General features: G+C 39.3%; 59 protein-coding genes and 1 pseudogene (2 of these 60 cut by a window edge). All 60 read left to right on the top strand.

The features are described 5' to 3' along the window. On the top strand, positions 1-151 hold the end of the coding sequence (gene sucD / locus CEQ83_RS20330; protein WP_013058889.1) for a succinate--CoA ligase subunit alpha. 752 nt of this gene lie to the left of the window's left edge; only the last 151 of its 903 coding nucleotides appear in the window; the start codon falls outside the window, past its left edge; its stop codon occupies positions 149-151. A 63-nt stretch (positions 152-214) separates the two neighbouring features. Beyond that, positions 215-1,096: a DNA-processing protein DprA gene (gene dprA / locus CEQ83_RS20325; RefSeq protein WP_033579776.1), complete on the top strand. Its 882-nt coding sequence runs from the start codon at positions 215-217 to the stop codon at positions 1,094-1,096. A gap of 154 nt (positions 1,097-1,250) precedes the next feature. Continuing rightward, positions 1,251-3,326 (top strand): type I DNA topoisomerase, encoded by a 2,076-nt coding sequence (gene topA, locus CEQ83_RS20320; RefSeq protein ID WP_028411437.1) that lies wholly within the window; start codon positions 1,251-1,253, stop codon positions 3,324-3,326. A gap of 206 nt (positions 3,327-3,532) precedes the next feature. Further along, the gene (trmFO, locus tag CEQ83_RS20315; protein ID WP_028411436.1) at positions 3,533-4,837 is read left to right on the top strand and encodes an FADH(2)-oxidizing methylenetetrahydrofolate--tRNA-(uracil(54)-C(5))-methyltransferase TrmFO; all 1,305 of its coding nucleotides are present in this window, start codon (positions 3,533-3,535) and stop codon (positions 4,835-4,837) included. A 65-nt stretch (positions 4,838-4,902) separates the two neighbouring features. After that, on the top strand, positions 4,903-5,805 hold the full coding sequence (gene xerC, locus CEQ83_RS20310; protein WP_014458427.1) for a tyrosine recombinase XerC: 903 nt from the start codon (positions 4,903-4,905) through the stop codon (positions 5,803-5,805). 14 nt (positions 5,806-5,819) lie between these two features. Continuing rightward, positions 5,820-6,362 (top strand): ATP-dependent protease subunit HslV, encoded by a 543-nt coding sequence (gene hslV / locus CEQ83_RS20305; RefSeq protein ID WP_013058884.1) that lies wholly within the window; start codon positions 5,820-5,822, stop codon positions 6,360-6,362. A gap of 16 nt (positions 6,363-6,378) precedes the next feature. Beyond that, positions 6,379-7,779, top strand: coding sequence for an ATP-dependent protease ATPase subunit HslU (gene hslU, locus CEQ83_RS20300; RefSeq protein ID WP_013084801.1), 1,401 nt, complete (start codon positions 6,379-6,381; stop codon positions 7,777-7,779). 28 nt (positions 7,780-7,807) lie between these two features. Further along, positions 7,808-8,587: a GTP-sensing pleiotropic transcriptional regulator CodY gene (gene codY / locus CEQ83_RS20295; RefSeq protein ID WP_013058882.1), complete on the top strand. Its 780-nt coding sequence runs from the start codon at positions 7,808-7,810 to the stop codon at positions 8,585-8,587. A 443-nt stretch (positions 8,588-9,030) separates the two neighbouring features. Next, a complete protein-coding gene (flgB, locus tag CEQ83_RS20290; protein WP_033579777.1) occupies positions 9,031-9,420 on the top strand; it encodes a flagellar basal body rod protein FlgB in 390 nt (129 codons plus the stop codon). A 2-nt stretch (positions 9,421-9,422) separates the two neighbouring features. Further along, positions 9,423-9,872 (top strand): flagellar basal body rod protein FlgC, encoded by a 450-nt coding sequence (flgC, locus tag CEQ83_RS20285; protein ID WP_108674308.1) that lies wholly within the window; start codon positions 9,423-9,425, stop codon positions 9,870-9,872. 12 nt (positions 9,873-9,884) lie between these two features. Next, positions 9,885-10,175: a flagellar hook-basal body complex protein FliE gene (gene fliE / locus CEQ83_RS20280; RefSeq protein WP_028411433.1), complete on the top strand. Its 291-nt coding sequence runs from the start codon at positions 9,885-9,887 to the stop codon at positions 10,173-10,175. 49 nt (positions 10,176-10,224) lie between these two features. Next, positions 10,225-11,817 carry a flagellar basal-body MS-ring/collar protein FliF gene (gene fliF / locus CEQ83_RS20275; RefSeq protein WP_048019845.1) on the top strand — a complete coding sequence of 531 codons (1,593 nt, stop codon included), beginning with the start codon at positions 10,225-10,227 and terminating at the stop codon, positions 11,815-11,817. Positions 11,818-11,828: 11 nt separating this feature from the next. Continuing rightward, positions 11,829-12,848 (top strand): flagellar motor switch protein FliG, encoded by a 1,020-nt coding sequence (gene fliG / locus CEQ83_RS20270; protein WP_025750326.1) that lies wholly within the window; start codon positions 11,829-11,831, stop codon positions 12,846-12,848. After that, positions 12,841-13,629: a flagellar assembly protein FliH gene (gene fliH, locus CEQ83_RS20265; protein ID WP_063248580.1), complete on the top strand. Its 789-nt coding sequence runs from the start codon at positions 12,841-12,843 to the stop codon at positions 13,627-13,629. The genes fliG and fliH overlap by 8 nt, the downstream gene beginning before the upstream one ends. Then, positions 13,604-14,917: a flagellar protein export ATPase FliI gene (fliI, locus tag CEQ83_RS20260; protein ID WP_108674307.1), complete on the top strand. Its 1,314-nt coding sequence runs from the start codon at positions 13,604-13,606 to the stop codon at positions 14,915-14,917. The genes fliH and fliI overlap by 26 nt, the downstream gene beginning before the upstream one ends. A gap of 2 nt (positions 14,918-14,919) precedes the next feature. Next, a complete protein-coding gene (gene fliJ / locus CEQ83_RS20255) occupies positions 14,920-15,363 on the top strand; it encodes a flagellar export protein FliJ (RefSeq protein WP_028411429.1) in 444 nt (147 codons plus the stop codon). A gap of 9 nt (positions 15,364-15,372) precedes the next feature. Then, entirely contained in the window at positions 15,373-16,005 is a 633-nt protein-coding gene (locus tag CEQ83_RS20250) for a MotE family protein (protein WP_033579781.1), read from the top strand. A 17-nt stretch (positions 16,006-16,022) separates the two neighbouring features. Then, entirely contained in the window at positions 16,023-18,641 is a 2,619-nt protein-coding gene (locus CEQ83_RS20245) for a flagellar hook-length control protein FliK (RefSeq protein ID WP_155017484.1), read from the top strand. Positions 18,642-18,650: 9 nt separating this feature from the next. Beyond that, positions 18,651-19,079, top strand: coding sequence for a flagellar hook assembly protein FlgD (flgD, locus tag CEQ83_RS20240; RefSeq protein WP_048019847.1), 429 nt, complete (start codon positions 18,651-18,653; stop codon positions 19,077-19,079). A gap of 25 nt (positions 19,080-19,104) precedes the next feature. Beyond that, positions 19,105-19,929 (top strand): flagellar basal body rod protein FlgG, encoded by an 825-nt coding sequence (gene flgG / locus CEQ83_RS20235; protein WP_014458441.1) that lies wholly within the window; start codon positions 19,105-19,107, stop codon positions 19,927-19,929. Between the two features lie 35 nt (positions 19,930-19,964). Continuing rightward, positions 19,965-20,174 (top strand): flagellar FlbD family protein, encoded by a 210-nt coding sequence (locus tag CEQ83_RS20230; RefSeq protein ID WP_025750317.1) that lies wholly within the window; start codon positions 19,965-19,967, stop codon positions 20,172-20,174. Positions 20,175-20,177: 3 nt separating this feature from the next. Further along, the gene (gene fliL, locus CEQ83_RS20225; protein ID WP_033579784.1) at positions 20,178-20,609 is read left to right on the top strand and encodes a flagellar basal body-associated protein FliL; all 432 of its coding nucleotides are present in this window, start codon (positions 20,178-20,180) and stop codon (positions 20,607-20,609) included. A 20-nt stretch (positions 20,610-20,629) separates the two neighbouring features. Then, positions 20,630-21,631, top strand: a complete 1,002-nt coding sequence (gene fliM, locus CEQ83_RS20220; RefSeq protein WP_034265235.1) for a flagellar motor switch protein FliM — start codon at positions 20,630-20,632, stop codon at positions 21,629-21,631. Then, positions 21,621-22,751 carry a flagellar motor switch phosphatase FliY gene (gene fliY / locus CEQ83_RS20215; RefSeq protein WP_258524416.1) on the top strand — a complete coding sequence of 377 codons (1,131 nt, stop codon included), beginning with the start codon at positions 21,621-21,623 and terminating at the stop codon, positions 22,749-22,751. The genes fliM and fliY overlap by 11 nt, the downstream gene beginning before the upstream one ends. A gap of 21 nt (positions 22,752-22,772) precedes the next feature. Further along, positions 22,773-23,135, top strand: coding sequence for a response regulator (locus CEQ83_RS20210; protein WP_033579786.1), 363 nt, complete (start codon positions 22,773-22,775; stop codon positions 23,133-23,135). A gap of 63 nt (positions 23,136-23,198) precedes the next feature. Continuing rightward, positions 23,199-23,840, top strand: a complete 642-nt coding sequence (locus CEQ83_RS20205; RefSeq protein ID WP_028411421.1) for a flagellar biosynthetic protein FliO — start codon at positions 23,199-23,201, stop codon at positions 23,838-23,840. Further along, positions 23,833-24,501: a flagellar type III secretion system pore protein FliP gene (fliP, locus tag CEQ83_RS20200; protein WP_028411420.1), complete on the top strand. Its 669-nt coding sequence runs from the start codon at positions 23,833-23,835 to the stop codon at positions 24,499-24,501. Before CEQ83_RS20205 ends, fliP begins: the two co-directional genes overlap by 8 nt. Before the next feature lie 10 nt (positions 24,502-24,511). Continuing rightward, complete coding sequence (fliQ, locus tag CEQ83_RS20195; protein WP_016765390.1) at positions 24,512-24,781, top strand: flagellar biosynthesis protein FliQ; 270 nt, start codon at positions 24,512-24,514, stop codon at positions 24,779-24,781. A 2-nt stretch (positions 24,782-24,783) separates the two neighbouring features. Next, positions 24,784-25,560 (top strand): flagellar biosynthetic protein FliR, encoded by a 777-nt coding sequence (fliR, locus tag CEQ83_RS20190; RefSeq protein WP_028411419.1) that lies wholly within the window; start codon positions 24,784-24,786, stop codon positions 25,558-25,560. A 2-nt stretch (positions 25,561-25,562) separates the two neighbouring features. Then, positions 25,563-26,645, top strand: a complete 1,083-nt coding sequence (gene flhB, locus CEQ83_RS20185; RefSeq protein ID WP_155017483.1) for a flagellar biosynthesis protein FlhB — start codon at positions 25,563-25,565, stop codon at positions 26,643-26,645. A 30-nt stretch (positions 26,646-26,675) separates the two neighbouring features. Further along, positions 26,676-28,712: a flagellar biosynthesis protein FlhA gene (gene flhA / locus CEQ83_RS20180; protein WP_028411417.1), complete on the top strand. Its 2,037-nt coding sequence runs from the start codon at positions 26,676-26,678 to the stop codon at positions 28,710-28,712. Further along, positions 28,712-29,809, top strand: coding sequence for a flagellar biosynthesis GTPase FlhF (gene flhF, locus CEQ83_RS20175; protein ID WP_098999589.1), 1,098 nt, complete (start codon positions 28,712-28,714; stop codon positions 29,807-29,809). The genes flhA and flhF overlap by 1 nt, the downstream gene beginning before the upstream one ends. Beyond that, complete coding sequence (locus CEQ83_RS20170) at positions 29,802-30,671, top strand: MinD/ParA family protein (RefSeq protein WP_028411415.1); 870 nt, start codon at positions 29,802-29,804, stop codon at positions 30,669-30,671. The genes flhF and CEQ83_RS20170 overlap by 8 nt, the downstream gene beginning before the upstream one ends. A 9-nt stretch (positions 30,672-30,680) precedes the next feature. Next, positions 30,681-31,724, top strand: a complete 1,044-nt coding sequence (locus CEQ83_RS20165) for a protein-glutamate methylesterase/protein-glutamine glutaminase (protein WP_047749907.1) — start codon at positions 30,681-30,683, stop codon at positions 31,722-31,724. A gap of 14 nt (positions 31,725-31,738) precedes the next feature. Further along, positions 31,739-33,718 (top strand): chemotaxis protein CheA, encoded by a 1,980-nt coding sequence (locus CEQ83_RS20160; protein WP_155017482.1) that lies wholly within the window; start codon positions 31,739-31,741, stop codon positions 33,716-33,718. A gap of 30 nt (positions 33,719-33,748) precedes the next feature. Beyond that, positions 33,749-34,177 carry a chemotaxis protein CheW gene (locus tag CEQ83_RS20155; RefSeq protein WP_014458457.1) on the top strand — a complete coding sequence of 143 codons (429 nt, stop codon included), beginning with the start codon at positions 33,749-33,751 and terminating at the stop codon, positions 34,175-34,177. Positions 34,178-34,227: 50 nt separating this feature from the next. Next, entirely contained in the window at positions 34,228-34,722 is a 495-nt protein-coding gene (locus CEQ83_RS20150; protein ID WP_028411411.1) for a chemotaxis protein CheD, read from the top strand. 56 nt (positions 34,723-34,778) lie between these two features. Next, complete coding sequence (locus CEQ83_RS20145) at positions 34,779-35,540, top strand: FliA/WhiG family RNA polymerase sigma factor (protein ID WP_025750299.1); 762 nt, start codon at positions 34,779-34,781, stop codon at positions 35,538-35,540. Positions 35,541-35,555: 15 nt separating this feature from the next. Beyond that, positions 35,556-36,083 carry a hypothetical protein gene (locus CEQ83_RS20140; RefSeq protein ID WP_033579793.1) on the top strand — a complete coding sequence of 176 codons (528 nt, stop codon included), beginning with the start codon at positions 35,556-35,558 and terminating at the stop codon, positions 36,081-36,083. A gap of 158 nt (positions 36,084-36,241) precedes the next feature. Further along, positions 36,242-36,961, top strand: a complete 720-nt coding sequence (gene rpsB, locus CEQ83_RS20135; RefSeq protein ID WP_013058850.1) for a 30S ribosomal protein S2 — start codon at positions 36,242-36,244, stop codon at positions 36,959-36,961. A 107-nt stretch (positions 36,962-37,068) separates the two neighbouring features. Further along, complete coding sequence (gene tsf, locus CEQ83_RS20130; RefSeq protein ID WP_013058849.1) at positions 37,069-37,950, top strand: translation elongation factor Ts; 882 nt, start codon at positions 37,069-37,071, stop codon at positions 37,948-37,950. 76 nt (positions 37,951-38,026) lie between these two features. Beyond that, the gene (gene pyrH, locus CEQ83_RS20125; RefSeq protein WP_028411409.1) at positions 38,027-38,749 is read left to right on the top strand and encodes a UMP kinase; all 723 of its coding nucleotides are present in this window, start codon (positions 38,027-38,029) and stop codon (positions 38,747-38,749) included. 2 nt (positions 38,750-38,751) lie between these two features. Beyond that, positions 38,752-39,309, top strand: a complete 558-nt coding sequence (gene frr / locus CEQ83_RS20120) for a ribosome recycling factor (RefSeq protein ID WP_013058847.1) — start codon at positions 38,752-38,754, stop codon at positions 39,307-39,309. Between the two features lie 134 nt (positions 39,310-39,443). Continuing rightward, on the top strand, positions 39,444-40,226 hold the full coding sequence (locus CEQ83_RS20115) for an undecaprenyl pyrophosphate synthase (protein WP_028411408.1): 783 nt from the start codon (positions 39,444-39,446) through the stop codon (positions 40,224-40,226). A gap of 18 nt (positions 40,227-40,244) precedes the next feature. Next, positions 40,245-41,036: a phosphatidate cytidylyltransferase gene (locus CEQ83_RS20110; RefSeq protein ID WP_033579794.1), complete on the top strand. Its 792-nt coding sequence runs from the start codon at positions 40,245-40,247 to the stop codon at positions 41,034-41,036. A gap of 35 nt (positions 41,037-41,071) precedes the next feature. Beyond that, on the top strand, positions 41,072-42,220 hold the full coding sequence (gene dxr / locus CEQ83_RS20105) for a 1-deoxy-D-xylulose-5-phosphate reductoisomerase (RefSeq protein ID WP_155017481.1): 1,149 nt from the start codon (positions 41,072-41,074) through the stop codon (positions 42,218-42,220). A 78-nt stretch (positions 42,221-42,298) separates the two neighbouring features. Continuing rightward, complete coding sequence (rseP, locus tag CEQ83_RS20100; protein WP_028411405.1) at positions 42,299-43,558, top strand: RIP metalloprotease RseP; 1,260 nt, start codon at positions 42,299-42,301, stop codon at positions 43,556-43,558. 104 nt (positions 43,559-43,662) lie between these two features. Continuing rightward, the gene (locus tag CEQ83_RS20095) at positions 43,663-45,360 is read left to right on the top strand and encodes a proline--tRNA ligase (RefSeq protein WP_028411404.1); all 1,698 of its coding nucleotides are present in this window, start codon (positions 43,663-43,665) and stop codon (positions 45,358-45,360) included. 118 nt (positions 45,361-45,478) lie between these two features. Next, a complete protein-coding gene (locus CEQ83_RS20090; RefSeq protein WP_028411403.1) occupies positions 45,479-49,789 on the top strand; it encodes a PolC-type DNA polymerase III in 4,311 nt (1,436 codons plus the stop codon). A gap of 364 nt (positions 49,790-50,153) precedes the next feature. Next, positions 50,154-50,624: a ribosome maturation factor RimP gene (rimP, locus tag CEQ83_RS20085; RefSeq protein ID WP_028411402.1), complete on the top strand. Its 471-nt coding sequence runs from the start codon at positions 50,154-50,156 to the stop codon at positions 50,622-50,624. Positions 50,625-50,661: 37 nt separating this feature from the next. Then, on the top strand, positions 50,662-51,774 hold the full coding sequence (gene nusA / locus CEQ83_RS20080) for a transcription termination factor NusA (protein WP_028411401.1): 1,113 nt from the start codon (positions 50,662-50,664) through the stop codon (positions 51,772-51,774). Between the two features lie 13 nt (positions 51,775-51,787). Next, entirely contained in the window at positions 51,788-52,069 is a 282-nt protein-coding gene (gene rnpM, locus CEQ83_RS20075) for an RNase P modulator RnpM (protein WP_013058838.1), read from the top strand. Continuing rightward, entirely contained in the window at positions 52,069-52,368 is a 300-nt protein-coding gene (locus CEQ83_RS20070; RefSeq protein WP_028411400.1) for a YlxQ family RNA-binding protein, read from the top strand. Before rnpM ends, CEQ83_RS20070 begins: the two co-directional genes overlap by 1 nt. A gap of 22 nt (positions 52,369-52,390) precedes the next feature. After that, positions 52,391-54,259, top strand: a pseudogene (gene infB / locus CEQ83_RS20065) (translation initiation factor IF-2); the annotation flags it as partial. Beyond that, positions 54,256-54,534 (top strand): DUF503 domain-containing protein, encoded by a 279-nt coding sequence (locus CEQ83_RS20060; RefSeq protein WP_028411399.1) that lies wholly within the window; start codon positions 54,256-54,258, stop codon positions 54,532-54,534. The pseudogene infB and the gene CEQ83_RS20060, both read left to right, overlap by 4 nt. A 14-nt stretch (positions 54,535-54,548) precedes the next feature. Then, positions 54,549-54,914 carry a 30S ribosome-binding factor RbfA gene (rbfA, locus tag CEQ83_RS20055; RefSeq protein WP_013058834.1) on the top strand — a complete coding sequence of 122 codons (366 nt, stop codon included), beginning with the start codon at positions 54,549-54,551 and terminating at the stop codon, positions 54,912-54,914. 92 nt (positions 54,915-55,006) lie between these two features. Then, positions 55,007-55,924 carry a tRNA pseudouridine(55) synthase TruB gene (truB, locus tag CEQ83_RS20050; protein ID WP_028411398.1) on the top strand — a complete coding sequence of 306 codons (918 nt, stop codon included), beginning with the start codon at positions 55,007-55,009 and terminating at the stop codon, positions 55,922-55,924. A 28-nt stretch (positions 55,925-55,952) separates the two neighbouring features. Beyond that, on the top strand, positions 55,953-56,909 hold the full coding sequence (ribF, locus tag CEQ83_RS20045; protein WP_028411397.1) for a bifunctional riboflavin kinase/FAD synthetase: 957 nt from the start codon (positions 55,953-55,955) through the stop codon (positions 56,907-56,909). Between the two features lie 149 nt (positions 56,910-57,058). After that, a complete protein-coding gene (gene rpsO / locus CEQ83_RS20040; RefSeq protein WP_013058831.1) occupies positions 57,059-57,328 on the top strand; it encodes a 30S ribosomal protein S15 in 270 nt (89 codons plus the stop codon). A gap of 168 nt (positions 57,329-57,496) precedes the next feature. After that, on the top strand, positions 57,497-57,671 hold the 5' end (the start) of the coding sequence (gene pnp, locus CEQ83_RS20035; protein WP_028411396.1) for a polyribonucleotide nucleotidyltransferase. Its footprint extends 1,952 nt past the window's final position; 175 of the gene's 2,127 nt are visible here — the first part of the coding sequence; it begins with the start codon at positions 57,497-57,499; its stop codon lies off the right edge, out of view.

Genomic DNA, 57,671 nt, shown 5'->3' with positions numbered 1-57,671 from the left:
TATTTCAGGTGGTAAAGGGACAGCGTCTGAAAAAATTAAAACAATGAATGAGTGCGGTATCCAAGTAGCTGAAACACCATCTGTTATGGGAGAAACACTTATTAAAGTGTTAAAAGAACAAGGCATTTACGAGCAGTGTAAGACTCATTAATAGAAGACATATAGCCTCCTTTGACCGGGGGCTATTTTGTCCATTTAAAAAGGAGATTGTAGAATGTCTGGTTTACGGGAAAAATTAATTCATTTAGCACATTGTCCATCTGTTAATTGGAAACAAATTTTTACGCTACTTCAACAGAATTCTTCATTACAAAATCTCTACGAGTACTCTCCATCACAGCTTCAAAAACTATTGACTCTCTCGATTGAACGTGCTAATCAAATAAAAAAAGATTTGCAAACTATTCCAATACGAGATATTCTAGATAAATATGACGCTGAGAATATTCGATGTGTCACCATCTTAGATGATGAATATCCTGAACTTTTGCGCCATATTTATGATCCGCCTTGGGTATTATTTGCAAGGGGGAACTTGTCTCTTTTACACGCTCCGGCAAGCTTAAGCGTTGTAGGAACAAGAAATCCTACTTCATATGGAACTGCAGCTTTAACTCGTATTGTTAAGCCGATGCTGCATGAAGAATTTGTCGTTGTGAGTGGGCTAGCCTTAGGAATTGACCAGGCTGCTCATGAACTGGCTATCGCTGAAAAAGCTAAAACGATTGCAGTTTTAGGCGGAGGGTTTTATAATATTTACCCAAGAGGAAACCAAAATTTAGCAAGAGAAATTGCGCAGCATCATTTGCTGCTTTCTGAATATGCCCCGTTTATGAAGCCGACGAAATGGTTTTTCCCTCGCAGAAACAGAATCATTAGCGGATTAACAGGAGGCACGTTGGTGGTGCAAGCAAAAGAAAGAAGTGGATCTTTTATTACCGCCGACCAGGCGCTTCAGCAAGGAAGAGAAGTATTTGCCATACCGGGTTCTATTTTTGAAGAAACATCATGTGGAACGAATAAGTTAATCCAATTAGGGGCAAAACTTGTGCAAAGCGCTGCTGATATTACAGATGAAATGATGTATATAAGATGAATGTTTCAAAGTAGTCATATTCTTGCATGGTATGAAATACTAGTGAGATACGTAGGAAAATCGTATGACTTATCTTTTTGACATTTGACAAACAAGAACCAAATATTTAATAATAATGAAGATTTTATTCTACCTCTTGAGGAGGAACAAATAGATGTCTGACTACCTAGTAATTGTAGAATCGCCTGCAAAGGCTAAAACAATTGAACGTTATTTAGGAAAGAAATATAAAGTAAAAGCATCGATGGGACATGTTCGCGATTTACCTAAAAGTCAAATGGGAATTGATATTGAACAAGATTACAACCCGAAATATATTACAATTCGCGGGAAAGGCCCGGTTTTAAAAGAACTAAAAACAGCGGCTAAAAAAGCAAAAAAGATTTACCTAGCAGCCGATCCAGACCGTGAAGGAGAAGCGATTGCATGGCATTTGGCGCACAGTTTGGATGTAGACATTGCATCGGACTGCCGCGTAGTATTTAACGAGATTACAAAAGAAGCGATTAAAGAATCTTTTAAACATCCACGAGCAATTAATATGGATTTAGTAGATGCTCAACAAGCACGACGTATTCTTGACAGGCTGGTTGGCTACAATATCAGTCCATTGCTGTGGAAAAAAGTGAAAAAAGGATTAAGTGCCGGAAGGGTTCAATCAATTGCAGTGCGGTTAATTATTGATCGTGAAAAAGAAATTGCAAAGTTTATCCCAGAAGAATACTGGACGGTAAAAGCAACTTTTCAAAAAGGGAACGACCAGTTTGAAGGCCAGTTAATCGAATATCAAGGGAAAAAAGTAGAGCTATCGAATGAAGATGATGTAACCAACATTGTTAAACAATTAGATGGAAACGAATTTTCAATTTCTAAAGTAACAAAACGTGAGCGAAAGCGTAATGCGGCTCCTTCTTTTACCACGTCTTCATTACAGCAAGAGGCAGCGCGGAAACTGAACTTCCGAGCGAAAAAAACGATGATGATTGCGCAGCAATTATATGAAGGAATTGATTTAGGAAAAGAAGGTACAGTAGGTCTTATCACGTATATGCGTACCGATTCTACTCGTATTTCAGAAACAGCTCAAACAGAAGCTAGAGATTACATTACGAACGCGTACGGAAATCAGTTTGTGGCAACGGAAAAGCGTAAAGAAAAGAAGAATTCAAATGCGCAAGATGCCCACGAAGCGATTCGTCCAACTTCAGCTCTTCGTAAACCAGGAGAGGTAAAAGAGTTCTTATCGCGTGATCAGTATCGACTGTATAAGTTAGTATGGGAGCGCTTCGTTGCTAGTCAAATGGCACCTGCCATTATGGATACAATGGCTGTAGATTTGAAAAATGGAGACGTAACATTTAGAGCGAACGGCTCAAAAGTTAAATTTCCAGGTTTTATGAAAGTGTATGTTGAAGGCAATGATGATCAAGTGGAGGAAAAAGAAAATCTTCTTCCAGACTTAGAAGAAGGAGAAGTAGCTTATTCTAAGGACATCGATGAAAAGCAGCACTTCACACAGCCGCCGCCAAGATATACAGAAGCTCGTTTAGTTAAGACATTAGAAGAGCTAGGCATTGGCCGACCGTCTACATATGCTCCAACACTTGATACGATTCAAAAGCGCGGATACGTAGCGCTCGATAACAAGCGTTTTGTTCCAACAGAACTTGGAGAAATTGTACTAGAGCTTGTATTGGAGTTTTTTCCGGAAATTTTAGATGTAGAGTTTACAGCTAAAATGGAAAACGATTTGGATGAAGTGGAAGATGGTAATGTTCAATGGGTGCGTGTTATTGACGAATTTTACAGTGATTTTGAAAAACGCTTAGAACATGCTGAAAAAGAAATGCGCGAAGTGGAGATTAAAGATGAACCTGCCGGAGAAGACTGTGAAGAATGCGGTTCACCTATGGTATACAAAATGGGACGCTACGGAAAATTTATGGCATGCTCTAATTTCCCTGACTGTCGCAACACGAAGCCAATTGTAAAAGAGATTGGCGTAAAGTGTCCGAAATGTGAAGAAGGAAATATCGTTGAGCGAAAATCGAAGAAAAAGCGTACATTTTATGGCTGTGATCGATTCCCGGGCTGTGACTTCGTATCTTGGGATAAACCGATTGCAAGAAAATGTCCGAAATGTGAAAATCTGCTTGTAGAGAAGAAACAGAAAAAAGGAACTCAAGTGGTCTGTACAAGTTGTGATTATAAAGAGGAAGCTCAGCAGTAAAAGAGAATGGGATGAATTCCCACACTTTAAATTTAAAAATAGCAGTTATATAAGATGCGGCGACATTGCTTCATGTGCTAAAATGGAAACGTTATTAGCGACATTGAGTAATGTCGCATTTTCTTTGTCCCGTTAAAAAAGGAAAAGACAAGTGAATGAATAAGTAAAATGATAGAAAAGATAGAAATGAAGTTGGAGGATTTACAATGAATGAACAAGTAATTAATGTTATTGGAGCAGGTCTTGCTGGAAGTGAAGCAGCTTGGCAAATCGCAAAGCGCGGTTTGAAAGTCCGTCTTTATGAGATGAGACCAGTAAAGCAAACACCTGCTCATCATACGGACAAATTTGCTGAATTAGTATGTAGTAATTCACTGCGTGCGAATACATTAACAAATGCAGTGGGTGTGCTAAAAGAAGAAATGCGATTATTAGACTCTGTCATTATTCGTTCAGCAGACGAGTGTGCGGTTCCAGCAGGTGGAGCACTGGCTGTTGATCGTCACGAATTTGCCTCTCGTGTGACGGAAAGCGTTAAAAACCATCCGAACGTAACGGTTGTTAATGAAGAAATTACGGAAATTCCACAGGGACCAACTGTTATTGCAACAGGTCCGCTAACGTCAAAAGATTTATCGGAACAGCTGCGCGCGTTAACAAGTGAAGATTATTTATATTTTTACGATGCGGCTGCACCTATTATTGAAAAAGACAGCATTGATATGGATAAAGTATATCTTAAATCTCGCTATGACAAAGGGGAAGCTGCCTATTTAAACTGTCCGATGACAAAAGAAGAATTCCAGCGCTTTCATGAAGCATTAATCAATGCAGAGACGGTTCCTTTAAAAGAATTTGAGAAAGAAATTTATTTTGAAGGATGTATGCCGATTGAAGTAATGGCTTCACGCGGAGAAAAAACAATGCTCTTTGGACCAATGAAACCAGTTGGGTTAGAAGATCCGAAAACAGGAAAGCGACCTTATGCAGTTGTTCAGCTTCGTCAAGATGATGCAGCAGGTACACTATATAATATTGTAGGTTTCCAAACACATTTAAAATGGGGAGCACAAAAAGAAGTATTAAGCTTAATCCCAGGTTTAGAAAATGCAGAAGTAGTACGCTACGGAGTTATGCATAGAAATACGTTTATTAATTCTCCTAAATTGTTAAAGCCTACGTATCAATATCGCGAGCGTGATGACTTATTCTTTGCTGGACAAATGACGGGAGTAGAAGGATATGTAGAATCAGCTGCGAGCGGATTAATGGCAGGAATGAACGCGGCTCGACTCGTGCTTGGTGAAGAATTGGTTGTATTGCCGCAGGAAACAGCGATTGGCAGTATGGCTCACTATATCACACATACAAACGCCAAAAACTTCCAGCCGATGAATGCCAACTTTGGCTTATTCAAAGAATTGGAAGTGCGAATCAAAAACAAACAAGAACGAAATGAAACGCTGGCTAAACGAGCATTGGAAACTATTCAGAATTTTACAACAAAATAATCAAAATTGTTTGCAAGGGCTACTTAATTGTGATAATATTTAGTAGCCCTTGTGAGGTGATAACATTGGAATTTGTTAAAGATGTATTAAATTCCTTTCTAGAATATTTACAAATTGAGAAAAATTATTCAAAATATACAGTTGACTGCTATGAAAAAGACATAGGTATCTTCATGTCTTTTATGCAGGAAGAGCAAATACAAAACCTACAAAGTGTTACATATGCTGATGCAAGGCTGTTTTTAACACGCCTATATGAAAAGCAGTATTCAAAAAGATCGATGTCACGCAAAATTTCTTGTTTGAGAACGTTTTATCGTTACTTAAATAGAGAAGAATTAGTAGAAGATAATCCATTTGCGCTCGTTACCCTTCCTAAAAAGGAAGAGAGAAATCCTCGCTTCCTGTATGAAGAGGAGATTGTGAAATTATTTCAAATGAATGACTTAACAACTCCGTTAGGGCAGCGTAATCAGTCTCTCTTAGAATTGCTGTATGCCACCGGAATACGAGTGAGTGAATGTGCATCTATTAAGCTTAGCGATATAGATTTTTCACTTCAAACTTTGCTCGTATATGGCAAAGGGAAAAAACAACGGTACGTGCCATTTGGCTGTTATGCCAAGGACGCTCTTAGAGTATATATAGATAATGGAAGAAAGCTTCTTTTAAAAAAGGCTCCTTCTGATACTCATTCGCTCTTTTTAAATTATAAGGGGACACCGTTGACAGACCGAGGCATACGCTTAGTCATTGATCAGTTAGTAAAGAAAACCGCTGAGAATATACATATTAGTCCACACGTTTTGCGGCATACTTTTGCGACTCATATGTTAAATGAAGGGGCAGATTTACGTACAGTTCAAGAAATGCTAGGTCATGAACATTTATCAACCACTCAAATATACACACATGTGACGAAGGATCGTTTAAAGGCAGTTTATATGAATCACCATCCTCGCGCATAAAAGGAGGAGTTAATTTGTCTACTTTCCATGCTACTACGATTTTTGCAGTTCAGCATAACGGTCAATGTGCCATGTCTGGGGACGGACAAGTAACGTTTGGAAATGCTGTTGTGATGAAACATACTGCTCGAAAAGTAAGACGTCTATTTCAAGGGCAAGTTCTTGCCGGCTTTGCAGGTTCAGTAGCTGATGCATTCACTCTTTTTGAATTATTTGAAACGAAGCTTGAAGAGTATAACGGAAATCTTCAGCGTGCAGCCGTGGAGCTTGCTAAACAATGGAGAAGTGACAAAGTATTGCGAAAGTTAGAAGCAATGCTTATTGTTATGAACAAAGATAACTTACTGTTAGTATCAGGAACGGGTGAAGTTATTGAACCGGACGACGGCATTTTAGCAATTGGATCAGGCGGAAATTATGCTTTATCAGCGGGACGTGCATTAAAACAACATGCAGGCGAACATTTAACAGCTAAAGAAATTGCAAAAGCAGCTTTAGATGTAGCAAGTGAGATATGTGTTTATACAAATGATCATATTATTGTAGAAGAACTGTAGGAAAGGGGATTTTTTTATGAATTCTCATTTAACACCTCGACAAATTGTAGAAAAGCTCGATCAGTATATTATTGGTCAAACGAAGGCAAAGAAAGCGGTCGCTGTTGCGCTGAGAAATCGCTATCGCCGCGGTCTGCTAGACGAATCTTTACGTGATGAAGTTGTGCCGAAAAACATTTTAATGATTGGTCCTACAGGTGTGGGTAAAACCGAGATTGCACGCCGCTTAGCTAAGCTTGTCGGTGCACCTTTTATTAAGGTTGAGGCAACAAAATTTACGGAAGTTGGATATGTAGGACGCGATGTGGAATCAATGGTTCGTGATTTAGTGGAAACGTCAGTTCGACTTGTGAAAGAAGAAAAAATGAACGGCGTGCGTGATCGTGCAGAAGAAAATGCAAACAAGCGGATAGTGGAGCTTCTTGTTCCAAGCAAAAAGAAGCAGCAATCGTTTAAAAATCCGTTTGAAATGATTTTTTCAAACGGTACACAGTCAAGCGATGCAGATCCTGATCAAGATGAGGAAACGAATATTGCAACGAAGCGCAAGCAGATTGCTCATCAGCTTGCTCTAGGAGAGCTTGAAAATCATTATGTCACAATTGAAGTAGAAGAGCAACAGCCTTCTATGTTTGATATGTTACAAGGTTCGGGTATGGAACAAATGGGCATGAACATGCAGGATGCCTTAAGCAATTTTATGCCTAAAAAACAAAAAAAGCGCAAACTTACTGTTAAAGATGCACGAAAAGTATTAACAAATGAAGAAGCGCAAAAATTGATTGATATGGATGAAGTGACGCAAGAAGCTGTGAATCGTGCAGAACAATACGGAATTATTTTCATTGACGAAATTGATAAAATTGCTCAAAAAAGTGGTAATTCATCTTCCGCTGATGTTTCACGTGAAGGCGTGCAGCGAGATATTTTACCAATTGTAGAAGGATCAACGATTGTTACCAAATATGGTGCAGTCAAAACTGATCATGTTTTATTTGTAGCAGCTGGTGCTTTCCATGTATCAAAACCGTCGGATTTAATTCCAGAATTGCAAGGTCGATTCCCAATTCGCGTTGAATTAACGAAGCTAACCGTTGAAGATTTTATAAACATTTTAGTAGAGCCAGATAATGCGTTATTAAAGCAATATGCGGCATTATTGGAAACTGAAGGTATACAAATTGAATTTTCTGACGATGCTATACGTAAGATTGCAGAAATTGCATATCAGGTAAATCAAGATACAGACAATATTGGTGCAAGAAGGCTTCATACGATTTTAGAACGTTTGCTAGAGGATTTATCGTTTGAAGCACCAGAAGTAACATTAGAGAAAATTGTGATTACTCCGCAGTATGTGGAAGAAAAATTAGAAAAAATCGCTAAAAACAAAGATTTGAGTCAATTTATTTTATAGAACTGAAATCGCAGGAGGAAGAGTACTAATGGATTTATTAGGGAAAACTAGAAAGATTAATGCAATGCTACAAAAAGCAGCTGGTAAACCAGTAAACTTTAAAGAAATGGCTGAAACACTTTGCGAAGTGATCGAATCAAACGTATTCGTAGTAAGTCGTCGCGGTAAATTATTAGGAATCGCTGTTAAACAGCAAATTGAGAATGCGCGCATGAAAGATATGTTAGAAGCACGCCAGTTCCCAGAAGAATATACTCAAAGCCTATTTAACATTCAAGAAACATCTTCTAATTTAAACATTGAAAGTCAATATACAGCTTTCCCAGTTGAAAATAAAGACTTATTTGATGCAGGACTAACAACAATCGTTCCAATTATCGGAGGCGGAGAGCGTCTAGGTACGCTTGTACTATCTCGTTTAGACCGTCAGTTCGAAGACGATGATTTAATCCTTGCTGAATACGGTGCAACGGTAGTAGGTATGGAAATTCTTCGTGAAAAAGCAGAAGAGATTGAAGAAGAAGCGCGTAGCAAAGCTGTTGTACAAATGGCAATTAGCTCATTATCATACAGTGAGTTAGAAGCTATTGAGCACATCTTTGAAGAGTTAAATGGAAATGAAGGACTATTAGTCGCAAGTAAAATTGCTGACCGCGTTGGAATTACACGTTCAGTAATCGTAAATGCGCTACGTAAATTAGAAAGTGCTGGCGTTATCGAATCACGTTCGCTAGGAATGAAAGGAACTTACATTAAAGTTCTTAACAACAAATTCTTAGTAGAGCTTGAAAAATTAAAATCTAACTAAGTTTATGAACCAAAAAGCACACGGGCAAAGCCCGTGTGCTTTTTTTATATGCTCTCAGTATGAAAAGGTTCGCTCTGGGTTAAGACGATTCGTTCACTATTTTTATAAATCTTTAACAAACTTCATATAAAAATCTAAAAATTATATTATAGAATCTTTAAATAGTAAAAAGATACTAGTTGATTACAAATCGTTACTTTTATTACATATTGTTCAGGACTTATGGTATGCATTTTGATTTTAAATTAAAAAAATAGAGCTAAAGTACAGCATTGATGTTAAAATATGCTTGGAAATCGAATGAAAATTTTGGTTTATAGTCCAAAAGTTCTTAAAAAAGGATAGACATTGCATGAAGTTTTTCTTACAATAAGTTCTATGGTACTAAAGTCGAAATTTGTCTCATTTTTGAGAAAAATAGAATAGGTAAGCAGGTGTAAGAATTGAGTTTGTTTTCAACTACTTTTCAAACAATTGAAAATGGAATTAGCTACGCGTCACAAAAGCAGCAGACGATTGCACAAAATATCGCAAACGTTGATACTCCAAATTATAAATCGAAAACAGTATCGCGTACGAGTGAATTTCGAGATTTATTACATAACGAGTTAGAAGCATATCAGACTGATTCAAAACATATCCCATTTTCCGATTCATCCCAGCGAGTGATTACCCAGCAAGGAAACACTTCCTATCAAGCAAATGGAAACAATGTGGATATGGATAAAGAGATGGCGGATATGGCTGAAAATCAAATTTACTATGAGGCGCTAGTAGATCGTTTAAACGGAAAATTTAATTCTCTTCAAACAGTCATTAGAGGGGGGAGATAAGTTTGACTATTTTTCAAAATATGAATATTACATCTTCAGCTTTAACTGCCAATCGTTTAAGGATGGACGTTGTTTCATCTAACATGGCGAATGCTGAAACGACAAGAGGGACGTACGTTAATGGTGAGTGGCAGCCTTACAAAAGAAAAATGGTTGTCATGCAGTCTGATCGTTCGCCTTCTTTTTCGTCTCTCTTACACTCTGAAATCAATAAAAGTCAAAACAATGGTGTAAAAGTCACAGATATCGTAGAAGATAATACTCCTTTTAATTTAGTATATAATCCGACGCATCCAGATGCTAATGACCAAGGGTACGTGCAGATGCCGAACGTAGATCCCTTAAAGGAAATGACGGATTTAATTAGTGCTACTCGATCCTATGAAGCAAACGTGACGGTCATTAATACAAACAAAAGTATATTAACAAAGGCGTTAGAAATTGGAAAATAAAGGAGCGATAAAATGATTAATGGTATCAGCAATCAAATAGCAATAGCAAAAACAGCCGCTTCGACTGGCACTGGACAAACAACTCAACAGTTTTCAACGTTTTTAAAAGACTCAATCAATGAGTTAAACAATGCTCAACGCGCTTCGGATATAGCGACTGAAAAGCTTGCTAAAGGAGAAAATGTCGAACTCCAAGATGTAATGATTACTGCTCAAAAAGCAAGTATTACGATGCAAACGGCTCTTGAAATACGCAATAAAGCTGTTGAAGCCTATCAGGAAATGATGAGAATGCAAATGTAATTGAGCGGTTATTAAAGAAAATGAAAATAGTAATAACCGGAGGAATACCATGAATGAAAGAATAGCTCTTTATCGAGATAAGATGAAAGTCTTTTGGAATAACCGCAAAAAAGGACAGAAAATAGCCCTTATCGCTGCTCCTCTTGCGGCTATTCTAGTCATTAGTTTAGCATCTGTTTTCTTAAACAAAGATAAATTTGTCCCTCTTTATAGCAATCTATCGGCTCAAGAAACAGGACAAATCAAAGCAGAGCTTGATGCTAGAAGCGTTCCTTCAGAAATCTCTGATAATGGAACAACCATTTCGGTGCCTGAACAAAGCGTTGACTCGCTAAAAGTTGATTTAGCTGCACAAGGAATTCCTGATAGCGGAAGTATCGACTATTCGTTTTTTGGGAAAAATGCGAGCTTTGGTATGACAGACAATGAATTTGATGTGTTAAAACTCGATGCGATGCAAACTGAATTGGCTAACTTAATGAAAAACATTCAAGGAGTCAACGATGCAAAAGTGATGATTACCCTTCCCAATGAAAGTGTATGGGCGAATGAAAAGCAGGGAGAAGCCTCTGCATCGATTGTGCTTAATACAAAGGCTGGTTATAAATTTGATGATCAGCAAATTAAATCTCTTTATCATTTAGTATCCAAAAGTGTGCCAAACCTTCCTACAGATAATATCGTCATTATGAACCAATATTTTGAGTACTTTGATTTAAAAGGAAATGAAACGGATTCAGCTTCTAGCTCATTTGCTTCGCAGAACGAAGCGAAAAAAGAAGTTGAGCGGGATATTCAGCGTCAAGTACAGCAAATGCTAGGAAGACTGGTCGGTCAAGACAAAGTAATGGTCTCTGTTACAGCAGATCTTGATTTTACACAGGAAAATCGCGAAGAAAAGCTAGTAGAGCCTGTTGATAAAGATAATATGCAAGGAATTGCCGTTAGCGCTGAAAAAATCAATGAAACATTTTCTGGTAAAAATGCTCAAGATGGAGGCGTTGCTGGAACAGGAGAAGAAGATACAACAAATTACTCATCTAGCACAGCAAGTGGAGACGGAGACTACGAAAAAAACGAAGAACGTATTAATTATGAAGTGAATCGAATTCATAAAGAAATCGTTGAAAGTCCATACAAAATTCAAGACCTTGGCATTCAAGTAATGATAGATCCCTCCAATGCAAAAGGGAAATCACAAGTGTCCGATACACTTGAGTCAGACGTTCAAAAAATGTTAGGTACAATTGTCCGTACTTCTATTTCAAAAGATGCAAATACGAAAGCTCTCTCGGATAACGCGGTCAGCGATAAGATTACCGTTTCCGTTCAGCCGTTTAATGGACAAGAAACAGCTGACAGCACAGCAAGTTCGATTCCATTGTGGATGTATATAATCGGAGGAGCACTGCTGCTTATTATTGTTGTTCTTATTGTGCTGTTGGTTAGGAAAAGGCGTCAAGACTTAGATGAAGACGAATATGATGAAGAGTATGATGAAACTTTTGAAGCATATGAAGCGGCACAAAAAGCCCCTGTTTTAAGTGCTGAACAGCAAACAAAAAGCAATCTTGAAACGTTAGCGAAGCAAGACCCAGAAGAGTTTGCAAAGCTGCTACGAACATGGATTAGTGAGGATTAGGAGGAAAGCTAATGGTAAAGGCTATGCAAAAAAATGAGTTAACTGGAAAGCAAAAAGCAGCAATTTTGTTGATTTCTCTCGGTCCGGATGTATCAGCTTCTATCTATAAACATCTCAGTGAAGATGAAATTGAGCAACTAACGCTTGAAATTTCTTCAGTGAGAAAGGTAGAGCCGTCCCTAAAAGAAGCTGTGCTTCATGAGTTTGAACAAATAACGCTTGCTCAAAACTACCTTGAAAAAGGAGGAGTAAGCTATGCGAAACAGGTGTTAGAAAAAGCACTTGGACCAGAGCAGGCTATGATGATTATCAATCGATTAACTTCTTCTTTGCAAGTTCGTCCGTTTGACTTTGCCAGAAAAGCTGATCCTATGCAGCTGTTAAATTTTATTCAGCATGAGCATCCTCAGACGATTGCCCTTATTTTATCTTACTTAGAACCGCCGCAGGCAGGACAAATCTTATCATCACTGCCTCAGGAAAGGCAAGCGGATATTGCAAGGCGGATTGCAACGATGGGAAGTACGTCTCCGGAAGTCATTAATGAAGTGGAGCAAATTTTAGAGAGAAAGCTTTCAGCTACCGTTACCCAAGATTATACCCAAACAGGTGGTTTAGAAGCAGTAGTTGAAGTATTAAATGGAGTGGACCGAGCGACTGAAAAAATTATTATTGATACGCTTGAAATTCAAGATCCGGCATTAGCAGAAGAAATCAAACAGCGAATGTTTGTATTTGAGGATATCGTAACGCTCGATAACCGTTCTATTCAGCGTGTGATACGAGATGTAGAAAATGATGATTTATTGTTGAGCTTAAAAGTAGCAAGTGAAGAAGTGAAATCTATTATTTTTAAAAATATGTCTAGCCGTATGGTGGAAACGTTTAAAGAAGAAATGGAATTTATGGGCCCTGTGCGTTTGAAAGATGTAGAGGAAGCCCAGTCACGTATCGTTGCTGCAATTAGACGTTTAGAAGATGCTGGTGAAATTGTACTAGCTCGAGGTGGAGGAGACGATATTATTGTCTAATATCATTAAATCAACTTATACGAACAAACTTTCAGACGAAAATGCTAAGCACATTCAAGTCATTCCATTTGGTTTTCCGATACAAGATGAGCCGACAGAAGAACATCTTCAGCAAGAAAATGCACAGCACGTTATTGAACAAGCGCATAGTGAAGCTGAAATGATAAAGGCCGAGGCAGACGCTTACCGCAAACAAGCTCAAAACGAAGTTGAACATTTGAAAAAGCAGTGGGAAGAAGAGAAGGTGCTGCTGTTTCAACAAGAAAAAAAACGCGGCTATGAAGAAGGGTACGAAGAAGGGCTGCTTCAAGGGAAACAAGAGTACGAACATGTATTAGCCATGTCGCGAAACATTGTTGACGAAACAAAGAATCAGTACTACGAATATATAAATCAATCTGAAGAAGTCATTTTTGAATTAGGTTTCACCCTAGCAGAAACGCTTTTAAATGAGCAGCTTCAAAGAGATGAATCATTTTTATCACTTGTTGCAAGGTCTTTAAAAGAAGTTAGAGAACATAAAGAAATCCAGCTTTTTGTTTCTCCCAAAAAATATGCATATGTATGTGAACATAAACGAGAACTGTTCGATTTATTAAACGGAGAAACCGGGCTGTTTATTTATGCAGATGAAAATCTTCAGGAAATGGATTGTGTCATCGATTCCTCTTATGGGCGTCTTGTTGCTTCTTTTGATAGTCAGTTAATGGAAATGAAGAAAAAATTAAAAGAACGTTTGTTAGAGGGGAGTAAACATGAAAGTCGCACAACTCATTCATGAAATCCCGCGCACATCTTCTTTTAAACGGTACGGGAAAGTCAGCCGAGTAGTAGGAATGATGATTGAATCTAAAGGACCTAGAACGTCAATAGGAGATGTTTGTTTTATTCATCTCAGTGAACGAGGAGATAAAATTCGTGCAGAAGTTGTTGGTTTTAACGGTGAGCACGTCGTTTTAATGCCTTATACGTCTGTTCGATATATCGGACCTGGCTGCCTAGTGGAAACAACAGAAAAACCTCTGCAGGTAAGCGTGGGGAAAGAGTTAATAGGTCAAGTGCTTGATTCGTTAGGCAACCCTTTAGATGGGTCTGAACTTTCTCATTATTTGCCTTTTGTTTTAACCGATCAAGACCCCCCTAATCCTTTAGAGCGCCCGCCTATTGAACAGCCTATTGAAGTAGGTGTACGGACGATTGATAGTTTGTTAACCGTAGGCCGAGGGCAGCGCATAGGTATTTTTGCAGGAAGCGGTGTTGGGAAAAGTACGCTGCTCGGGATGATTGCTCGTAATACAAAAGCAGATATCAATGTCATTGCCCTTGTAGGCGAGCGAGGAAGAGAAGTTAGAGAATTTATTGAACGAGATCTTGGAGAGGAAGGGTTAAAGCGCTCCGTTGTAGTAGTTGCTACCTCGGATCAGCCTGCTCTACTTCGAATGAAAGCAGCATATACAGCTACTTCTATTGCTGAATACTTTCGAGATGAGGGGCTGAGCGTCATGATGATGATGGATTCTGTTACCCGTGTAGCAATGGCTCAGAGAGAAATTGGATTAGCCGTAGGTGAACCTCCGACTACCAAAGGTTATACACCATCTGTTTTTGCTAGCTTGCCAAGGCTGCTTGAACGTACAGGGACTAATCCACATGGATCTATTACCGCTTTTTACACTGTATTAGTAGACGGTGATGATATGAACGAACCTATTTCGGATACGGTGCGAGGCATTATAGACGGACATATTGTACTAGACAGGGAGCTTGCCAATAAAGGTCAATATCCGGCCATCAATGTCTTAAAAAGCGTTAGTCGCGTGATGAACCATATCGTAAGTGAACGGCATAAAGAAGCAGCTGAAAAACTGCGTTCATTAATGGCTACCTACGCTAATTCTGAAGACTTAATTAACATAGGTGCCTACAAAAGAGGATCTTCTGCTTACATTGATGAGGCAATCCACTATCATCCTGTCATTGAGGCGTTTTTAAAGCAAAAAACGAACGAACATCCATCGTTTGAAACAAGTGTAACAAAGCTCTGTGAACTGTTTGTGAAAGGTGAGTAAATATGGCATATGAATTTAGGTTATCTAAAATAATGGCAATTAAGTCAAATGAAAAAGATGAACTGCTATCTCAATATAATCAGTCCTTACAGCAGTTTGAAACAGCGGGTGAAAAGCTTTATAAAAAGTTAAAAGAAAAAGAAACGCTGATTGAACAGCATACGGGCAAAATGAAGCAGGGGCTTTCTATTTTAGAAATTACATCATTTCAGCAGTTTTTAACAAGTGCCGAACGAGTGATTGAAAGGCTGCAACAAGAGGTCATGTTTGCCAGACAGCAAATGAACTTAAAGAAACTGAAGCTAGAAGAAAAGAATATAGAAGTAAAGAAGTATGAAAAATTAAAAAAGAAAGACTACGATTCTTATATAACAGCGGAAAAACAATTAGAAGCGAAGCAAATGGATGAGCTGTCTTTACAGCAGTACATGCTGCATAGAAATTAGGTGAAAAACATGGCTAAACGAAAAGAATTAAGAGAAGAGTACGAAGAAGAAAACTATGAAGATGGGAAATCTTACAGTAAAAGCCAGGTGTTTTTATTTTTAATCTTTATTCCAGCGGTGTTCCTCATCTTGGCAGCTTACATTGTCCTGACACTTTTAGGCGTCAATATAAATGATAAGGTTTCTGCTGTTACACACGCCATTCCATTTGTATCAAGTGAGCAGTCACAAAAAAATGAAAATATTCAAGAAAGCAATGAAGAAATACAAAAGCAGGTTGAGAGCCTTCAAAAGAAGCTGAGCACGAAAGAAAAGCAAATTTCAGCCTATGAGAAAACGATCAGTACAAAAGATCGTCAAATGGATGAACTAAAAATTGAAATGCGTGATATGGAAGAAAAAGCCGATGACGAAGCGAAAAAACAAAAGAACAATCAGCTGGCGAAAAAAGATGTCATTGCTACCTATGAAAACATGTCTCCTAAAAATGCAGCGCTCATTTTTGCCGAATTAAAAGAAGACAAAGCGGTCGCGATGCTTAAGCAGTTCAAAGCAAGTACAAGAACGGCAATCTTAGAAAAAATGGATCCGAAAGTAGCTGCACGCTATACGACATTGTTAACAGATCAGATTGATGAATAAAAGCAGAGGTGAAAACAGTGGAAATTTCACTACGTCCAGCAGCTGCATCAAAGGTAAACTGCGATGAAAAAGCGGCTGTTATTCAGACTCAGGGTTTTTTTGAAGAAATCGTTCAACAGCTTCAGCAGCTAAATGCGCAACCTTTAGCGAGCCGGGAGAAATCATTGAATGAACAAGCGATAAATCAAGACGTCTTTAACGCGGTCGGGTTAATTGCGATTCAGTTAAGCGAAGCAGAATATGAAGGAGATGAACCGTCTGTCTTATACGAACATCTAGCCGAAATGATCAGTAGTATTCCAAGTAGTCTAGATTTGGAACAGCCGCTTCTAAAGCTGCAGCACGTGTTAACAGAAATGCAGCACGAACCTGTTTCATCTAAAACAGACAGTCAAGAACAATATTTGTCTTCTATTTCTAGCTTGTTGACTATATGCAAAAACACGTCGTCTGCGTTTCAAACAGAGTTTGCTCAGCTGATGGAAAAACTACAAAAACCGCAGCTACAGTCAGTGAAGCTTTCAGATTCGCAGCTTCAAGGCTTGCGGAAAGCTGCTGTTGAAAAAATAGAGAAAATTCATAAACAACCACGTGTATTAACCGATACCTTACATGAAAAGCGCTCAGCTGGTTTTTTCGCCGTTGTTCATTCAACTTCAAAAAATTCTCTAAAAGATATGAGCGCTGTTCGTAAAGAAGAAAAAGGGCCGCTATTTAATCAGCTTCCATGGAAAAAAGATGTGGTTTTAGGTAACCCAAGTATAGATAGTGAAAGTTCTTTCACTGCTAAAACAGCCGGGTTGACGTTAAAAAATAACCCATCAGCTTTTGGAGCTGGAGAAATGCTTAAGATCCAAGAGTTTTCTATTGATCTAGGGCAAGCAAACTCTGATCATCAACAGTCTGACGATCTGGTAAATGAGCTGCAAAAAATATGGAGTAAAGCTTCGATCAGTACTGAAGAAGGAGCATCCAAGCTTTCCATTAAATTGTTTCCAGAGCAGCTAGGGACGATTTCAATTGAAGTGCTTCAACAAGACAATGAAACAATTGCGCAGGTTGTGGTAACGTCAGCGAAAACAAAAGAGCTGTTAGATGCCAACCTTTTCAGTTTACGACAAGCTCTTGCGTCTCAACGCGTAGCGGTTGATCAAGTGGATGCGGCGGGCGTTCAAGCAGCTCCAGAAAGTTCTGTAACAGAGATGAATGCTTTTGGTAAAGAAGAAAAAGAGCCGCAGTTTTCTATTGATTTAAGCCAAGTAAAATCAGACTATCAGCAGTCTAGGGATTTGGTGAATAATCTGGAAAAAATATGGAGTGAAGCTTCCATCAGTATTGAAGAAGGAGCATCCAAGCTTTCCATTCAGTTATTTCCAAAGCAGCTAGGGCCGATTTCAATTGAAGTGTTTCAACAAGACAATGAAACGGTTGCACAAGTAGCTGTATCGTCAGCGAAAACAAAAGAGCTGTTAAATGCCAACCTTTTCAGTTTACGACAAGCTCTCACGTCTCAGCATGTATCCGTTGATGAAGTGGATGTGGCTACTGTTCAAGCAGCTCCAAAAAGTTCAGTAACAGATATGACTGCTTTTGGTAAAGAAGAAAAAAGGCCGCAGTTTTCTATTGATTTAGGGAAAGCGAAATCAGATTATGAACAGTCTAGCGATCTGGTAAACGAGCTGCAAAAAATATGGAGTAAAGCTTCAGTTGGATCTGAAGAGGGGGCGTCCAAGCTTTCCATTCAGCTATTTCCAAATCAGCTAGGGACAATATCAATTGAAGTACTTCAACAAGACGATGAAACGATTGCGCAGGTTGTGGTAACGTCGGCAAAAACAAAAGAGCTGTTAAATGCCAACCTTTTCAGTTTACGGCAGGCTCTCGGGTCTCAGCATGTATTGGTTGATCAAGTGGATATGGACGCTGTTCATACAGCTTCAGAAAGTTCTGTGAAAAATATGACTGCTTTTCCTAAAGAAGAAAAAGTACCGTTTTTTAATCAGCTTCCATGGAAAAAAGATGTGGTTGTACCCAGCGGAAGTATAGATACCAATAGCTTTTTGGAAAATAGCGAAAGTCCGGCAGGTACACACACAACCGGGGCGCCAGTAGAGAATCAGGCATCATCCTTTGGAAGTGGAGAAATGCCTAAGCTTCAGCAGTTCTCTATTTATCTAGGGCAAGCAAAATCAGACTATCAGCAGTCTAGCAATTTGGTAAACGAGCTTGAGAAAATATGGAGTAAAGCTTCGTTTAGTACTGAAGAGGGAACATCCAAGCTTCTCATTAAGTTATTTCCCAAACAGCTAGGTGCCATTTCAATTGAAATGCTTCAGAAAGACAGCGAAACGGTTGCGCGAATTGTCGTATCGTCAGTAAAAACAAAAGAGTTATTGGACTCCAATCTTTCAACTTTGCGGCATGGTCTCGCGTCTCAGCATGTATCAATTGATAAAATCGATGTGCTGCTGTCAGAACAAGCGATGTCGTATAACAATGAAAACGATCAGCAAAAAGAAAGACAGGAAAAAGAGCTGTTTAGAAACGAAGAGGAAGATCAAGATTCACAACACTTGGAAGAAGGGGCTTCATTTTTGTCTTCTTTTGAAGCAGCGCTTATTAACTACAACGTATAGGTGATAACAATGACAAATGAAATTACGTCTGACTTGTATCTAAGCAATAGGGACACACAAGTGAAGCAAACGGGAAACAGCTCGCTTGGCAAAGATGACTTTTTGAAGCTTTTGATTGCTCAGCTTCAAAATCAAGATCCAATGAATCCAATGGAAGACAAAGACTTTATTGCTCAAATGGCTCAGTTTTCATCTCTTGAACAAATGACAAATATGAGCACATCGCTCAATACGTTTGTAACGCAGTCTCAGGCTTCTCCTATTTTAAAAGGAAGCGAATTAATTGGTAAAACCGCTGCATGGTTAGATGAAGAAGGAAATAAAAAGCAAGGAGTCATTTCAACAGCATCCGTCAAAAACAATGAGGTATCGTTTACGATCAACGATGAAAATCATACGGTACTTTCGCTAAACGATATCTTAGAAGTAAGCAGTTAACCAACCAAATTTAAGGAGTGATTTTATGTTACGTTCGATGTATTCAGGAATCAGCGGCATGAAAAATTTTCAAACTAAATTAGATGTCCTAGGAAATAACATTGCCAATGTTAATACATACGGCTATAAAAAAGGACGTACAACGTTTCAAGATTTAGTAAGTCAGCAAGTAGCAGGAGCGACGGCACCGGGAGCTAACCGTGGAGGTGTTAACGCTAAACAAGTTGGGTTAGGTTCACAAATTGGCACGGTTGATACAGTTCAAACGGCAGGGAGCATTCAGTCAACGGGACGGCCGCTTGATTTAGCTATTTCTGGGGATGGGTATTTTATTGTCGGAAATAGTGGTACACAAAACAATGGAACGGTCACAAACCCCATGTATACGAGGGCGGGAAACTTTTATTTAGATAGAAATGGAGCCTTGGTAACAGGGAGTGGCCTTTATTTGCAAAGTTCGACCAATCAGAAAATCGTTATTCCTCCAAATAGTCAAAGCTATGGAATTGGCTCGGATGGCTCAGTGAATTATATAGACAATACTGGTGTATCGAGAGTTGCAGGTACTATTAAACTTGCGAAGTTTGCTAACAATGAAGGACTTCAAAAAGTAGGAGGAAACTTGTTTGCAGATACTCCAAATGCGGGGCTAGTTACAACTCCTGCAAACATTACTCCTGGAAATAGCGGTACAGGAACGCTCGTCTCAAGCGCCCTTGAAATGTCCAACGTTGATTTATCGGAGGAATTCACGGACATGATTGTTGCACAGCGCGGATTTCAAGCGAATACAAGAATTATCACAACATCCGATGAAATACTGCAAGAATTAGTGAATCTAAAACGATAGGCGGGAGGAAGGAGTAGGTATTACTCCGGTTGATTATGATCACTTTAACGAGGCTAAACGGCAAAACATTTACGTTAAATGCTCTTTACATCGAGCAGGTTGAGGCATTTCCCGATACAACTATTACGCTAACAAATAACAAAAAGCTAGTGGTAAAGGATTCAGTTGAAGAAGTGAATGAGAAAGTGACGAGTTATTATCAGCGAATTAACGTATTAGGACTGCAGCAAACGACGGAGGAATAAAGTGTGTTCAAAAATAAGCTAATTAGTAAGATGATTATTATCCTGCTTTCTCTTACTTTAATAGGAAGCATTGCGGTTATTGTGACGTTAAAGTATACGGAGCAGGCAGGTACTGAAAAAGGTCCATCTATCGACGATGTGATTAAAGCTTCTGTAGATGTAACGGATATTAAAACCAATTTAAAAAGCAATAACTACATCAGCATCTCCTTTAAAATTCAAATGGATAGTAAAAAAGCGGCAGCAGAGCTTCAAAAAAGAGACTTTCAAGTAAGAGACATTATTATCAAACGGCTCTCCGATATGAGTGCTCAAGATTTTGAAGGAACGCAAGGGCTCAGTACGTTAGAAACAGATATTGCAAAGCAAATTGATCAATTAATGGAAAACGGACATGTTGTTAAAATTTATACAACGTCTAAAGTGTTGCAGTAAAGAAAAAGGGAGGGAAGCTAGTGGCTGGGGATGTATTATCACAAAATGAAATTGATGCCCTATTATCCGCGTTATCAACCGGAGAGATGGATGCGGATGAGTTAAAAAAGGAAAATAAAAAACAGCGTATTCGTACATATGATTTTAAACGCGCCCTGCGTTTTTCGAAAGATCAGATTCGCAGTTTGACGCGAATTCATGAAAATTATGCGCGCATGTTAATTAACGTCTTTTCGGCGCAGCTTCGTAACGTTGTACAAGTGTCCGTTGTATCAGTGGATCAAATTCCGTATGAGGAGTTCATTCGCTCTGTTCCGAAAGTAACCATCTTAAACGTGATAGCCGTCCCTCCTTTAGAAGGGCATATCATTATGGAAGTCAATCCGAACATTGCCTATGCGATGCTTGACCGCTTGCTCGGGGGACAAGGCGAGAGCGGTGGGAAAATTAGTAACTTAACGGAGATTGAAACGAGCTTGGTTCGAAACTTGTTAGAGAAAACGTTAGACAGTATGAGAGAAGCTTGGAGTTCTATTGCGGAAATTGAACCTGAAACATCAGAGTTTGAAGTGAATCCTCAGTTTTTGCAGGTAATTTCACCAAATGAAATTGTCATCGTCATTTCATTAAACGTACAAATTGGAGATGAAACGGGCATGATCAATCTATGTATTCCGCACGTGACGCTTGAGCCGATTGTGTCCAAACTGTCCGTTCATTACTGGATGCAATCTTCGAAAAAAGAACCTAACGTACAAGAGGTTGAGCAGCTAAAGGAACAAATCAATGATGCGGAATTGCAGGTTGTAGCCGAGCTAGGAAAAGCGGATATTTCCATTGAAGATTTCCTAGCATTAGATGAGGGAGATGTTATTCGACTGCAAACAAGCGTTCATAATCCGTTAACTATTTACGTCGGAGAACAACCTAAATTTATTGCACAGCCTGGAAAAGTCAGTCGGAAAGTCGCTGTGCAAATTCTAGATGATGTTAAGAGGAGGAACGAAAGGAATGAACGATGACATGCTTTCGCAAGATGAAATTGATGCGTTGTTAAAAGGAACTTCTTCACTTGACGAGTTTTCAGAGCCGAATAAGTCAAGTCAAGTAGACGATTACTTTACGGAAATGGAAAAAGACGCGCTTGGCGAAATTGGAAATATTTCGTTTGGCAGTTCAGCAACAGCGCTGTCGGCTTTATTGAATCAAAAAGTCGATATTACCACACCGTTTGTATCGCTCGTGTATAAAGAAGAGCTGACGGATGAATTTCCAAATCCTCATGTCGCTGTGCAAGTTCAGTACACAGAAGGCTTTTCTGGTACGAATTTGTTAGTTATTAAACATGAAGATGCAGCTGTTATTTCAGATTTGATGCTTGGTGGAACGGGAGAGAATCCAACGGAAATCATGGATGAAATTAAGCTGAGTGCAGTGCAGGAAGCGATGAATCAAATGATGGGTTCTGCAGCGACGTCTATGTCTACGGTATTTCAAAAGAAAATTGATATCTCTCCGCCGAGCTTAGATATTTTAAATATTCAAAAAGGGGAAGGCACAGAGCTGATTCCCCAAGATGACGTCTTTGTAAAAGTCTCTTTTAATTTGAAGGTAGGCACATTAATCGATTCGAATATTATGCAGCTGTTATCGATATCTTTTGCCAAAAGTTTGGTGGAAGAGCTCTTAGTTCCAAGCGCAGAAGGTACCGCAGCTTCTATTGAAAAAGAATCAGACCTTAACGAAAAGCAAACAGAACCGCCGGCAGCTGAATACATACAGCATGAAGAAACACAGCAGGCAGAACCTGTTCGTGTACCAGTTGATGTTCAGCCCGCATCGTTTTCAGAGTTCGAGCACGTGTCTTCTCCTCAAGGGGATTCACGAAATTTAGACATGCTGCTTGATATCCCGCTTCAAGTTACCGTGGAGCTTGGAAGGACTAAGCGAACGGTTCAAGAGATTTTAGCATTATCTTCTGGTGCAATCATTGAACTTGATAAACTAGCAGGCGAACCGGTAGATATCTTGATTAATAGCAAATTAATTGCAAAAGGTGAAGTGGTCGTCATTGACGAGAATTTTGGCGTTCGCGTAACTGATATTATTAGTCAAAGAGACCGTATTAACAAACTAAAGTAATGATTTTTAGGAGGAGTAGAGATGGGAAACCGAATTTTAATTGTAGATGATGCTGCATTCATGCGCATGATGATTAAAGATATTTTAACGAAAAATGGATATGAAGTAGTAGCGGAAGCGGCAGATGGCCAGCAGGCTGTGGAGTTATTTAAAGAGCATGCACCAGATCTTGTCACAATGGATATTACGATGCCTGAAATGGATGGAATTACGGCCTTAAAAGAAATTAAAAACATAAAAAGTGATGCCAAGGTGATCATGTGTTCAGCGATGGGACAGCAGGCAATGGTGATTGATGCCATTCAAGCAGGGGCAAAAGATTTTATCGTTAAGCCGTTTCAAGCAGATCGTGTATTAGAGGCAATTTCAAAAGCAATTGGATGAACAACAGATTGGCGGGAGTTTCCCGCTAATCTTACACTATGTTGAAGTAAGAGGTGGCAGACATTGCTGCGAAAGTTCGTAATTGTTGCGCTGTTAATAAGCGTATTAGCAGGATCAAATCAAATCGTCTATGCAGAAAGTGGATCTGCATCGGTAAAAGAATGTTTGGAGAAAACGGAGAAGTGTTCAGAGAGTGAGAGTACTGATTCAAAAGAAAAAACTGAACTCCAGGCGACGCCTGCGCTTTCAGCTGGAGATATCGTGAAGATGATATTCGCGTTTTTACTTGTAATTGGGCTGCTTTTTGCGCTCTTAAAATTTGTAAATAAAAAAGGAAGGCTGCTACAAAAAAATAAAGTCGTACAAAACTTGGGTGGTACAAATGTTGGAAGCAGCAAGTCTGTACAAGTAGTCAAAGTTGGAAATCAGCTTTTTGTTATTGGAGTCGGTGAAAATGTGCAGCTTCTTTCAGAAATTACAGGGCAAGAGAAACAGCAGCTGCTTACGCAGTATGAGGAACAACAGAAAAACGAGGGCGAATATAAAGTCGTACTACCGTCTTTTTTAGAAAAATTCACTTCTAAAAAAGAAGAGAAATCTAGTCATTCTTTTCAGCAGCTTTTTCAGCGAGAAATGAATGAAATGAAAATAAAAAGACAAAACGCACTGAAAGAGTTAGAAAGGAACAAAAAGAACGATGAATGAAGTGATGAATCTCTTTAACTCGAGCAGTCCTACAAATATTTCAACTTCTGTCCAGCTTTTGTTGCTGCTGACGGTGTTTTCAGTAGCTCCTGGAATTTTAATCATGATGACCTGCTTTACACGAATTGTCATTGTGCTTTCATTTGTACGTACGTCGCTTGGGACACAGCAAATGCCTCCTAATCAAGTATTAGTTGGTTTATCGCTGTTTTTAACATTTTTTATTATGGCACCAACTTTTTCTCAGGTAAATGAACAGGCGCTTCAGCCGCTTTTAAAAGAAAAAATCACGTTGAATCAAGCCTATAAAAAAGCAGCTGAACCAATGAAAGAATTTATGAGTGCTCATACAAGACAAAAAGATTTAGCTCTTTTTTTAGAATATGCGGATATAGATAAACCATCCTCTGTTCAAGATATTCCCTTAACTGCGCTCGTTCCAGCTTATGCGATCAGTGAGCTAAAGACGGCATTTCAAATTGGATTTATGATTTTTATTCCTTTTCTCATTATCGATATGATTATAGCAAGCGTGCTGATGTCTATGGGAATGATGATGCTTCCTCCCGTTATGATTTCGCTCCCATTTAAAATTTTACTATTTGTACTGGTTGACGGCTGGAATTTAGTTGTTAAATCATTATTAATAAGTTTTCAATAGGTGATAGACAATGAATGGAGAATTTGTCATTTCGTTAGCAGAAAAAGGCGTGTATACAATTTTAATTGTATCTGGTCCTCTATTACTGCTGGCCCTTGTAGTTGGGCTCATTATTAGTATTTTTCAAGCAACTACCCAAATTCAAGAGCAAACTCTTGCTTTTGTTCCTAAGATTGTAGCGGTCTTAGTAGGGATTGTATTTTTTGGTCCGTGGATGTTATCAAAAATGATTTCATTTACATATGAAATTTTTTCAAATCTGTATCGGTACGTAGGATAGCTATGAGTCAGTTGATCTTATCCTATCCCGCGTTTTTACTAGTACTAGTGCGGGTAACGTCTTTTTTTATCACTGTTCCGCTATTTTCATACAAAACGATTCCCGCAGTTCATAAGGTAGGTTTATCTGCCTCGCTATCCGTCATTATTGCGACAACGATTGATTTACCCGTCGTTTCGTTAGATGCACAGTTTGTACTTTTAGTAGTAAAAGAATGTGCTGTTGGGTTGTTTATTGGTTTGACTGCGTATGTATTTATTATGGCTATTCAAATCGCCGGAGGTCTCATCGATTTTCAAATTGGGTTTGCCATTGCCAATGTAATAGACCCGCAGACAGGGGCGCAAAGTCCGATACTAGGTCAATATTTATATGTATTTGCTCTTCTATTTTTATTATCGACCAATGGGCATCATTTATTAATAGATGGCATTTATAATAGTTATTTAATTATTCCGTTAGACAAAGTAGCTTTCCCTGTGGGAAGCCAAGCATTTGCTACACACATCATAACTGTTTTTTCATCGATGTTTTTAGTAGCCGTTCAAATGTCTTTGCCTTTGGTTGGTTCATTATTTTTAGTCGATATCGCGCTTGGCATCGTCGCGAGAACGGTTCCGCAGTTAAATATTTTCGTAGTTGGATTTCCGGTGAAAATCATCGTTGCTTTTATTTTACTAATTGTAGTGATGGGGAGCATGTTTTATATGATGCAAATCATATTTGAACAAATGATAGAAGCGATGCGCGCGATGATCCGCATATTAGGAGGGGTGTAGCTTTGTTTTTAGTAAAAGTTGATTTGCAATTTTTTGCAGGAGAAAAAACGGAAAAAGCTACACCTAAAAAAAAGCAGGACTCTCGAAAAAAAGGACAGGTAGCTAAAAGTCAAGACGTTACCACTGCGCTCATTCTTTTAATGGTTTTTCTTTATTTTTTGTTTGGAGCCAAACAATTTTTACAGCAAATGATGAAGCTGTTAAGAGAAGCTTTTCAAACGTATATGCTTGAGGAAGTGACGGCAGAGCGCGTATTTACGATGTTTAAGCATCTTCTTCCTTCAATTGCTCTTGCAGCGGGTCCTGTCATGCTCGCAGCTTTTGTTGCTGCGCTCGGAGCGAATTATATGCAGGTTGGCATTCTTTTTTCCACGGAGTCCCTTCAGCCTAAGTTAGAAAAGATTAACCCTATTAGCGGAGCCAAACGAATTTTTGCCATGAGAGCGCTGGTAGAACTAATCAAGTCAACGCTGAAAATTATGTGTATCGGAGCCGTCACGTTTTTTATCTTATGGATTCACATAGAAGATGTATTAAATTTATCTCAAAAAAGTATAGGGGACTCGCTGGTTGTTCTGTCTAAGCTTGTTTTTCAAATGGGACTTGCAGCTTCGCTTATGCTTTTATTTTTATCGCTGCTTGATTATTTGTACCAAAAGTTTGATTTCGAGAAAAATATTCGAATGTCAAAGCAAGATATCAAAGATGAGCATAAAAACATTGAAGGAGATCCTCTAATCAAATCAAAAATAAAGCAAAAGCAGCGTGAAATGGCAATGTCTCGCATGATGCAAGAAGTTTCAAAAGCAGATGTCGTCATTACAAACCCTACTCATTATGCCATTGCTTTAAAATATGATGAAGAAAAAATGGATGCTCCCTATGTTGTAGCCAGCGGCGTGGATTTTATTGCTCAAAAGATCAAAGGAATTGCCAAAAGTCATGAAATTATCATGGTAGAGAACCGCCCGCTGGCAAGAGCGCTTTTTGATCAAACCAAAGTAGGGGATGCGGTTCCAGAAGAGTTTTTTAAAGCGGTGGCTGAAATATTAGCTTACGTATACCGCATTCAAAATAAAATGTAACGTTACGCTATTGTAAGGAGAGAAAAATTAATGTCTGCAAGAGAACTGCCAGTTGTTATAGGTGTTGTACTCATTATCGTTATGCTTGTTATTCCGTTGCCTTCATGGTTATTAAGTATTTTAATCATGATTAACATTTCTCTTGCGCTGCTTGTACTGCTCGTTTCCATGAATATGAAAGAACCTTTAGAGCTATCGGTGTTTCCGTCTTTGCTGCTGGTTCTTACGCTGTTTCGATTAGGTTTGAACGTATCGACAACCCGTTCAATTTTAGGAACAGGAGAAGCAGGCGGAGTAGTGGAAACATTTGGCCACTTCGTGATTGGTGGAAATCCGTTAGTGGGGTTTGTTGTCTTTATTATTTTAATTATCATTCAGTTTCTCGTTATTACAAAAGGAGCGGAGCGTGTTTCTGAAGTAGCCGCACGTTTTACCTTGGATGCGATGCCAGGGAAACAAATGAGCATTGATGCAGATTTAAATGCAGGTATGATTTCAGAAAAACAAGCAATTGACCGCCGTGAAAAAATTCAGCGCGAAGCAGATTTTTACGGAGCAATGGATGGAGCTAGTAAATTCGTCAAAGGTGATGCCATTGCAGGGATTGTCATTACCCTTATTAACATCTTGTTTGGAATTATTATCGGCATGCTGCAAATGGGAATGTCCATCACTGAAGCATCCCAAACGTTTACTTTGTTAACAGTAGGCGATGGATTAGTGAGTCAAATTCCAGCCCTCATGATTTCAACAGCGACGGGAATTATTGTCACGAGAGCTGCTTCAACAGGCAATTTGAGCGAAGATATTACACGGCAGCTGTTTGCTTTTCCCATTATGCTTTATGTAACTGGAGGAACAATTGCCGCTCTTGGTTTAATCACGCCAATTAATGATGTCATTACAATGCCTATTGCTATTTTATTAGGTGTGGGAGGCTATTATTTGTCTCAGGCTAAAAATCAGGCGGTTCGTGAAGAAATGGCCCCTACTGAAGAAGAGCTAGAAGACAATGAAATGAAAAGTCCAGAGAGTGTTGTCAATCTATTAAGCGTTGATCCGATTGAATTTGAATTTGGGTATGCATTAATTCCGCTTGCTGATACGAATCAAGGAGGCGATTTACTCGATCGAATTGTTATGATTAGGCGCCAGCTGGCACTTGAGCTAGGATTAGTCATTCCAGTTGTTCGTATCAGAGATAACATTCAGCTTCAGCCCAACGAATACTGTCTTAAAATAAAGGGCAATGAAGTGGCGAAAGGGGAGCTGCTGCTCGATCACTACTTAGCAATCAGTCCCGGAATGGATGATGAGTTGATTGAAGGAATTGATACGTTAGAACCAGCTTTTAAAATGCCTGCGAAATGGATTAGCGAGTCGGTGAAGGAGCAGGCTGAGATGTTTGGGTATACCGTTGTGGACCCACCGTCGGTTGTGTCTACGCACATAACAGAAGTTATAAAATCGTATGCGCATGAGCTGATTGGAAGGCAGGAGACAAAGCAACTAATTGATCACACAAAAGAAACGTATCCTATTTTAATTGAGGAAGTAACGCCTAATCCGCTTTCCGTTGGAGACATTCAAAGGGTACTGGCAAAACTTTTAAAAGAGAGCGTCTCAATTCGAAATTTACCCATTATTTTTGAGGTGCTGGCCGACTACGGAAAAATGACGTCAGACACCGATTTGTTAACTGAATATGTCAGGCAAGGACTTGCAAGGCAAATTACCAGTCAATATACGGTCCAAGAAGGTCTGCTTCGAGTTCTTACCCTTTCAGGAAAAGTTGAAAAAACGATGGCGGAAGCTGTTCAACAAACGGAGCATGGGAACTATTTATCACTAGACCCTAACGTTTCACAAGCTATTGTGGAAAGTATAGCTAAGCAAATAGAAACACTTTCTTTTCAAGAACAGTCTCCAATTGTGTTATGTTCTCCTGCAGTGAGGATGTACGTGCGTCAAATCACTGAGCGGTATTTTCCTCATATGGCGGTTTTATCATATAACGAGTTAGAAGCAAATGTTGAAGTTCAAAGTGTTGGAGTGGTGGATATCTGATGAAAGTAAAAAAATATGTAGTAGAATCTATGCCGCAAGCTATGAAAGCCATTCGTTCAGATTTAGGTGAGGAAGCGGTTATTTTACATTCGAAACAAATTCGAACAGGAGGTTTTCTTGGCTTATTTACTAAGGCGAAAATAGAAGTATTGGCAGCTGTCGATCCCGTAGAAAAGCTGAGCGTAAAGAAGAACTCAGCGCCGCCAGAACCCAGTATGGAAGATAATCAATCTTTTATGAAGCAGCAGCTCAGTGAGTTAAATACTCTTGTCTCACAAATGAGTCAAATGCCAAAGGTTTCTTCAGGTTCATATCCAAAAGTAGTGGAAGATGTGCTTGCTTATTTGCGTTTGCAAGAAATAGACGAAGCTATTTTAGAAAACTGGGAGGCTCCTATGCTAGAGTACTACTACTTACATCGCCCTAACTCAAACCAACTCATGAAGTGGACGAAAAACTGGTTTACCAATCAGTTTAAAGCAAGTGAATGGAGCGGTCCTTTCAAAAAATATGTAAGTGTAGTAGGGCCAACAGGTGTCGGTAAAACAACCACTCTTGCTAAATTGGCTGCAAAGTGTGTCCTAGAACAAAATCAAAAAATAGCATTTATCACAACGGACACCTATAGAATTTCAGCGATTGAGCAGCTCAAGACGTACGCTTCGATCTTAAATGCGCCTTTAACGATTTGCTATAACGGAGAAGATTTTAAAAAAGCTTTGCTGGAAACAAAAGCATACGATGTGATTTTTATTGACACAGCAGGCCGTAACTTTTTAGAACCGCAATATGTAAATGATTTAAAGAAAATTATTACGTTTCAAGAAGATTTGCAAACGTTTCTTGTTCTAGCACTAACGTCAAAAGCATCAGATATGAAAGCTATATATGAACGTTTTGCTAGTCTCCCTGTTGATCAACTGATTTTTACGAAGCGAGATGAAACAACTCACAAAGGCTCGCTTTTAAATATGTTGTATCGTTACGGCCAACGAGCTGCTTTTACAACAAACGGGCAGGATGTACCAGAAGATGTTTCGTCATTTAAAATAGAAGAGTTTATCGACGATGTGTTTGGAGATTGGAAAGATGAATGATCAAGCAGCAGTTTTAAGAGAAAAAGTGTTAAAGAAACATCAAAACTCTTTAAGGAATTGTAAAACGATAGCCGTGTTAAGCGGAAAAGGAGGAGTTGGAAAGTCGAATCTATCATTAAACTTATCTCTTGCGCTAACGAAGCAAAAGCAAAGAGTTCTTCTTTTTGACATGGATATAGGGATGGGAAATATTGATATTTTGATTGGACAAACTGCTTCCTATACGATGGTTGATTTGCTAGAAAAAAAGCTTTCCATCCAGCAAATTATTAAAAAAGGTCCTGAAGATTTAGCTTATGTGGCTGGTGGAACGGGAATTTCCTCTGTATTTGAATGGTCTCCATCGGACCTTGCTCATTTAATACAAGAATTGAGTTCTTTGACAAATCAATACGATTACATGATTTTTGATATGGGAGCGGGCATGTCAGAGAGTGTGCTTAAGTTTTTAAAAGCTGTAGATGAAATGATCGTGGTCACAACACCCGAACCTACATCTATCACAGATGCTTACGCTGCTATTAAGCTAGCAGCTTCCTATTCTGTATCAGCACCGGTTCGTCTTATTATTAACAAAACGCTTTCTGACAAAGAAGGAAATGAGACGTATGAACGATTTAACCGAGCTGTTCAGCAGTTTTTGAACATATCTATTTCTCTATTAGGTATTGTGCCAAACGATCAAGCTGTCCAGAAAGCGGTCAATCGCCAAATGCCTTTTTTGCTTCAAAACCCAACATCTAAAGCAAGTGTATCACTAATAGAAATGGTGAATATTCTTATTCCTCAAGACAATAGGATAACGGCTAAAAACGAGGGAATGTTTATTCGGCGCCTCAAACGATTTTTTCTTGAAAGGTAGGAAATGAGAGTGAATGAAATAAAGGTGCTTATTGTAGATGATTCTGCATTTATGCGAAAGCTAATCGGCGATTTTTTAGCATGTGACAGGCGTTTTCACGTTGTGGGTACCGCACGTAACGGTGAAGAAGGGTTGAAAAAAGCGCTCGAGCTGTCGCCAGACATTGTGACACTTGATATCGAAATGCCTAAAATGAATGGCTTAGATATGTTAAAGCAGCTTATGCGTGTGAAGCCCCTTCCTGTTGTCATGTTATCGAGTACAACAATAGAAGGTGCTGAAAATACGCTGACCGCTATGCAGTACGGCGCAGTTGATTTTGTTGCTAAACCTTCGGGAGCTATTTCGCTGGACTTACATAAAGTGAAAGATGAGCTTATCTCTAAACTATTGCTTGCTAGTAAAGCCAACATATCTTCAAGCAGTCATCAGCACGTGCAAAACAGAAGTGTATATAACCTCCCGATGGGGACGAAAGTGAACAAAATGATTTGTATTGGCACTTCTACTGGAGGACCGCGTGCGCTGCAAGAAGTATTATCAACTGTTTCAAAAGACATACACGCACCTATTTTTATTGTGCAGCATATGCCTCCAAATTTCACAAAATCATTAGCGGTTAGACTAGATCAGCTAGCTGATATTGAAGTGAAAGAAGCACAAGACAATGAAATCGTGCGCTCAGGATGTGCGTACATTGCGCCTGGAGGTTTTCATATGACGGTTGTAGAGAAAGAAGGACAGCTCAGCATTTGTTTAGACACTTCTTCACCTGTAAAGGGACATCGCCCCTCAGTGGATCGTTTGTTTCAGTCGATTAGTAAAATTTCAGGTTATCAAAAACTTGCTATTGTGTTGACGGGAATGGGGGCGGATGGAACGGAAGGCATTATTGATTTAAAGAAAAATAAAGACGCGCTTATATTGGCTGAATCTAAAGAAACAGCTGTCATTTATGGGATGCCCAAATCAGCTGTTTCTACAAAGCTTGTTGATTATATTGAACCGCTGCGAAACGTTGGAAGCTTTATTTCTCGCTACGCACAGAAATAGGAGGGAAAGTTACGATGGATATGAATCAATATCTAGAAGTGTTTATTGAAGAAAGCAAGGAACATCTTCAAAACGTTAACGACCAGCTAATGCGTTTTGAAAAAAATACCGATGATCTTGGTTATGTAAATGAAATTTTTCGGTCTGCTCATACGTTAAAAGGTATGTCTGCAACAATGGGATTTGATGATTTAGCACAATTAACTCACAAAATGGAAAACGTGCTAGATGCCGTTCGAAATCATCAAATCGACGCTCACACGGAAGTTCTTGATGCTTTGTTTGAATCAGTCGATGCGCTAGAAATAATGGTTCAATCTATTTCTGAAGGCGGCGATGGTCAGCTTGATGTCAAATTGCTTGTTCAAAAGCTGCAGCGTATTGTAGCAGAGGAACCCGCAGCAGAGCATGCGGCTTCTTCTATTGAGTATGATGAGTTCGTACAAACGCTGCTCAGTCAAACAGCAGGGCAAGGATTTAATGCGTTTGAAATAACCGTACAGCTCGAACGCACCTGTCTGTTAAAAGCTGCGCGTGCATATATGGTATTTGATGTGTTAGAGCAAGCGGGAGACGTCATTAAGTCAGCGCCAACTGTTCAAGATATCGAACAAGAAAAATTTGAATCATCTTTTATCGTTATATTAGTAACAAGCGAATCGCAAGAAAAGCTGAAGGCGAGCATTATGGAGGTCTCTGAAGTAGAAAGCGTGAAAATTGCTGCGGTCCCCATAAAAAAGGAGACAAAAATGCAGGAGCTTGTTTCACAAGAAGAAGCAGCAGCTATACAGGAAGTTACTGTGTCAGCACCTTCTAAATCGCCTGTTGAAGAGAAAAGACAGCTCTCAAATAACAAGACGATTCGAGTCAATATTGACCGTTTGGACAGTCTCATGAACTTGTTTGAAGAACTAGTTATTGATAGAGGCAGGTTAGAACAAATATCAAAAGAATTGAATAATAGCGAATTAGACGAAACGGTAGAGCGGATGTCCCGTATTTCTGGAGATTTGCAAACGATTATTTTAAATATGCGTATGGTGCCTGTAGAAACCGTTTTTAATCGGTTTCCCCGTATGGTGAGACAGCTTTCAAAAGATTTAGGGAAACAAATTGAACTTCAAATTGTCGGAGCTGATACAGAGTTGGACCGGACCGTCATTGATGAAATTGGAGATCCGCTTGTTCACTTATTAAGAAATGCCGTTGACCACGGAATTGAAATGCCTCAAGCACGCTTAAAGAACGGAAAGAATGAAAAGGGAACGATTCGCCTTAAAGCTTATCATAGCGGAAATCATGTCTTTATTGATTTAGAAGATGACGGGGCGGGCATCAATCGTGAAAAGGTACTGCAAAAAGCGTTAGATCGAGGAATTATCGATGGGAAAACTGCTGAAACGCTGACGGATAAACAAGTGTACGAGCTCATTTTCGCTTCGGGCTTTTCGACGGCTGAACAAATTTCAGATGTTTCCGGACGAGGAGTAGGTCTAGATGTCGTGAAAAACACGATTGAATCGCTAGGGGGTTCTGTAACGATCGATTCTAACGAAGGATACGGTTCGCGTTTTTCTATTCAACTGCCGCTCACTCTGTCTATCATTTCTGCTTTACTCGTGCAAATGAGTGAAGAGCGCTATGCCTTGCCGCTTTCTTCGATTATTGAAACAGCTATTGTTCAGCCGAAAGAGGTCATGCATGTACATGGTCAAAAGGTTATTGACTTTCGAGGAGCCATTATTCCTCTTATTGATTTAAAAGAACTATTTACTGTGCCTAACTCGGTACAAAGAGATCATTATTCCGTCGTTATTGTGAAAAAAGGAGAAAAGACCGCCGGGCTAATTGTTGATTCTTTTATCGGTCAGCAGGAAATCGTTTTAAAATCTTTAGGTCATTATCTGCCGGGTGTATTTGCTATTTCAGGAGCCACGATTTTAGGCGATGGACAAGTAGCACTTATCATTGATTGCAACGCTTTGATCAAATAACAAATGCTGTAAAAAGAAAGGGAGAAAGGCATGAAAATTATTGTGTTTCAATTGGGGGACGAGGAGTACGGAATTTCAGTAGAAGAAGTGCAATCGATTGAAAAGATTCAGCACATAACACGCGTTCCTGGAGTAAAAGAATATGTAAAAGGTGTTATTAATCTTCGCGGTGTTATTACACCGATTATTGATTTGCGCACTCGTTTTAACTTACAAGAACAGCTTAACCATGAGCTGACACGTATTATTATGGTTCGTCTTAATGATGTAGAAGCAGGTTTGATTGTGGATGCGGCAAATGATGTAGTAGACATTGATGAAAAAACGATTGCTTCAGTGCCTGAAACAGTTGAAGGAACAGCTGTAGAATACTTGAACGGAGTTGTTAAAGTAGATAGCCGTTTAATTGTTCTTCTAAATTTACCTAAAGTGCTCTCTTTAGAAGACCACCTCCAGTGAGCCAAGCGAATAATGGATATCACGCTGAAGTTTGTAGGAGTTGAAGAATCGTGAGAGATGATAAACAAGTGATTAAGGTAGGAATTGCCGAGATGAATGTTACACATGCACCCGCAGTGCTTCGAACAGCGGGATTAGGGTCATGTGTAGGAGTTGTCGTTTACGACTCTGTTCACTCAGTAGCTGGGCTCGCTCATGTAATGCTTCCCGATTCAAGCGGGGCTAAATGTCCTTTTAATAGAGCTAAATATGCAGATACAGCCATTTTTGATTTGATAAATATGTTGATTAAACAAGGTGCACATAGAAGATTATTAAAAGCAAAAATAGCAGGGGGCGCACAGATGTTTCAATTTGAACCAAGAAATGATGTGATGCGAATTGGCCTTCGAAATGTTCAAGCAGTGGAGAGAGAACTGCATAGAAACAGTGTAGAAATTGCAGCAAAAGCTACAGGAGGACACAACGGACGCACAATTGAATTTGATCCTCAAACGGCTATTTTAAAGGTTCGTACGATTAATGAAGGGATAAAAACGATATAAAGCGCGCTCTGACCGTTGACCGTTTAATAGCGCTATAAAAAGGAGTTGAAAGACCCTTGAAAAGTATACAAGAAGTTGAAGAACATAAAATTTGGCAGGAATGGATAGAGACGAGAGACTCCCATGCGGGAAACATGCTTGTTAAAAAGTATATGCCGCTTGTTAACTATCACGTTCAGCGGATTAGTGTAGGGCTGCCGAAAAATATTCATAAAGAAGAGCTTCGTAGTTTAGGATTAATCGGCCTTTACGATGCTTTGGAAAAGTTTGATTACGGTAGAGACTTAAAGTTTGATACATATGCGTCTTTTCGAATTCGAGGGGCGATAATAGACGGGCTTCGTAAAGAAGATTGGTTATCAAGAAGCGCAAGGGAAAAGACGAAAAGAATTGAGCAAGCAACAGAAGCACTTGAACAAAGATACTTGCGCAGAGTTGCACCAAGTGAGGTTGCAAAAGAAGTAGGCATGACAGAAGCAGATGTTGTTCATACAATGAATGAAGGCTTCTTAGCTAACGTTTTGTCAATGGAAGAACAGCCAAAAGAGTATGAAGATGGAGAGCAAAAATACACGATTAAAGATGAAAAAACGCTCTCTCCTGAAGAGGAGCTAATTAACGACGAACGATATCAAGAGCTCGCTGAAGTTATCGAGCAGCTAAATGAAAAAGAGCAGCTTGTTGTTTCATTATTTTATAAAGAGGAGTTGACTTTCACAGAGATCGCGCAGCTGTTAGGGCTATCCACTTCACGCATTTCTCAAATTCATTCGAAAGCGCTGTTTAAAATGCGTACGAGTTTAAGCAAAATAATTTAACAAAGAGGTAAAGTGATGGGGTTTTTACTCACAGTTAGTTTTTTAATTCATGGTCTATCACTGTTTTGCATTATTCTTTTATATATGCAAGTGACCAAAGTGAAAAGGATTGAACGCTTGCACCAGCAAAATATAAATAAAATGGAAGCTGCAATGAGTTCATATCTCGCTGAATTTCAGGAACAAAACGAGCAGTTTTTACGGCAGCTTCGTGAGCGTTCAACTTCGCTTTCTTCCGAAATGGAAGAAAGCAGCGCCAAATCACCTTTGGTAGATGAAGAAGACGTGCCTGTTCAAAGGGTGGATCTAAAAAGTGAGCCTTCCCAGTCGCTGCATGAACTTCTCTCTATAGAAGAAAATCAGAAACATATAAGCACATCTTTTGATGAATTAACTACAGACCAAATTCAAGATTTGTCAGGTGAAGAGATAAAAGAATTTTCCGTTTATTTAAAGGGAAAAGGTTTAACAATTGAAGAAATTGCAAAACATTTACACAGAGGGAAAACTGAAATTGAATTATTATTGAAATTTCATCAATAAACTTAATGAAACGCTTGCTTGTGAAAAAGGAGTATGCTATATTAGTTTTTGGTGTTATTACACACGCTTGTTGATTCGGTTGATGGTGCTACTTTTTGTAGTTTCGGCTGAAGATGATATAAGCGGAGGAGACTTAAAACCATTAGGAGGAAAAACACATGTCAGTAATTTCAATGAAACAATTACTAGAAGCTGGTGTACATTTCGGTCACCAAACTCGCCGTTGGAACCCAAAAATGAAGAAATATATCTTCACTGAGCGTAACGGCATCTACATTATCGATCTTCAAAAAACAGTTAAGAAAGTAGAAGAAGCGTACAAATTCGTTAAAGAATTAGCTGCAGACGGCGGTACTGTTTTATTCGTAGGTACGAAAAAACAAGCTCAAGATTCTGTTAAAGAAGAAGCAGCTCGCGCTGGTATGTACTTTGTTAACCAACGTTGGTTAGGTGGTACATTAACTAACTTCTCAACTATCCAAAAACGTATCAAACGTTTAAAAGATATCGAAAAAATGCAAGAAGACGGTACTTTCGAAGTACTACCTAAGAAAGAAGTAGTTCAACTTAAAAAAGAGTTAGAGCGTCTTGAAAAATTCTTAGGCGGCATTAAAGATATGAAACAACTTCCAGATGCATTATTCATCATTGACCCTCGTAAAGAGCGTATTGCAGTAGCGGAAGCTAAAAAATTACACATTCCAATCGTTGGTATCGTAGACACTAACTGTGATCCAGACGAAATTGATTATGTAATCCCTGCAAACGATGATGCAATTCGTGCTGTTAAACTTTTAACTTCTAAAGTTGCTGATGCTATTCTAGAAGCTAAACAAGGTGAAGAAACAGCAGTTGAAACTGAAACAACTACTGCTTAATTCCGTGAAAGGTGATAAGAGGGAATAGCCTTTTATCACCTTTTTTTGAAAAGATTTAACCCATTTATATACATTAATTACATACCCAAACAAGGAGGCTACACATTATGGCAATTACTGCTCAAATGGTAAAAGAACTACGTGAAAAAACAGGCGCTGGTATGATGGATTGTAAAAAAGCGTTAACTGAAACTAACGGTGATATGGAGCAAGCAATCGATTTCTTACGTGAAAAAGGTATTGCAAAAGCTGCTAAAAAATCAGACCGTATTGCTGCTGAAGGTCTAACTTACATCGAAACTCAAGGTAACGAAGCTGTTATCTTAGAAGTTAACTCTGAAACTGATTTCGTTGCGAAAAACGAAGGTTTCCAAAAATTAACAAAAGAATTAGCTGCTCACATCTTAGCTAACAAACCAGCTGACGCTGCTGAAGCTGCTACTCAAAAAATGGAAAACGGTGCAACTGTTGAAGAACACATCAACTCTGCAATCGCTACAATCGGAGAAAAATTATCTCTACGTCGTTTCGCTGTAGCAACAAAAACTGATGCTGATGCATTCGGTGCTTACCTACATGCTGGCGGACGTATCGGTGTGTTAACAGTATTATCTGGTACAACTGAAGAAGCTGTTGCAAAAGACGTTGCTATGCACATCGCTGCAATCAACCCTAAATACATCTCTCGTGACCAAGTTTCTGCTGAAGAAACTGAGCGTGAGCGCGAAGTATTGACTCAACAAGCATTAAACGAAGGCAAACCAGAAAAAATCGTTGCAAAAATGGTTGAAGGTCGCCTTGGCAAATTCTTCGAAGATATTTGCTTACTAGATCAAACATTTGTTAAAAATCCTGATCAAAAAGTACGTCAGTTCGTTGAGAGCAAAGGCGCTACTGTTGAAAGCTTCGTTCGTTTTGAAGTAGGAGAAGGTATTGAGAAACGTCAAGACAACTTCGCTGAAGAAGTAATGAACCAAGTTAAAAAGTAAGGGTTTGACCGTATAGGGAACACTGTGTGTTCCCTTTTTTACAAAAGAGATCTCACCGTTAACGATGGAGGTAAGCATGAGTCAAGCAAAATATAATCGTATCGTATTAAAGTTAAGTGGAGAAGCATTAGCTGGTGAAGATGGTTTTGGTATTAACCCATCCATCATCAAATCTGTTGCTGAACAAGTAAAAGCCGTTTATGAATTAGGTGTGGAAATTGCTGTAGTCGTTGGTGGTGGAAACATTTGGCGTGGTAAAATTGGTAGTGAAATGGGTATGGATCGTGCAGCTGCTGATTATATGGGAATGCTAGCAACAGTAATGAACTCGCTGGCTCTTCAAGATAGCTTAGAGAACATTGGTGTGCAAACACGAGTTCAGACTTCTATCGAGATGAGACAAGTAGCAGAGCCTTATATTAGAAGAAAAGCTGTTCGACATCTTGAGAAAAAACGCGTTGTTATTTTCGCTGCGGGTACAGGAAACCCTTATTTCTCTACAGATACAACAGCAGCTTTGCGTGCAGCTGAAATCGAAGCTGACGTTATCTTAATGGCTAAAAACAACGTAGATGGCGTTTATAATGCAGATCCTAAGCTTGTACCTGATGCTGTAAAATATGAAACATTAACATATATTGATGTTTTAAAAGATGGACTAGCTGTTATGGATTCTACAGCTTCTTCATTATGTATGGACAACGATATTCCGCTAATTGTTTTCTCAATTACGGAAGAAGGCAATATTAAACGTGCCGTTACAGGCGAAAACATTGGAACAATTGTAAAGGGGAAATAAACATGCCAAAACAAGTGTTGCAAAACGCAAAAGAAAGAATGGAAAAAGCAATTCAATCATTTAGCCGCGAACTAGCATCAATTCGCGCTGGACGTGCAAGCGCGTCACTTCTTGACCGCGTAACGGTAGAATACTACGGTGCACCAACACCGATTAACCAATTGGCGCAAGTAAGCGTACCGGAAGCTCGTATGCTTGTTATTCAGCCTTATGACAAATCACAAATTGGTGAAGTTGAAAAAGCTATTTTAAAATCTGATTTAGGATTAACACCTACAAGCGATGGAACTATTATCCGTTTATCGATTCCTGCTTTAACGGAAGAGCGTCGTCGTGAGTTAGTGAAAATGGTTAAAAAATATGCTGAAGAAGCAAAAGTTGCGGTTCGTAACGTACGCCGTGATGCAAACGATGATTTCAAAAAGTTAGAGAAAAAAGGTGAAATTACTGAAGACGATCTACGCGGCTACAGTGATGACATTCAAAAACTAACAGATGACCATATCGTAAAAGTGGATAAAGTGGCAAAAGATAAAGAAGAAGAAATTATGGCAGTTTAAGTCATTTCAAGGTAAAATATATTGTAAAAGACCCTCTATTGTTTACAGGGGGTTTTTTTGTTAATAATGTGTAGTAAGAAAAAACTCACATAAGCTACACGTTTATGTGAGAGCGTACAACGGGGGACCTTTGCATGTTAAGAAAATTTCAAGCATGGAAGAAAAGTCAAGATTTAAATACACTGTCTTTGTCAGAACGAAAAGATCAAGTGAAACAGCACCCTGTTCCTGAACATATTGCAATTATTATGGATGGGAACGGTCGTTGGGCGCAAAAACGAGCTCTTCCTCGCATGATGGGCCATCATGAAGGAATGAAAGTAGTACGTCATGTGACCAGACTGGCCAATGAATTAGGTGTTAAAGTATTAACTTTATATGCATTTTCCACTGAAAATTGGAAGCGCCCCAAAACTGAAGTTGAGTTTTTAATGAAACTGCCAGAGGAATTTTTAACAACCTTTTTGCCTGAGCTAATTGAAAAAAATGTGCAAGTTCGTATTATGGGAGATAAAAGTGAGCTCCCTGCCCATACGATTCGAGCCGTGGATAAGGCAATTGAAAAAACAAAGCATAACACGGGGATGATTTTAAACTTCGCGCTTAATTACGGTAGCCGTCACGAAATTGTGGGCGCTATTCGGTCATTGGCAGAAGATGTAGAACAGGGAAAAGTGGCTTCCTCTTCTATTTCAGAAAATTTATTTTCTTCCTATTTAATGAGCAAAAGCCTTCCAGATCCGGATTTGCTTATTCGCACAAGTGGCGAGCTTCGCTTAAGTAACTTTATGCTTTGGCAGCTAGCGTACACAGAGTTTTGGTTTACAAAAGTATTATGGCCAGATTTTAAAGAAAATCATTTAATCGAAGCAGTCGAGGCGTTTCAAAAGCGCGGTCGCCGCTTTGGTGGTGTATAAGAAGGTGTGGAAAACAAGATGAAACAGCGCATTATCACCGCGATTGTAGCACTTGCGGTATTTGTGCCGATTGTTTTAATTGGAGGGTTACCTTTTACCCTTATCATGTATGTGATCGGAACAGTTGGTGTAATTGAGCTTTTAAAAATGAAACATTTGAAAGCAATGTCTTTTCCAAGTATCATTAGTTTATTACTAACTTGGGTGTTTTTACTACCAAACGGAAGAGATGTTGCATTTCAATTCTTAAGTGAACATAAGATAGAAGTAGCGCTTGCTGCTGTCCTTCTTTTATTAATGTACACGGTTGTAGTTAAAAATAAATTTACCTTCGATGACGTTGGGTTTATTTTATTAACAACAGTATATGTTGGCTTTGGCTTTCATTATTTTATCGAGGTTCGTCAAGAGTTCGGGTTAGCTTATTTGTTCTTTGCTTTCCTTATTATTTGGGCGACGGATTCCGGAGCTTATTTTATTGGACGAGCAATGGGGAAACGAAAGCTATGGCCGGAAATCAGTCCCAATAAAACAATTGAAGGTTTTGTTGGTGGCGTCGTATGCGCTATTATAGTAGCCATTGTATTTAAGCTGTTAGCAAATATTGATCAAACTATGATCGAGCTACTTGTAATTGGTATTATCGTATCGTTATTTGGACAGATGGGTGATCTTGTACAATCAGCGTTCAAACGTCACTATGGCGTAAAAGATTCAGGAAAAATTTTACCGGGTCATGGTGGGATTTTAGACCGTTTTGACAGTTTAATGTTCATCATGCCAATTTTAGCTTTTTTATTATCTCTATAAAAAAGATGTCTTTGTTTTAATAGGAGTGAATATACTTGAAGAAAATTTCCTTGTTAGGAGCTACAGGTTCAATCGGTACTCAAACCGTTGATATTGTTCGAGCGCATCCTGAGCATTTTGAGCTCTCAGCAATCTCTGTAGGTCGAAATATTAACGAAGCAAGAAAGATTATTCAGCAGTGTAAGCCAGCCCTTGTTTCTGTAATGAAGAAAGAAGATTGTCTGTCACTGCAAGCAGAATTCCCTTCTATTCGATTTGTTTATGGAGAAGAAGGACTTGTGGAAGTAGCAACTCATCCTTCTACAGAAGTATTGGTAAACGCTGTTCTTGGAAGTGTAGGGTTGACTCCTACGCTAGAAGCAATCAAAATGAGAAAAACAATTGCTATTGCAAATAAGGAGACACTTGTTACCGCTGGTCACCTTGTCATGGAAGCAGCCAAGGAATATGGCGCTGATATTTTACCGGTAGACAGTGAGCATTCAGCTATTTTTCAAAGTTTGCAAGGGCAAGATCAAAAAGCAATAGACCGTTTAATTTTAACGGCTTCTGGAGGGAGCTTTCGAGATAAGACGAGAGCAGAACTACAGGGAGTAACGGTTGAAGATGCGTTAAATCATCCAAACTGGTCAATGGGAGCTAAAATTACAATTGATTCGGCAACGATGATGAATAAGGGACTAGAAGTGATTGAAGCACATTGGCTTTTTGATCTTCCCTATGAGAAAATTGATGTATTGTTACATAAGGAAAGCATCATTCATTCTATGGTAGAGTATTCTGATACAAGCGTTATTGCTCAGCTTGGAACGCCCGATATGCGCGTGCCAATTCAATACGCGTTAACGTATCCAAGACGCATGTCTTTGCCTGACACCAAGCATTTAAGTTTGGCTGATATTGGTCAGCTTCACTTCGCTAAAATGGATGAAGAGCGTTTTCGCTGTTTAGCTTTTGCATTTGAGGCTGGCAAAGCGGGTGGAACACTTCCGACTGTTTTAAATGCAGCTAATGAAGAAGCTGTTCAAGCCTTTCTAGATGGTCACATTACATTTTTACAAATTGAAGATGTGATTGAAAAAGCAATGAATGAACATACTGTAATACAGAAACCTTGTTTATCTACTATTAAAGAAGTAGATTTAGAAGCAAGAGAGTTTGTTAGATCCGCCATCTCTCGATAATGTGCGTGCGAGAGAAGCCACTCACTTATTTCTGGTGGGTGGAGGTTTGACTCTATTACATGAAGGGGGTAATACCCATTGAACACAGTCATTGCGTTTGTCGTCATTTTTGGAGCTCTTGTATTCTTTCATGAGCTTGGTCATTTAGTTTTTGCAAAGCGTGCAGGCATCTTATGCCGTGAGTTTGCCATTGGGTTTGGTCCCAAAATCTTTTCATTTAAACGAGATGAAACAGTTTATACCATTCGCTTACTGCCTCTAGGTGGATTTGTTCGAATGGCTGGAGAAGACCCGGAAATGATTGAAGTTAAGCCTGGTCAAATGGTGGGCCTCATGTTTGATAAGGAAGGCAAAGTAAATAAAGTCATTATTAATAACAAGGAACAGCATCCAAATGCAAAAGTTATTGAGGTAGAGCAAGCAGACTTAGAGCATAATCTATTTATTTCAGGTTATGAAGAAGGTGAAGATGAACATCTGCAAAAATTCGAGGTAGCAGAAGAATCTTACTTTGTTATGGACGGAGAAGACATTCAAATTGCACCTTACAGCCGTCAGTTTGCTTCCAAAACTCTTGGTCAGCGTGCGCTAGCCATTTTCGCTGGTCCGCTAATGAACTTTATATTAGCCTTTGTTATTTTTATCGTTCTTGGGATTTCTCAAGGATATGTTGTTGACAAACCTGTGATGGGCAAATTAACATCAGATGGAGTAGCCGTTGATGCGGGACTTAAACAAGGAGATAAAGTTCAAGCAATTGATGGACAAAGTGTTTCAACGTGGGATGATGTCGTAAAAGTAATTCAAAAACATCCTGAACAGCAAATTACATTCACGGTTCAGCGCGGCGGCAAAACCCTAGATATTCCAATTACACCTGAAAGCCGCAAGGTTGGGGAACAGACAATTGGATTAATTGGCGTATATGCACCGGTTGAAAAGTCATTCATTGGTTCGATCACGCACGGAGCTACTGAAACATATACGTGGATGAAAGAAATCTTAACGGGCCTTGGGAAGCTTGTGACAGGACAGTTCAAACTGGATATGCTTTCTGGTCCTGTAGGTATTTACGCAGCAACCGATCAAGTAGCACAGTCAGGCATTTATTACCTAATGAAATGGGCAGCCGTTTTAAGTATTAACTTAGGGATTGTCAATTTGCTTCCACTTCCTGCTTTAGATGGAGGACGACTATTATTCTTCGCTGTAGAAGGAATTCGCGGTAAGCCAATTGATCGTCAAAAAGAAGGGATTGTTCATTTTATCGGTTTTGCTTTATTAATGCTGCTGATGCTCGTTGTAACGTGGAATGATATTCAAAAGTTCTTTTTATAAGACATACGCTCAGCGAGGGATATTCCCTCGCTGATTATATGAAAATTGCGGCATGGTCCGCCTTAAAAAATAAGATAGAGAAGTAAGCAAAGAGGTGCGAGGTTATGAGACAAAGTTCTACATTGATTCCTACATTAAGAGAAGTGCCAGCTGATGCGGATATAAAAAGCCATCAGCTTCTATTGCGCGCAGGTTATATGCGCCAAAATGCAAGCGGCGTGTACAGCTTTTTACCGCTTGGTAAGCGTGTATTGCAAAAAGTTGAACAAATTGTTCGTGAAGAGATGGACCGTGCAGGTTCTGTCGAATTATTGATGCCTGCTTTACAACAAGCTGAATTGTGGCAAGAGTCTGGCCGCTGGTATTCATATGGGCCTGAGTTAATGCGTATGAAAGATCGTCACGGCCGTGAATTTGCTTTGGGAGCAACACACGAAGAAGTTATCACAAGCTTGCTTCGTGATGAAGTGAAGTCATACAAACGTTTACCGCTAAATTTATATCAAATTCAAACGAAGTTCCGCGATGAAAAACGTCCACGCTTTGGCTTATTACGCGGTCGTGAATTTATTATGAAAGATGCATATTCGTTTCATGCTTCTCAAGAAAGTTTAGATGAAGTCTATGATAAAATGTTTGCTGCCTACAGCCGCATCTTTGAGCGCTGCGGATTAAATTTCCGTGCGGTTATCGCTGATTCAGGTGCAATGGGCGGAAAAGATACGCATGAATTTATGGTTCTTTCTGAAATCGGGGAAGATACAATTGCTTATTCAGATACATCTTCTTATGCAGCAAATGTTGAAATGGCACCGGTTGTAAATACGTATGAAAAATCAGATGAAGCTGAAAAAGAATTAACAAAAGTGGAAACACCAAATCAGCATAGCATTGAAGACGTAGCTGCTTTCTTAAATGTTGAAGCGACTTCTTGTATCAAGTCCCTTTTATTTAAAGTAGATGATCGTTTTGTGCTTGTACTTGTTCGGGGGGATCACGAAGTAAACGATATTAAAGTGAAAAACTATTTTGAAGCTTCCGTCGTTGAACTGGCAACTCCAGAAGAAACAAAAGAAGCATTAAAATGCGCAGTTGGTTCAGTAGGACCGATTGGTGTAAGTGATTCAGTAGAAGTGGTAGCTGATCATGCGGTAAAAGCAATCGTTAACGGTGTATGCGGAGCAAATGAAGAAGGTTATCACTATACAAATGTGAATGAACGTAACTTTAATGCAACTTACGAAGATTTCCGCTTCATCCAAGAAGGAGATCAGTCACCGGATGGACAAGGTGTTATTAAGTTCGCTAAAGGTATCGAAGTCGGACATGTCTTTAAGCTAGGAACTCGCTACAGTGAAGCGATGGGAGCAACGTATCTAGATGAGAACGGACGCAGCCAGCCAATGATTATGGGTTGCTATGGTATCGGTGTTTCTCGTACAGTAGCTGCGATTGCAGAACAATTCAATGATGAAAACGGTCTTCTATGGCCAGAGGCTGTTACGCCTTATCAAGTGCACGTTATTCCAGTTAACGTGAAAAATGATGAACAGCGTGAACTAGGTGAGAAATTATATAATGAGTTATTAGATAATCGCTTTGAAGTGCTGTTAGATGACCGCCAAGAGCGTGCAGGAGTAAAATTTGCAGATTCAGATTTAATTGGTCTTCCTGTTCGAGTAACAGTTGGTAAACGTGCATCTGAAGGAATTGTAGAAGTAAAAGTACGGAAAACTGGGGAGTCACTAGAAGTGTCAGTTGACAATCTTGTTTCAACAGTGAAAGAACTGCTAGCGAAGTAATGAAGCAGCGGGGATTTGTATCCCTGCTGTTTTTATGTTTATAAACAGAACATATGACAGAATAGAAGTCATTTATGTTAAAATAGATTGCACTCATTTATAAAAGGAGGCAGAAAACTTGGAAGCACAAACGCTAGGAAAAAAGGAGCGTTTTAAGTTGCTGCTGCAGCAGTTAGAGCTGACGAGTGATCAAATTGTTCCTTATTTTGAAAACGCAGCGATTGAAAAGCTCGTCATTCAGAAAGAACAAAAAAAATGGCATTTTCATTTTTCTTTAGAAGGGTTATTACCTTTTGAGATCTATGAGTTATTCCATGCTCGCATGTCTTCAGCTTTTTCTCATATTGCGAGTGTTTCTTTTTCTATTCAAACCGTTAATAAAGAATGTACGGAAGAGCATGTACAGTCATATTGGAAGCATTGTATTGGAGAAATGCAGGGAATATCCCCGCTTTTACAGTCGCTTTTACAAGATCAAATGCCGAGATTGAACGGTGCCAAATTGATTGTGAACGCACGACATGATGCAGAAGGAACGGCTTTACGTAAAAAGTACAGTCAGTTAATTGCTGATCAGTATGCGTCCTATGGCTTTCCGAACCTTCAGCTAATGACGGAAGTTGTACATTCAGAAGAAGCATTTCAGCAGTTTGTAGAGCAACGAAAACAAGAAGATACAGAAAAAGTATTACAAGCCATCACAGAAATGCAAAATAAAGAAAATGAAAAAAGTGATGGACCAGACCTACCAAAAGGTCCGCTTACAATTGGATATACGATTAAAGACGAGACGGTTCGCCTAGACTCCATTGTGGATGAAGAAAAGCGAATTGCCGTTGAAGGATACGTATTTGATGCAGAAACTAGAGAATTACGAAGCGGACGTACGCTTCTTATTTTTAAAGTGACAGATTATACAAACTCTATTATGGTTAAAATGTTTTCACGTGACAAAGAAGATATTCCTTTACTTCAAGCGATTAAAAAAGGAATGTGGGTAAAGGTTCGCGGAAGTGTACAAAATGATACATTTGTCCGTGATTTAGTTATGATTGGAAATGATGTCAACGAGATTACCGGTCCTGCTAGACAAGATACAGCGCCTGAAGATGAAAAGCGTGTGGAGCTTCACTTGCATACGCCAATGAGTCAAATGGATGCTGTTTCATCTGTTGGAGCTTTAGTCGGACAAGCTAAAAAATGGGGACATCCGGCTGTAGCGATAACTGATCATGCGGTTGCACAGTCGTTTCCTGAAGCATATGGAGCCGGGAAAAAGAACGGCATTAAAATACTGTACGGAGTGGAAGTTAATTTAGTAGACGACGGCGTGCCGATTGCCTATAATCCGAAGCATGTGGATTTGACAGAAGCAACTTACGTAGTATTTGACGTCGAAACAACCGGTTTGTCAGCCGTATACGATACCATTATTGAACTTGCTGCCGTGAAGATGAAAGAAGGAGAAATCATTGATCGATTTGAACGGTTTGCAAATCCTCATCATCCTCTGTCTGCAACAACAATTGAGCTGACAGGTATTACAGATGATATGGTCCAAAATGCGCCTGAAATCTCAGAAGTACTTCGTGATTTTCACGAGTGGATGGGTGACAGTATTTTAGTCGCTCATAATGCAAGCTTTGATATGGGATTTTTAAATATGGGACTGCAAAAAATCGGTTTAGAAAAAGCAGCTAACGGCGTTATTGATACGCTTGAACTCGGAAGATTTTTGTATCCGCATATGAAAAACCATCGTTTGAATACTCTTGCTAAAAAGTTTGATATTGAACTTGTGCAGCATCACCGCGCGATTTATGATGCGGAAACAACTGGCTATTTGTTAAATAAAATGCTGAAAGATGCATTTGAACGGGAAATTACAATGCATGATCGCTTAAATGATTATATGGGAGAAGGGAATGCCTATCAGCGGGCCCGTCCTTATCATGCGACTCTTTTAGCACAAACCGACGTAGGATTAAAAAATCTATTTAAACTTGTTTCGATTTCTCATTTAAATTACTTTTATCGAGTTCCGCGAATTCCAAGATCTCAGCTTGACAAATATCGAGAAGGCATCTTGATTGGAACCGCATGTGACCGAGGCGAAGTATTCGAAGGCATGATGCAAAAAGGAATTGATGAAGTAGAAGGAGTAGCTGAATTTTATGATTACATCGAAGTACAGCCTCCTGACAACTACAAGCACTTAATTGAACTAGATTTAGTGCGAGATGAGAAAGCCTTAAAAGATATTATTAGCAATATTGTGAAGCTTGGTGAAAAGATTGGAAAGCCGGTTGTAGCAACAGGAAATGTTCATTATCTCAATCCGGAAGACAAAATTTACCGAAAAATTTTAATTGGTTCACAAGGCGGGGCTAATCCTTTAAACCGTCATCAGCTGCCGGATGTTCACTTTAGATCAACGGATGAGATGCTGAATTGTTTTTCATTTTTAGATGGGGACAAAGCGAAAGAAATTGTTGTTCATAATACGCAAAAAATAGCCGATATGATCGATGATATTAAACCAATTAAAGATGATTTATATACGCCGAAAATTGAAGGTGCGGACGAAGAAATGCGTGAAATGAGCTATGCGATGGCACGCAGCATCTACGGTGAAGAGCTGCCTGAAGTAGTAGAAGCTCGTCTAGAGAAAGAGTTGAAAAGTATTATCGGCCACGGGTTTGCCGTTATTTACTTGATCTCGCATAAACTCGTTAAAAAATCATTAAATGATGGTTACTTAGTTGGTTCACGTGGTTCCGTAGGGTCTTCATTTGTTGCGACGATGACGGAAATTACAGAAGTAAACCCACTGCCGCCGCATTATGTGTGTCCAAAATGTAAGAAATCCGAGTTTTTTAATGACGGTTCCGTAGGTTCTGGATTCGATCTGCCGGACAAAAGCTGCGACGATTGTGGCGTACCGTTTATTAAAGATGGACACGATATTCCGTTTGAAACGTTCTTAGGATTCAAGGGAGACAAGGTTCCCGATATCGATTTGAACTTCTCCGGAGAGTATCAGCCGCGAGCTCATAACTATACAAAAGTACTGTTTGGAGAAGATAATGTATACCGTGCGGGAACAATCGGTACAGTTGCCGAAAAAACAGCTTATGGCTATGTAAAAGGCTATGCTGGTGACCGCGATTTACATTTACGAAACGCAGAAGTGGATCGTTTAGTAGCAGGATGTACGGGCGTAAAACGTACAACTGGTCAGCATCCAGGAGGAATTATTGTTGTACCGGACTATATGGATATTTTCGATTTTTCACCCATCCAGTTTCCAGCTGACGACCGTAATTCCGAATGGAGAACAACTCATTTTGACTTCCATTCGATTCATGATAATTTATTAAAACTTGATATACTCGGACACGATGATCCGACCGTGATTCGCATGCTTCAAGATTTAAGTGGAATTGATCCAAAAACAATTCCGACGGATGATCCTGAAGTGATGAAAATTTTTAGTGGAACGGAATCACTTGGCGTAACAGAAGAACAAATTATGTGTAAAACAGGAACGCTTGGCATACCTGAATTTGGAACGCGCTTTGTGCGTCAAATGTTAGAAGATACGAAGCCAACGACGTTTTCAGAACTTGTTCAAATCTCGGGACTGTCGCACGGGACGGACGTATGGCTTGGTAATGCGCAGGAGCTAATTCGCAATGATATTTGCAACTTAAGTGAAGTAATCGGCTGTCGTGATGACATCATGGTTTATCTAATTTATCAAGGTCTTGAACCTTCACTTGCTTTTAAAATTATGGAGTCTGTGCGTAAAGGGAAAGGGCTAACACCTGAATTTGAAGAAGAAATGATCAAAAATGGTGTTCCGGACTGGTATATTGATTCTTGTAAAAAGATTAAGTACATGTTCCCTAAAGCCCATGCGGCTGCTTATGTATTGATGGCCGTGCGTATTGCTTATTTCAAAGTGCACCACGCGCTTCTTTATTACGCAGCATACTTTACGGTTCGTGCAGATGACTTTGATATTGATACGATGATTAAAGGATCAACTGCCATTCGAGCGAAGATGGAAGAAATCAATGCCAAAGGTTTAGATGCATCTCCTAAAGAGAAAAACTTATTAACGGTGCTTGAGCTTTCTTTGGAAATGTGCGAACGAGGCTATTCATTTAAAAAAGTAGATTTATATGAATCGAGTGCAGACGAATTTTTAATTGACGGCACATCTTTAATTCCGCCGTTTAATGCCATTCCTGGTCTTGGCACAAATGCAGCACTGAACATTGTAAAAGCTCGTGAAACGGGAGAGTTTTTATCGAAAGAAGACTTGCAGCAGCGAGGCAAAGTATCGAAGACGATTTTAGAGTATCTAGACAACCATGGATGCCTTGAATCATTACCTGATCAGAACCAGCTTTCTCTTTTCTAACATTTGCATAAAATAAGCGGTTATGATATAGTAATTGTGGAAATGCTAAGGATACGGACGAGAAAGAGTGGGGAAACCCGCTCTTTCTTATTGATATGAACTTACTGTCATAGTAAGTAGTATGGAGAACGAATCGGCTTCTAGCATGATTCGTTTTTTCTGTAGATTTTCAATCACCATGATTGATTTATTATGTGACGTTTAAAATCCTGCAACACAAATGACAACATTTCCACTCTAGTAGGTTAGACCTCTTATAGAGTGCAAAATAAAAATAGCAAATAAACCACTCTTTTTTGATATAAGAGACATAAAAAACGCGTAACCTAAACATACCATGCAATGTCTCGAAGGGAGGATTAGAATGAGTAAAAATGTAAAACAAACAGTGGAAGAAATGGTTTCCCCTATCTTAGAGGAAATGAATTTAGAGCTTGTTGAAATTGAATACGTAAAAGAAGGAAAAGATTGGTTTTTACGTGTGTTTATCGACTCTGATACCGGCGTGGATATCGAAGACTGCGGAGCAGTAAGTGAAAAATTGAGTGAGAAAATGGATGCAGTAGATCCAATCCCTCATAACTATTTTTTAGAAGTATCATCGCCTGGTGCGGAACGCCCATTAAAAAAAGATAAAGATTTTGAACGTGCAATTGGTAAGCATGTATACATAAAAACATATGAACCAATTGAAGGTGCAAAAGAATTTGAAGGCGAATTACAATCATTTGACGGAGAAACTGTCACATTATCTATTCGTATCAAAACACGCACAAAAACGGTGATTTTACCATATGACAAAGTCGCTTTTGCTCGATTAGCGATTGTATTTTAATGTGTAGGGGCCAATATTAAAGGGGGATTATCCAACGATGAGCAGTGAGTTATTTGATGCCTTAGTCATTCTTGAAAAAGAGAAAGGCATTAGCAAAGATGTAATTATTGAAGCAATTGAAGCAGCGCTAATTTCTGCTTACAAACGCAACTTTAACCAAGCGCAAAACGTACGCGTTGATTTAAATTTAGAAAGAGGTTCAATGCGCGTGTTTGCTCGCAAAGATGTGGTTGATGAAGTATATGATCCACGTCTAGAAATTTCGGTTGAAGAAGCACAAACAATCAACCCTAACTTCCAGCTAGACGATGTGGTTGAAATCGAAGTAACGCCAAAAGACTTTGGACGCATCGCGGCTCAAACAGCAAAACAAGTTGTTACACAGCGTGTTCGTGAGGCGGAGCGCGGCGTTATCTACTCAGAGTTCAGCGATCGTGAAGAAGATATTATGACAGGTATTGTTCAGCGTCAAGATTCTCGCTTCATTTACGTGAGCCTTGGCAAAATTGAAGCATTGCTTCCTCAAAGCGAGCAAATGCCAAATGAGCAGTATAAACCTCATGATCGTATTAAAGTGTATATTACGAAAGTAGAAAAAACAACAAAAGGACCACAAATCTATGTTTCACGTACGCATCCAGGTCTTTTAAAACGTCTTTTCGAAAAAGAAGTTCCGGAAATCTATGACGGTACAGTTGAATTAAAATCAGTAGCTCGCGAAGCTGGAGACCGTTCAAAAATCTCTGTTCATTCTGAGTATGCTGAAGTAGATCCGGTCGGCTCTTGTGTTGGGCCAAAAGGTCAGCGCGTACAGGCTGTTGTGAATGAACTAAAAGGTGAAAAAATTGACATCGTTCGCTGGTCAAATGACCCAGTTGAATTTGTTGCCAATGCCCTAAGTCCATCTAAGGTAGTAGATGTGATTGTAGATGAAAATGAAAAAGCAACAACTGTTATCGTTCCTGACTATCAGCTGTCACTTGCAATTGGTAAGCGTGGACAAAATGCACGTCTAGCCGCTAAGCTGACAGGCTGGAAAATTGATATTAAAAGTCAATCAGAAGCTGAGCAAGAAGGTATGGTTGTAAAAAGCAGCGATGATATGCTAGTAAGTCAACATGCATTTGATTCAGATGAAGATATGGAATAAGAGGTGAGCCAAGGTGAACAATCGTAAAAAAGTCCCGATGCGAAAATGTGTGGCCACTGGAGAAATGAAGCCTAAAAAAGAGCTAGTACGCGTTGTACGTTCAAAAGAAGGCGACGTTTCAGTTGATGTAACGGGTAAAAAGTCCGGGCGCGGAGCTTATGTAAGCAAGGATAAAGAAGCAATTTTATTGGCAAAAAAGAAAAATGTGCTTTCGACACATTTAGGCGCGTCAATAGATGAAGCGGTTTATGAAGAGTTGCTAGCGCTTGTAGAAAAGGAGAAACAGTCACGCTAATGAATGAACAGTGGATCTCTTTTTTAGGGCTTGCAAACCGTGCACGCAAATTGATTTCTGGAGAAGAACTTGTGGTTAGAGAAGTTCGGAAACAAAAAGCAAAGTTAGTACTTTTAGCAAGCGATGCGTCTGAAAACACAAAGAAAAAAGTAACGGATAAATGTTCTTACTACAACGTTTCGGTTAGAATGGTTCCCGATCGCTACACGCTAGGTCAAGCGATTGGTAAAGATGCTCGAGTTGTGGTAGCCGTTATGGACGAGGGATTTGCTAAAAAGCTAGCAACGATGCTCGGTTAATTTTATGGGGGTGAAAGTATTGAATAAAAATACAAAATCAACAGCTAACAAAGGAAACAATAAAGGTAACAAAAAGCCACAGGCACAAAAGTCACAGGCACCAAAAGGTAGACCAGCTCCAGCAGCTGCAAAAGAGTTACCGGAAAAAGTAACGTTTGTCGGAAGCTTAACGGTTTCTGAGTTAGCAAAAGAATTAGGCAAAGAGCCTTCTGAAATTATTAAAAAATTATTTATGCTTGGTGTAATGGCAACAATTAACCAAGAGTTAGATAAAGATTCTATCGAACTAATTGCCGGAGAATACGGTGTAGAAGTTGAAGAAGAAGTAGTAGTAGATGACACTGCTTTTGAATCATTAGAAATTATTGACGACGAAAAAGACCTTCAAGTGCGTCCTCCAGTTGTTACAATCATGGGTCACGTTGACCACGGTAAAACGACGCTTCTTGACTCTATCCGTAACACAAAAGTAACGGCTGCAGAAGCAGGCGGTATCACGCAGCATATCGGTGCTTATCAAGTTGTGGTTGATGAAAAGAAAATTACATTCCTTGATACACCAGGGCATGCTGCATTTACAACAATGCGTGCTCGCGGTGCGCAAGTAACGGATATTACAATCCTTGTTGTTGCAGCAGACGATGGTGTAATGCCTCAAACAATTGAAGCGATTAACCATGCAAAAGCGGCAGAAGTGCCAATTATTGTTGCGGTTAACAAAATGGATAAAGAAGCAGCAAATCCAGATCGCGTTATGCAAGAACTAATGGAGCACGGCCTTGTAGCTGAAGAGTGGGGCGGAGAAACAATCTTCTGTAAGCTTTCAGCCATTTCAGGTGAAGGGATCGATCAATTACTTGAAATGATTTTACTTGTAAGTGAAGTAGAGGAGTTAAAAGCAAATCCTAACCGTCGTGCAGCAGGTACAGTTGTAGAAGCACAGCTAGATAAAGGCCGTGGGTCTGTAGCAACGCTTCTTGTTCAAACTGGTACACTACGCGTAGGTGATCCAATCGTAGTCGGAAATACGTTTGGCCGCGTTCGTGCAATGGTAAATGATATCGGCCGCCGTGTGAAGGAAGTAGGACCATCTACTCCGGTTGAGATTACTGGCTTAAACGAAGTTCCATTAGCTGGAGATCGTTTCTTAGTATTTGAAGATGAGAAAACCGCTCGTCAAATCGGAGAAGCTCGTGCTCAAAAGCAGCTTGAACAACAGCGCGGTGAAAAATCTCGCGTAAGCTTAGATGATTTATTTGAAAAAATTAAACAAGGTGAAATGAAAGACTTAAACCTTATCGTAAAAGCAGACGTACAAGGTTCTGTAGAAGCATTGGCTGCTGCTCTTCAAAAGATTGATGTAGAGGGTGTAAATGTTCGTATTATCCATACGGGTGTAGGCGCAATTACAGAATCTGATATCATTCTTGCAACTGCTTCTAACGCAATCGTTATCGGCTTTAACGTGCGTCCAGATGCTGGAGCAAAACGTACAGCTGACGTAGAAAACGTAGATATTCGTCTTCACCGCATTATTTATAAAGTAATTGAAGAAATTGAATCTGCGATGAAAGGAATGCTTGACCCTGAGTTTGCTGAAAAAATCATCGGTCAAGTGGAAGTACGTCAAACATTCAAAGTATCAAAAGTTGGTACAATCGCAGGAAGTTACGTAACAGACGGTAAAATTACGCGTAACAGTGGAATTCGTTTAATCCGTGACGGAATTGTTATCTTTGAAGGTGAAGTAGATGTGCTAAAACGCTTTAAAGACGATGCAAAAGAAGTCGCTCAAGGATATGAGTGTGGTATTACAATTAAAAACTTCAATGATATTAAAGAAGGAGATATTATTGAAGCATATGTAATGGAGCAAATTGATCCTAAATGATTGGACTAGTGGAGTGTGAATGCTTAATTTACGATGCTGCTTCTCTTAAAGAAAAACGTGCCGTGCTTCAGCGCATCTTGATGCGCTTGAAGCAGCGGTTTAACGTATCGGTTTCAGAAACTGATTTTCAAGATGTGTGGCAACGAACAAAAATTAGCATTGTCACAGTCTCATCTAGCCGTGTCACAACGGAACAAGAACTGCAAAAAGCGCTAAGCTTGATTGATTCTTTTCCAGAGATTGAACGTACCATTACAACTTTTGATTGGTTATAAAAGGGGTGACACAGATGAACATAAGAGCAACTAGAGTCGGAGAACAAATGAAAAAAGAGATGGGCGAGATTTTAAATCGTAAAATCAAGGATCCGCGCATCGGTTTTGTGACTGTAACAGATGTTCAAGTATCAGGCGATTTACAGCAAGCGAAAGTTTATATCTCTGTTTTAGGAGATGCTGAACAGCGTGAGAATACGTTAAAAGGCCTTGCGAAAGCAAAGGGATTTATCCGCTCAGAAATCGGTCAGCGCATTCGCTTACGTAAAACACCTGAAATTACGTTTGAGTTTGATGAATCAATTGATTATGGTAATCGAATTGAATCATTGCTTCATGAAATAAAAAAAGAAAGCGATGACCATCAAGAGAACGAATAAGATCAGTGAATGTAGAAACAAAAAAGGGTGTCTCAAAAGTGGTTTTTGCTTCTGAGACACCCTTTTTTAAATGAAAAGGAGATGAAGAATGAGTGGACGGTGTTTTAGTTTTACATAAACCAGCTGGCCTGACTTCGCACGACTGTGTGTTTAAAGTCCGAAAGCTGCTTCGCACTAAAAAGGTAGGGCATACAGGCACATTAGACCCAGACGTTACAGGGGTATTGCCTATTTGTATCGGTAGAGCTACCAAGATTGTAGAATATCTAACAGGAGCTACTAAAACCTATGAAGGGGAAGTTACACTCGGGTTTTCTACAACAACAGAAGATTCTTCCGGAGAGGTTGTAGAAGAAAAGAAAGTAGCGGATTCTTTTTCACGTGCTCAAATCGAAGAAGTGCTGTCTTCGATGACAGGAGAACTTCAGCAAGTCCCTCCAATGTATTCAGCGGTAAAGGTCAAAGGTAAAAAACTATATGAATATGCAAGGCAAGGAATCGAAGTAGAGCGCCCAGTTAGAACCATTCATATCTATAACTTTGAACTGCTGGATGATCGCGCTACATTTGAGGGAGAACAAATTTCCTTCAAATTCCGCGTAACGTGCAGCAAAGGTACATATGTGCGAACGCTTGCTGTGATGATTGGAGAAGCTCTTGGCTATCCATCTCATATGTCGTATTTGCAGCGAACAGGTTCCGGGCAGTTTTCACTCAAAGATTGTGTGACATTTGAAGATATTGAACGGGCGGTAGAAGAAGAAACGATCAATGAGAAACTACATTCAATCGAAGAAGCTCTTAATCATTTGCCGAAACTTCAAATTAGTGATACATTAGCAGAGAAAGTGAAAAATGGCGCGGTATTGCCGTGTACGGAAGATGAAGAGTTAAAAAAAGAACCCTTCTTTTTAATGATAAATTCTGCAGGCAAGTGCTTAGCAATTTATGCTCAGCACCCAACAAAAAAACATTTAATGAAGCCGGTTAAAGTGTTGGCAATCGACTAGACCGGTTAGGGAAAAGGTGAACTGTGTTTTGGAAACGATTGAAATTCGACATCCACACCACTTTCAACGAGAAGCTGTTCAACAATCAGTGTTAGCGCTTGGTTATTTTGATGGTGTGCATTTAGGGCATCAGCAAGTGATAAATTCAGCAAAACAGTTAGCCGATGAAAAAGGCATAGCTAGTGCTGTGATGACGTTTACTCCTCACCCTTCTGTGGTGCTCGGGCGCAATGTGCAGCACATTGATATGATCACACCGCTTCAAGAAAAAAAGAAACTCATTGAGGAAATGGGAATTGACTTTTTATATATCGTTCATTTTGATAAACAGTTTGCAGCACTATTGCCTCAAGAGTTTGTTGATCAGTATATTATTGGACTGAATGTACAGCATGTGGTAGCTGGATTTGACTATACGTATGGAAAGTTAGGTAAAGGAACAATGGAAATACTACCATTTCATTCTCGATCAAAATTCACGCAAACAACAATTGATAAGTTAACAAATGGCGAAGAAAAAATTAGTTCAACGCTTATTCGCGAAAGTTTAGCAAATGGAGATATGCATCGAGTAAAAGAGCTGCTTGGCCGCTATTATGAAGTGTCAGGTACAGTGACTCATGGAGAAAAGCGAGGCAGGCAAATAGGTTTTCCTACTGCTAACATCGCTTTAGACGATGAGTATTTACTTCCACGCATCGGCGTGTATGCTGTTGAGCTTCAGCTTCACGGTAAGTGGTATGCAGGAGTGTGCAACGTGGGCTACAAGCCGACTTTTCACGATAATTTAGAAAAGCCAACAATCGAAGTCCACTTATTATCATTTGACGAGCAAATCTACGATCAGCACGTAACGGTGAAATGGCACCGAATGATTCGCTCAGAAAAAAAGTTCAGCGGCATCGAAGAGCTTGTCGGTCAGATCTCAAAGGACAAGGAAGAAGCCCTTGCTTATTTTGAAGGAATTCAAAAAAACAAGAAATAAAAAAATATATATAAATAGCTGCTACGACTTGCTTTTTGTTCTAATAAGTAGTAACATAACACTTGTATGTAAAACAACCATTGCTTGGCATTACGATTCACCAACGTTTTGCTCGGTAACTGGGGTTTAATAATAAGGAGGTGAATAGGATGGCTATCACACAAGAGCGTAAAAATGAAATCATTAGTGAGTACAAAACTCATGCGAACGACACTGGTTCTCCAGAAGTTCAAATCGCTGTCCTAACAGAGCAAATTAACAATCTAAACGGTCACTTACGTACTCATAAAAAGGATCACCATTCACGTCGTGGTCTTTTAAAAATGGTAGGTCGACGTCGTAACTTACTTAACTACCTACGTAACAAAGACGTTACTCGTTATCGTGAGTTAATCAACAAACTTGGTTTACGTCGATAATAAGAAGAAAGCGGGAGCATTCCCGCTTTTTTAGTATGTACATTTAAGAAACATTAAAGATGCTACATAATGTGAAAAAAGCTATTGTTTTTGGATATTTCGTTTATAATAAAACTATCACATTTGATTACATACATATTTTATATGTAGAGAGGGGTACTCGTCGATATGGAACAAGAAAAACGAGTGTTCTCTGTAGATCTAGCTGGACGAAAGCTAGAAGTTGAAGTTGGCCAGTTGGCAAAACAAGCAAATGGCGCAGCATTAATCCGCTATGGAGACACAGTTGTATTAAGTACAGCAACGGCTTCAAAAGAGCCTAAAAATGTAGATTTCTTCCCGT

It is taken from the genome of Priestia megaterium, from assembly GCF_009497655.1.
GTDB lineage: Bacteria > Bacillota > Bacilli > Bacillales > Bacillaceae_H > Priestia > Priestia zanthoxyli.
Note: the sequence above shows the minus strand (reverse complement) of the source record. Positions and strands in the feature narration are given on the sequence as shown.

What these genes read in the sequence shown, in the direction of transcription:
- CEQ83_RS20070 (WP_028411400.1), top strand. Translation starts at nt 52,069, where the DNA reads ATGAATGAACAGTGGATCTCTTTTTTAGGGCTTGCAAACCGTGCACGC.
- rpsO (WP_013058831.1), top strand. Translation starts at nt 57,059, where the DNA reads ATGGCTATCACACAAGAGCGTAAAAATGAAATCATTAGTGAGTACAAA.
- fliR (WP_028411419.1), top strand. Translation starts at nt 24,784, where the DNA reads ATGAGTCAGTTGATCTTATCCTATCCCGCGTTTTTACTAGTACTAGTG.
- fliJ (WP_028411429.1), top strand. Translation starts at nt 14,920, where the DNA reads ATGGCATATGAATTTAGGTTATCTAAAATAATGGCAATTAAGTCAAAT.
- fliP (WP_028411420.1), top strand. Translation starts at nt 23,833, where the DNA reads ATGAATGAAGTGATGAATCTCTTTAACTCGAGCAGTCCTACAAATATT.
- fliE (WP_028411433.1), top strand. Translation starts at nt 9,885, where the DNA reads ATGATTAATGGTATCAGCAATCAAATAGCAATAGCAAAAACAGCCGCT.
- flgG (WP_014458441.1), top strand. Translation starts at nt 19,105, where the DNA reads ATGTTACGTTCGATGTATTCAGGAATCAGCGGCATGAAAAATTTTCAA.
- fliG (WP_025750326.1), top strand. Translation starts at nt 11,829, where the DNA reads ATGGTAAAGGCTATGCAAAAAAATGAGTTAACTGGAAAGCAAAAAGCA.
- rbfA (WP_013058834.1), top strand. Translation starts at nt 54,549, where the DNA reads ATGAACATAAGAGCAACTAGAGTCGGAGAACAAATGAAAAAAGAGATG.
- flhF (WP_098999589.1), top strand. Translation starts at nt 28,712, where the DNA reads ATGAAAGTAAAAAAATATGTAGTAGAATCTATGCCGCAAGCTATGAAA.
- rimP (WP_028411402.1), top strand. Translation starts at nt 50,154, where the DNA reads ATGAGTAAAAATGTAAAACAAACAGTGGAAGAAATGGTTTCCCCTATC.
- topA (WP_028411437.1), top strand. Translation starts at nt 1,251, where the DNA reads ATGTCTGACTACCTAGTAATTGTAGAATCGCCTGCAAAGGCTAAAACA.
- frr (WP_013058847.1), top strand. Translation starts at nt 38,752, where the DNA reads ATGCCAAAACAAGTGTTGCAAAACGCAAAAGAAAGAATGGAAAAAGCA.
- CEQ83_RS20155 (WP_014458457.1), top strand. Translation starts at nt 33,749, where the DNA reads ATGAAAATTATTGTGTTTCAATTGGGGGACGAGGAGTACGGAATTTCA.
- CEQ83_RS20115 (WP_028411408.1), top strand. Translation starts at nt 39,444, where the DNA reads ATGTTAAGAAAATTTCAAGCATGGAAGAAAAGTCAAGATTTAAATACA.
- flhA (WP_028411417.1), top strand. Translation starts at nt 26,676, where the DNA reads ATGTCTGCAAGAGAACTGCCAGTTGTTATAGGTGTTGTACTCATTATC.
- nusA (WP_028411401.1), top strand. Translation starts at nt 50,662, where the DNA reads ATGAGCAGTGAGTTATTTGATGCCTTAGTCATTCTTGAAAAAGAGAAA.
- CEQ83_RS20230 (WP_025750317.1), top strand. Translation starts at nt 19,965, where the DNA reads ATGATCACTTTAACGAGGCTAAACGGCAAAACATTTACGTTAAATGCT.
- codY (WP_013058882.1), top strand. Translation starts at nt 7,808, where the DNA reads ATGGATTTATTAGGGAAAACTAGAAAGATTAATGCAATGCTACAAAAA.
- hslU (WP_013084801.1), top strand. Translation starts at nt 6,379, where the DNA reads ATGAATTCTCATTTAACACCTCGACAAATTGTAGAAAAGCTCGATCAG.
- dprA (WP_033579776.1), top strand. Translation starts at nt 215, where the DNA reads ATGTCTGGTTTACGGGAAAAATTAATTCATTTAGCACATTGTCCATCT.
- fliQ (WP_016765390.1), top strand. Translation starts at nt 24,512, where the DNA reads ATGAATGGAGAATTTGTCATTTCGTTAGCAGAAAAAGGCGTGTATACA.
- fliF (WP_048019845.1), top strand. Translation starts at nt 10,225, where the DNA reads ATGAATGAAAGAATAGCTCTTTATCGAGATAAGATGAAAGTCTTTTGG.
- CEQ83_RS20170 (WP_028411415.1), top strand. Translation starts at nt 29,802, where the DNA reads ATGAATGATCAAGCAGCAGTTTTAAGAGAAAAAGTGTTAAAGAAACAT.
- tsf (WP_013058849.1), top strand. Translation starts at nt 37,069, where the DNA reads ATGGCAATTACTGCTCAAATGGTAAAAGAACTACGTGAAAAAACAGGC.
- CEQ83_RS20160 (WP_155017482.1), top strand. Translation starts at nt 31,739, where the DNA reads ATGGATATGAATCAATATCTAGAAGTGTTTATTGAAGAAAGCAAGGAA.
- rpsB (WP_013058850.1), top strand. Translation starts at nt 36,242, where the DNA reads ATGTCAGTAATTTCAATGAAACAATTACTAGAAGCTGGTGTACATTTC.
- CEQ83_RS20210 (WP_033579786.1), top strand. Translation starts at nt 22,773, where the DNA reads ATGGGAAACCGAATTTTAATTGTAGATGATGCTGCATTCATGCGCATG.
- CEQ83_RS20095 (WP_028411404.1), top strand. Translation starts at nt 43,663, where the DNA reads ATGAGACAAAGTTCTACATTGATTCCTACATTAAGAGAAGTGCCAGCT.
- CEQ83_RS20250 (WP_033579781.1), top strand. Translation starts at nt 15,373, where the DNA reads ATGGCTAAACGAAAAGAATTAAGAGAAGAGTACGAAGAAGAAAACTAT.
- trmFO (WP_028411436.1), top strand. Translation starts at nt 3,533, where the DNA reads ATGAATGAACAAGTAATTAATGTTATTGGAGCAGGTCTTGCTGGAAGT.
- CEQ83_RS20110 (WP_033579794.1), top strand. Translation starts at nt 40,245, where the DNA reads ATGAAACAGCGCATTATCACCGCGATTGTAGCACTTGCGGTATTTGTG.
- pyrH (WP_028411409.1), top strand. Translation starts at nt 38,027, where the DNA reads ATGAGTCAAGCAAAATATAATCGTATCGTATTAAAGTTAAGTGGAGAA.
- CEQ83_RS20060 (WP_028411399.1), top strand. Translation starts at nt 54,256, where the DNA reads ATGATTGGACTAGTGGAGTGTGAATGCTTAATTTACGATGCTGCTTCT.
- CEQ83_RS20140 (WP_033579793.1), top strand. Translation starts at nt 35,556, where the DNA reads ATGGGGTTTTTACTCACAGTTAGTTTTTTAATTCATGGTCTATCACTG.
- fliI (WP_108674307.1), top strand. Translation starts at nt 13,604, where the DNA reads ATGAAAGTCGCACAACTCATTCATGAAATCCCGCGCACATCTTCTTTT.
- fliY (WP_258524416.1), top strand. Translation starts at nt 21,621, where the DNA reads ATGAACGATGACATGCTTTCGCAAGATGAAATTGATGCGTTGTTAAAA.
- flgD (WP_048019847.1), top strand. Translation starts at nt 18,651, where the DNA reads ATGACAAATGAAATTACGTCTGACTTGTATCTAAGCAATAGGGACACA.